At 44.9% G+C, this 57,671-nt stretch carries 51 protein-coding genes, 2 tRNA genes and 1 pseudogene (1 of these 54 running past the window's edge); 25 read left to right on the top strand and 29 right to left on the bottom strand.

Annotated features, from left to right (window positions below; genetic code table 11):
* Together H6F77_RS12905 and H6F77_RS12900 are read right to left on the bottom strand one after the other, a co-directional pair.
* Window positions 1-430: the 5' end (the start) of a GH116 family glycosyl hydrolase gene (locus tag H6F77_RS12905; protein WP_190489098.1), read on the bottom strand. Its footprint begins 2,027 nt before the window's first position; 430 of the gene's 2,457 nt are visible here — the first part of the coding sequence; it begins with the start codon at window positions 428-430; its stop codon lies off the left edge, out of view.
* Window positions 431-520: 90 nt separating this feature from the next.
* Window positions 521-691 carry a hypothetical protein gene (locus H6F77_RS12900; RefSeq protein ID WP_190489097.1) on the bottom strand — a complete coding sequence of 57 codons (171 nt, stop codon included), beginning with the start codon at window positions 689-691 and terminating at the stop codon, window positions 521-523.
* Window positions 692-963: 272 nt separating this feature from the next.
* On the opposite strand from H6F77_RS12900, the gene H6F77_RS12895 reads away from it, so the two are divergent.
* Entirely contained in the window at window positions 964-1,137 is a 174-nt protein-coding gene (locus H6F77_RS12895; RefSeq protein ID WP_190489095.1) for a hypothetical protein, read from the top strand.
* A 269-nt stretch (window positions 1,138-1,406) separates the two neighbouring features.
* Here H6F77_RS12895 and H6F77_RS12890 read toward each other — a convergent pair whose 3' ends face one another.
* Window positions 1,407-2,180, bottom strand: coding sequence for a hypothetical protein (locus H6F77_RS12890; protein WP_190489093.1), 774 nt, complete (start codon window positions 2,178-2,180; stop codon window positions 1,407-1,409).
* A gap of 164 nt (window positions 2,181-2,344) precedes the next feature.
* Here H6F77_RS12890 and H6F77_RS27880 point away from each other — a divergent pair.
* From H6F77_RS27880 to H6F77_RS12870, 5 genes and pseudogenes are all read left to right on the top strand, one after another.
* Window positions 2,345-2,647: pseudogene (locus H6F77_RS27880) on the top strand (sodium:solute symporter family transporter); the annotation flags it as partial.
* A gap of 59 nt (window positions 2,648-2,706) precedes the next feature.
* Window positions 2,707-3,363, top strand: coding sequence for a solute symporter family protein (locus tag H6F77_RS27390; RefSeq protein ID WP_242022127.1), 657 nt, complete (start codon window positions 2,707-2,709; stop codon window positions 3,361-3,363).
* Window positions 3,364-3,874: 511 nt separating this feature from the next.
* Window positions 3,875-7,978, top strand: a complete 4,104-nt coding sequence (locus H6F77_RS12880) for a PAS domain S-box protein (protein ID WP_190489091.1) — start codon at window positions 3,875-3,877, stop codon at window positions 7,976-7,978.
* 268 nt (window positions 7,979-8,246) lie between these two features.
* Window positions 8,247-10,364 (top strand): ATP-binding protein, encoded by a 2,118-nt coding sequence (locus H6F77_RS12875; protein ID WP_190489089.1) that lies wholly within the window; start codon window positions 8,247-8,249, stop codon window positions 10,362-10,364.
* 127 nt (window positions 10,365-10,491) lie between these two features.
* Entirely contained in the window at window positions 10,492-11,064 is a 573-nt protein-coding gene (locus H6F77_RS12870; RefSeq protein ID WP_190489087.1) for a Uma2 family endonuclease, read from the top strand.
* A 40-nt stretch (window positions 11,065-11,104) separates the two neighbouring features.
* On the opposite strand, the gene H6F77_RS12865 is transcribed toward H6F77_RS12870, so the two are convergent.
* The 3 genes from H6F77_RS12865 to H6F77_RS12855 form a co-directional block, all read right to left on the bottom strand.
* A complete protein-coding gene (locus H6F77_RS12865) occupies window positions 11,105-14,413 on the bottom strand; it encodes a tubulin-like doman-containing protein (protein WP_199321310.1) in 3,309 nt (1,102 codons plus the stop codon).
* Window positions 14,414-14,483: 70 nt separating this feature from the next.
* On the bottom strand, window positions 14,484-15,395 hold the full coding sequence (locus tag H6F77_RS12860) for a vWA domain-containing protein (protein ID WP_190489086.1): 912 nt from the start codon (window positions 15,393-15,395) through the stop codon (window positions 14,484-14,486).
* Window positions 15,396-15,542: 147 nt separating this feature from the next.
* Window positions 15,543-17,198, bottom strand: coding sequence for an ABC transporter substrate-binding protein (locus H6F77_RS12855; RefSeq protein WP_190489084.1), 1,656 nt, complete (start codon window positions 17,196-17,198; stop codon window positions 15,543-15,545).
* Between the two features lie 203 nt (window positions 17,199-17,401).
* Between H6F77_RS12855 and H6F77_RS12850 the strand changes: the two genes are divergently transcribed.
* From H6F77_RS12850 to H6F77_RS12840, 3 genes are all read left to right on the top strand, one after another.
* Complete coding sequence (locus H6F77_RS12850; protein ID WP_190489082.1) at window positions 17,402-17,728, top strand: hypothetical protein; 327 nt, start codon at window positions 17,402-17,404, stop codon at window positions 17,726-17,728.
* A gap of 243 nt (window positions 17,729-17,971) precedes the next feature.
* Window positions 17,972-18,517, top strand: a complete 546-nt coding sequence (locus H6F77_RS12845; protein WP_190489080.1) for a GIY-YIG nuclease family protein — start codon at window positions 17,972-17,974, stop codon at window positions 18,515-18,517.
* Between the two features lie 99 nt (window positions 18,518-18,616).
* A complete protein-coding gene (locus tag H6F77_RS12840) occupies window positions 18,617-20,539 on the top strand; it encodes a serine/threonine-protein kinase (RefSeq protein ID WP_190489078.1) in 1,923 nt (640 codons plus the stop codon).
* A 62-nt stretch (window positions 20,540-20,601) separates the two neighbouring features.
* Here the strand turns inward: H6F77_RS12840 and H6F77_RS12835 are convergent, their stop codons facing one another.
* Both H6F77_RS12835 and H6F77_RS12830 read right to left on the bottom strand, forming a co-directional pair.
* Window positions 20,602-20,772 carry a hypothetical protein gene (locus H6F77_RS12835; protein WP_190489077.1) on the bottom strand — a complete coding sequence of 57 codons (171 nt, stop codon included), beginning with the start codon at window positions 20,770-20,772 and terminating at the stop codon, window positions 20,602-20,604.
* A gap of 359 nt (window positions 20,773-21,131) precedes the next feature.
* Complete coding sequence (locus H6F77_RS12830) at window positions 21,132-21,629, bottom strand: pentapeptide repeat-containing protein (RefSeq protein WP_190489075.1); 498 nt, start codon at window positions 21,627-21,629, stop codon at window positions 21,132-21,134.
* Between the two features lie 706 nt (window positions 21,630-22,335).
* Between H6F77_RS12830 and H6F77_RS12825 the strand changes: the two genes are divergently transcribed.
* Window positions 22,336-23,535 (top strand): S41 family peptidase, encoded by a 1,200-nt coding sequence (locus H6F77_RS12825; RefSeq protein ID WP_309228839.1) that lies wholly within the window; start codon window positions 22,336-22,338, stop codon window positions 23,533-23,535.
* Window positions 23,536-23,648: 113 nt separating this feature from the next.
* Here the strand turns inward: H6F77_RS12825 and H6F77_RS12820 are convergent, their stop codons facing one another.
* The 3 genes from H6F77_RS12820 to H6F77_RS12810 form a co-directional block, all read right to left on the bottom strand.
* Window positions 23,649-25,166, bottom strand: a complete 1,518-nt coding sequence (locus H6F77_RS12820; protein ID WP_190489062.1) for a M16 family metallopeptidase — start codon at window positions 25,164-25,166, stop codon at window positions 23,649-23,651.
* Window positions 25,167-25,220: 54 nt separating this feature from the next.
* Complete coding sequence (locus H6F77_RS12815; protein WP_242022129.1) at window positions 25,221-26,705, bottom strand: M16 family metallopeptidase; 1,485 nt, start codon at window positions 26,703-26,705, stop codon at window positions 25,221-25,223.
* A gap of 326 nt (window positions 26,706-27,031) precedes the next feature.
* The gene (locus H6F77_RS12810) at window positions 27,032-28,474 is read right to left on the bottom strand and encodes an MFS transporter (RefSeq protein ID WP_190489060.1); all 1,443 of its coding nucleotides are present in this window, start codon (window positions 28,472-28,474) and stop codon (window positions 27,032-27,034) included.
* A gap of 75 nt (window positions 28,475-28,549) precedes the next feature.
* On the opposite strand from H6F77_RS12810, the gene H6F77_RS12805 reads away from it, so the two are divergent.
* Entirely contained in the window at window positions 28,550-29,077 is a 528-nt protein-coding gene (locus H6F77_RS12805) for a phosphoribosyltransferase (RefSeq protein ID WP_190489058.1), read from the top strand.
* Window positions 29,078-29,259: 182 nt separating this feature from the next.
* On the opposite strand, the gene H6F77_RS12800 is transcribed toward H6F77_RS12805, so the two are convergent.
* Entirely contained in the window at window positions 29,260-30,186 is a 927-nt protein-coding gene (locus H6F77_RS12800; RefSeq protein WP_190489056.1) for an AEC family transporter, read from the bottom strand.
* A gap of 166 nt (window positions 30,187-30,352) precedes the next feature.
* Between H6F77_RS12800 and H6F77_RS12795 the strand changes: the two genes are divergently transcribed.
* Both H6F77_RS12795 and H6F77_RS12790 read left to right on the top strand, forming a co-directional pair.
* Complete coding sequence (locus H6F77_RS12795) at window positions 30,353-31,180, top strand: M15 family metallopeptidase (protein WP_242022125.1); 828 nt, start codon at window positions 30,353-30,355, stop codon at window positions 31,178-31,180.
* Window positions 31,181-31,241: 61 nt separating this feature from the next.
* A complete protein-coding gene (locus H6F77_RS12790) occupies window positions 31,242-31,919 on the top strand; it encodes an ATP-dependent Zn protease (protein WP_190489054.1) in 678 nt (225 codons plus the stop codon).
* Between the two features lie 120 nt (window positions 31,920-32,039).
* Here the strand turns inward: H6F77_RS12790 and H6F77_RS12785 are convergent, their stop codons facing one another.
* Window positions 32,040-33,023: a GGDEF domain-containing response regulator gene (locus H6F77_RS12785; RefSeq protein ID WP_190489052.1), complete on the bottom strand. Its 984-nt coding sequence runs from the start codon at window positions 33,021-33,023 to the stop codon at window positions 32,040-32,042.
* 350 nt (window positions 33,024-33,373) lie between these two features.
* Between H6F77_RS12785 and H6F77_RS12780 the strand changes: the two genes are divergently transcribed.
* Window positions 33,374-33,583 (top strand): hypothetical protein, encoded by a 210-nt coding sequence (locus tag H6F77_RS12780; RefSeq protein WP_190489041.1) that lies wholly within the window; start codon window positions 33,374-33,376, stop codon window positions 33,581-33,583.
* Window positions 33,584-33,929: 346 nt separating this feature from the next.
* Here H6F77_RS12780 and H6F77_RS12775 read toward each other — a convergent pair whose 3' ends face one another.
* Entirely contained in the window at window positions 33,930-34,085 is a 156-nt protein-coding gene (locus tag H6F77_RS12775) for a hypothetical protein (RefSeq protein WP_190489039.1), read from the bottom strand.
* Here H6F77_RS12775 and H6F77_RS12770 point away from each other — a divergent pair.
* Window positions 34,084-35,970: a tetratricopeptide repeat-containing S1 family peptidase gene (locus tag H6F77_RS12770; protein WP_190489037.1), complete on the top strand. Its 1,887-nt coding sequence runs from the start codon at window positions 34,084-34,086 to the stop codon at window positions 35,968-35,970. The two genes, H6F77_RS12775 and H6F77_RS12770, sit on opposite strands and share 2 nt — an antisense overlap.
* A gap of 126 nt (window positions 35,971-36,096) precedes the next feature.
* Here the strand turns inward: H6F77_RS12770 and H6F77_RS12765 are convergent, their stop codons facing one another.
* From H6F77_RS12765 to H6F77_RS12755, 4 genes are all read right to left on the bottom strand, one after another.
* Complete coding sequence (locus H6F77_RS12765; RefSeq protein WP_190489028.1) at window positions 36,097-36,714, bottom strand: COP23 domain-containing protein; 618 nt, start codon at window positions 36,712-36,714, stop codon at window positions 36,097-36,099.
* Between the two features lie 229 nt (window positions 36,715-36,943).
* A complete protein-coding gene (locus H6F77_RS12760) occupies window positions 36,944-37,141 on the bottom strand; it encodes a heavy-metal-associated domain-containing protein (RefSeq protein ID WP_190489026.1) in 198 nt (65 codons plus the stop codon).
* A 38-nt stretch (window positions 37,142-37,179) separates the two neighbouring features.
* Window positions 37,180-37,386, bottom strand: a complete 207-nt coding sequence (locus H6F77_RS27565) for a hypothetical protein (protein WP_206753460.1) — start codon at window positions 37,384-37,386, stop codon at window positions 37,180-37,182.
* Between the two features lie 874 nt (window positions 37,387-38,260).
* Window positions 38,261-38,428, bottom strand: coding sequence for a hypothetical protein (locus tag H6F77_RS12755; RefSeq protein ID WP_190489025.1), 168 nt, complete (start codon window positions 38,426-38,428; stop codon window positions 38,261-38,263).
* A 43-nt stretch (window positions 38,429-38,471) separates the two neighbouring features.
* Here H6F77_RS12755 and alaS point away from each other — a divergent pair, with 43 nt between their 5' ends.
* The 3 genes from alaS to H6F77_RS12740 all read left to right on the top strand — a co-directional run bounded on the left by alaS (window position 38,472) and on the right by H6F77_RS12740 (window position 42,184).
* Window positions 38,472-41,114, top strand: coding sequence for an alanine--tRNA ligase (gene alaS / locus H6F77_RS12750; protein ID WP_190489024.1), 2,643 nt, complete (start codon window positions 38,472-38,474; stop codon window positions 41,112-41,114).
* A gap of 125 nt (window positions 41,115-41,239) precedes the next feature.
* Window positions 41,240-41,470: a hypothetical protein gene (locus H6F77_RS12745; RefSeq protein ID WP_242022124.1), complete on the top strand. Its 231-nt coding sequence runs from the start codon at window positions 41,240-41,242 to the stop codon at window positions 41,468-41,470.
* A gap of 186 nt (window positions 41,471-41,656) precedes the next feature.
* Complete coding sequence (locus H6F77_RS12740) at window positions 41,657-42,184, top strand: hypothetical protein (RefSeq protein WP_190489022.1); 528 nt, start codon at window positions 41,657-41,659, stop codon at window positions 42,182-42,184.
* A gap of 344 nt (window positions 42,185-42,528) precedes the next feature.
* Here H6F77_RS12740 and H6F77_RS28715 read toward each other — a convergent pair whose 3' ends face one another.
* Together H6F77_RS28715 and H6F77_RS12730 are read right to left on the bottom strand one after the other, a co-directional pair.
* Window positions 42,529-44,079: a choice-of-anchor Q domain-containing protein gene (locus H6F77_RS28715; RefSeq protein ID WP_190489021.1), complete on the bottom strand. Its 1,551-nt coding sequence runs from the start codon at window positions 44,077-44,079 to the stop codon at window positions 42,529-42,531.
* A 645-nt stretch (window positions 44,080-44,724) separates the two neighbouring features.
* The gene (locus H6F77_RS12730; RefSeq protein WP_190489020.1) at window positions 44,725-44,862 is read right to left on the bottom strand and encodes a hypothetical protein; all 138 of its coding nucleotides are present in this window, start codon (window positions 44,860-44,862) and stop codon (window positions 44,725-44,727) included.
* A 173-nt stretch (window positions 44,863-45,035) separates the two neighbouring features.
* On the opposite strand from H6F77_RS12730, the gene H6F77_RS12725 reads away from it, so the two are divergent.
* On the top strand, window positions 45,036-45,269 hold the full coding sequence (locus H6F77_RS12725; protein WP_190489018.1) for a hypothetical protein: 234 nt from the start codon (window positions 45,036-45,038) through the stop codon (window positions 45,267-45,269).
* Window positions 45,270-45,335: 66 nt separating this feature from the next.
* Here H6F77_RS12725 and mazG read toward each other — a convergent pair whose 3' ends face one another.
* Window positions 45,336-46,190, bottom strand: coding sequence for a nucleoside triphosphate pyrophosphohydrolase (gene mazG / locus H6F77_RS12720; RefSeq protein WP_190489017.1), 855 nt, complete (start codon window positions 46,188-46,190; stop codon window positions 45,336-45,338).
* Window positions 46,191-46,366: 176 nt separating this feature from the next.
* Window positions 46,367-46,990, bottom strand: a complete 624-nt coding sequence (locus tag H6F77_RS12715; RefSeq protein ID WP_190489015.1) for a metal-binding protein — start codon at window positions 46,988-46,990, stop codon at window positions 46,367-46,369.
* Between the two features lie 98 nt (window positions 46,991-47,088).
* Between H6F77_RS12715 and H6F77_RS12710 the strand changes: the two genes are divergently transcribed.
* Window positions 47,089-47,160 (top strand) — tRNA-Val (locus H6F77_RS12710).
* 45 nt (window positions 47,161-47,205) lie between these two features.
* On the opposite strand, the gene H6F77_RS12705 is transcribed toward H6F77_RS12710, so the two are convergent.
* Window positions 47,206-47,388 (bottom strand): hypothetical protein, encoded by a 183-nt coding sequence (locus tag H6F77_RS12705; protein WP_190489013.1) that lies wholly within the window; start codon window positions 47,386-47,388, stop codon window positions 47,206-47,208.
* 143 nt (window positions 47,389-47,531) lie between these two features.
* On the opposite strand from H6F77_RS12705, the gene H6F77_RS12700 reads away from it, so the two are divergent.
* From H6F77_RS12700 to H6F77_RS12680, 5 genes are all read left to right on the top strand, one after another.
* Window positions 47,532-47,972, top strand: coding sequence for a hypothetical protein (locus H6F77_RS12700; RefSeq protein WP_190489011.1), 441 nt, complete (start codon window positions 47,532-47,534; stop codon window positions 47,970-47,972).
* Window positions 47,973-48,466: 494 nt separating this feature from the next.
* Window positions 48,467-49,528, top strand: a complete 1,062-nt coding sequence (locus H6F77_RS12695; protein ID WP_375335936.1) for a phosphoribulokinase — start codon at window positions 48,467-48,469, stop codon at window positions 49,526-49,528.
* 118 nt (window positions 49,529-49,646) lie between these two features.
* The gene (gene radC / locus H6F77_RS12690; RefSeq protein ID WP_190489105.1) at window positions 49,647-50,378 is read left to right on the top strand and encodes a RadC family protein; all 732 of its coding nucleotides are present in this window, start codon (window positions 49,647-49,649) and stop codon (window positions 50,376-50,378) included.
* Window positions 50,379-50,434: 56 nt separating this feature from the next.
* Window positions 50,435-50,506, top strand: a tRNA-Val gene (locus tag H6F77_RS12685).
* Window positions 50,507-50,791: 285 nt separating this feature from the next.
* A complete protein-coding gene (locus H6F77_RS12680) occupies window positions 50,792-51,457 on the top strand; it encodes an SDR family oxidoreductase (protein WP_190489009.1) in 666 nt (221 codons plus the stop codon).
* 28 nt (window positions 51,458-51,485) lie between these two features.
* Here the strand turns inward: H6F77_RS12680 and H6F77_RS12675 are convergent, their stop codons facing one another.
* The 6 genes from H6F77_RS12675 to H6F77_RS12650 all read right to left on the bottom strand — a co-directional run.
* Window positions 51,486-52,574: a hypothetical protein gene (locus H6F77_RS12675; RefSeq protein WP_190489007.1), complete on the bottom strand. Its 1,089-nt coding sequence runs from the start codon at window positions 52,572-52,574 to the stop codon at window positions 51,486-51,488.
* Complete coding sequence (locus tag H6F77_RS12670; protein ID WP_190489005.1) at window positions 52,575-53,822, bottom strand: hypothetical protein; 1,248 nt, start codon at window positions 53,820-53,822, stop codon at window positions 52,575-52,577.
* A 290-nt stretch (window positions 53,823-54,112) separates the two neighbouring features.
* The gene (locus H6F77_RS12665) at window positions 54,113-54,373 is read right to left on the bottom strand and encodes a Precorrin-3B methylase (protein ID WP_190489003.1); all 261 of its coding nucleotides are present in this window, start codon (window positions 54,371-54,373) and stop codon (window positions 54,113-54,115) included.
* 124 nt (window positions 54,374-54,497) lie between these two features.
* On the bottom strand, window positions 54,498-54,779 hold the full coding sequence (locus H6F77_RS12660; RefSeq protein WP_190489001.1) for a hypothetical protein: 282 nt from the start codon (window positions 54,777-54,779) through the stop codon (window positions 54,498-54,500).
* Between the two features lie 174 nt (window positions 54,780-54,953).
* Complete coding sequence (locus H6F77_RS12655; protein WP_190488999.1) at window positions 54,954-56,693, bottom strand: ABC transporter ATP-binding protein/permease; 1,740 nt, start codon at window positions 56,691-56,693, stop codon at window positions 54,954-54,956.
* 208 nt (window positions 56,694-56,901) lie between these two features.
* A partial coding sequence (locus tag H6F77_RS12650) for a L,D-transpeptidase (protein WP_206753459.1) occupies window positions 56,902-57,671 on the bottom strand: 770 nt, incomplete at its 5' end.

Genomic DNA, 57,671 nt, shown 5'->3' with positions numbered 1-57,671 from the left:
AATATTGTTCGCAAGTTAGCTGAGTTTTAAACACCCCTTCATAGACAAACCAACTGCGGGGATATAAAGCGTGATAAGTACCGCCCCCCTGCGGATACCAAAACCATCGGGATAAGCTGCCATCCGAGGGCGGTTCCGTGCAAAGGGCATAAGCTTGCGCTTCTGTCTGCGTGCGTTCAAAGACGCTGAACTGACAGGCGGGGAGGCTGCGAAATATATGTTCGCCGCCATCAATATGCCACAGGTTGAAATCGCCACGCGGCGATCGCCCTATGCAACCAGCGCCAAAGCCGCCCAGAGGCATCCCGTGCCAGGGGCCATCATCTAGATTGCTGGCATATCGGACGGTGTAGGGGTTTTCCCATCCTAAACCGATGGGACGACTCCATGTATAGGGAGGAATTTCCGGGCGGGGGCGTTGATTAATCATTCACAGATCATAAAGTGTTGCAGCCCACTTGATCTTATCCAAGAAGGTTGGTTTCTAAGTTGATGGCTAGCGGCGAGGGGCATGGCGCAGTTATGCGATCGCTCCCTTTGGCGCATTTTGGGATTTTTGGTGGTGTATTTGCGATCGCGATCGCACTTTGACCAGAGCTGGTCGCATTTTCTCGTGAGACGCGATCGCTAAAGCAGCCAGCCTGTTTGAGGCGATCGCACCTTCGCTTACTATGCCGAAGTCTAAGCCCACAAACAGGTTGAGATTTTTAGCAGTTATTTTTTTGTGATCGCGATCGCGCAGCGGTTGGATCTGGTCACATTTTCTTCTTAAACTACATCACTGCCAAAAAACCATATTGTCACTAGGCACCAAAGTATTTATCACTGAGTCCACTTTATAGATCCTTCATATTAGATGAATCGAGTTTAGTTAAAGCAGATGCCTTTTCCAGCTATGTTCTCAACAATAAATCGCTCGCACTAGCCATTTAAATCATCGTCACCCGAACCCTGGATTAATTTATGAAAAATATTTTAAAAATTACAAGTTTACTCACTCTAGCTATTGGCGTGCAGGTGGTAAATATTCAAGTTGGCTTAACCCCAGAGGAAAAGAACATTTCGCTAGAAACTATTGAGTTTCAGCCAACCGATGGGGGCGGCCCTAAAGTTAGCATAGGTTCAGGAACGCGCTGATCGAACAATTTAACTTATTAAGGGAAGATTACCACTTATCAATTAATTATTTTTATATAAATATCAATAAATAATTGCTAATTGCCCGCAAAACGTTTAACGTTTTGCGGGCAATGCGTTTTTGTTCGTTCGTCTTGAGAGCATCCCATTTATGCATTCTGCGGTTCGATACCAATTACTATTAAAATCTCAATTTTGTCAACAAGAGTTATTTTCCAAGATGGGAAATTACACATCAAGATAGAGAGTTAAAATTTCCAAGTATAAAACTAATTTTGGGAATTATTGTAAACTTCTTGATATTTAGGAATTTGGGTAGCATCAAATCCAACAGCTAATTGGTTTGTTTTGGCAAGTTGACCATCAAGATAGTGAATAAAACGTTTTAATTCCAGCTGCTTGTTATTGATATTTTCACCAGTTGCCAAGTAGCTGAGGGCTTCATTTTCTAAAGCAACATATTGCAGGTAGAGCGATTTATTATCAGCAACATTTTGCTCCTGTCTGTACATTACAGGCATGGTTCCAAAATAAACTGCACTACCGGACGCCACAATAAATATATTGACTACATATCTATTAGCGCTATCCCATCCACCTTTACTGATGAAGAACAAAGAGACTCCGGCGATTACACTTGAACAAGAGGCTATGGAAATTGATGTAAAAAACCGCGAATAAAAGTACATCATTATACTGACATGAGTTGTAGCTCTCACTCTTAGCTCTTGTAGCTGTTCTCGAATCCGTTGTTTTTCAGCATCTGTCCCTTTTAAAGTCTTCGCTTCTATAAACTGTGACTCCTTGACTTTCAATTTAGGCGAGGCTGCGGGATTAACATGCTTCAAATCCTTCAACCATCGATAGCCTACAATTTCGCCGTATTTATTAAGAGCTATGGTGCTAGAAAAAAGGGCTAGTAATAAGACGCCTGTTAGCAAACCATGCGTAAGTATAAATTCACGAAACTGCTTGGCGAACGGGGATGATTGTTTGGCTGGCTCTTGCAGAGGAGATGATGAATCTGATGGCGCAGATGACATAGGTCAATAAATAGAAAAAATTGAAATTGGGCACGATAAATTTATCCTAAGTGCGCTCGCACTTAGGATCGAGAAAAAATTCATATATTGTAAAAAACTGTGCTTGGCTGGGGATAAAAATGTAGCAGTAAAAACTAAAGAGGCGAAGATTCCATGCCCACAATATCCCCAACACGATCGCGACTACTTGGGTGCAAATCATCAAGGCAGTGCTGTTGCTGGGCGGAACTATCTTGCTATCGATGATGGTGCTATCCACATTTGGCTTTAACCCGATCGCACTTTTCGCCGCCGCATCTGATAATTATGGAGCATCTGTCTTGGCTCCAGGCGACATAGTTTCCGATCCCCTTGATGCAATTTCACTAGGGATGTCGCTCATGTTCGGTACTGCGGGACTTCCCCACATTTTGATGCGCTTTTACACTGTACGGGATGCCAAGGCAGCTCGCAACTCGGTGATGTATGCGACCCCGTCTTCATTGGCTTCTTTTACCTGCTCACCTTCATTTTGGGCTTTGGGGCGATGGTGTTGGTTGGGCAAGATGCCATCAAGCAGATTGACAAAGGTGGCAATATGGCTGCGCCGATGTTGGCAGAAGTTTTGGGCGGCGATGCGTTTCTGGGCTTTATTGCCGCAGTCTCGTTTGCTACTATCCTGGCGGTTGTGGCTGGGTTGACGCTCTCTGGAGCGGCAGCATTATCTCACGATTTGTGGGTGAATGTGGTGCGGGGCGGTGAAGCTGATGAGTCGGAACAACTTAAAGTGGCTCGCGGTGCGACAATGCTGCTGGGTATCCTAGCGATCGTGTTGGGGATTTTGTTTAAGGGGCAGAATGTGGCGTATATGGTGGGTTTGGCGTTTGCGATCGCTGCTTCTGCCAATTTCCCAGCTTTGCTTCTCTCTATGGTGTGGCGACGCTTCACTACTAAGGGTGCGGTGGCGAGCATGGTTGTGGGTACGATATCTGCGTTGGTGCTGATTTATCTGTCGCCAACTATACAGGTGGATATCCTTAACAATGCGGCTCCAATTTTCCCCCTAAAGAACCCAGGATTGGCAACTATTCCGCTTTCTTTTATAGTGGGGATTGCGGTTTCTCTTCTGAGTCCGGAACGGCTAGCTGTTGAGAAGTTTGCGCTTGTGGAAGACCGAATTCACATGGGTTCTGAAACTTTGTAGCAGTTTCGTAGGGTGGGTTAGCGACAGCGCAACCCACCGAACCAAAAATTTGAGAGCGAGTGCCTCTTTCCAAAGCAATAAACATCTGGTTTGTTAGCATGACTATTCTGAATAAATGCGAATCAATCTTTTTTTTAGGTGAAGCGAACCAGGTTGAAATAATTACAATTATTGGCATATTTTTTCTAAAAAACCTCTTTTCAGCCAAGAAAATAGTAATAAACATGGGCTAGCTCTATAAATTGAGATTTAAGAGCCATTATCTATAAAAAATTGCAAGGAAATACTATCTAAGCTGGGCGATCGCGCTAACTAATCTACCTAGCAGCTAAGTACGAAAAACCAGCCTTTCCAAACTTACGTCTGGAGGGGATTTCATTTAGAACTTACGCAGCAGGAAATTTTTAGAGCCAATTTATCAATTGTGGCCTTGTAAACTACTAGCAACTTGAGTTAAATAGGAATTTAAGTTATGACTGAGAAGAGTTAGCTGTACCAAAGAGGGTTGCAGATGAATCAGAAAGAAGTTTTTAAGCTACTAGAATCTCAGCACGATCGCCTCACTTTATTAAAGCGTAGCGCGGGTGAATTACCTCAGACACAGCCGCAATCTGAACTTATGACACAAGTTTTAGATGCATTTGAAATCACCTTAGAAGAACAGCATATTGTTGTCGAGGAACTAGCAGCTAATCGCCAACAACTGGAAGCAGAACGCCAGCGCTATCAAGACTTATTTGCATTTGCCCCAGATGGCTACCTAGTGACTGATGAAAACGGCAACATCCAGGAAGCAAACCTCGCGGCTGGTAACTTACTGAACGTTGCACCAAATTTTTTGCTGCACAAACCACTTGCGGCATTCATAGTTATGGAAGACCGTCAAGTTTTTCGCACTAAACTCTCTCAACTGCAACAATTAGATGGCGTACAGGAATGGGAAGTTCGTCTTCAGCCGCGTGGTGGGGAACCTTTTGATGCTTCCCTGCGGGTGAGTCACATCCGCAACCAGACAAGTAAACCAAGAAAACTTCGCTATTTAGTGCGAGATATCACCTATCGCAAGCAGACAGAAGCTGCTTTGCAAGCAGCGAATCAAGATTTAGAAACCAAAGTAGCTGAACGCACGGCTTTTTTAAGGCAGGCAAATGAGGAATTAGTCACCGAAATTGTAGAACGTCGTCAGACAGAGAAAGCTTTAAGAAAAAGCGAAGAGCGGTATAGAACTTTGGTGGAAACTATCCCTCACGGCATCCAGGAAATTGACACAAATTGTACGATTACATTTGGTAATTCAGCTTATCACAGAATGCTCGGTTACTCCGAAGAAGAACTGTTGGGCAAGCCATTATTAGACTCGATCGCCACTTCAGATCGCAGCAATTTTTTGGATTATATAACATTGATACTGCGAGAGCAGCCTGCACCTACTTCCTACTTTGGAAAGAACCTAACTAAGGATGGAAATTTAATTGATGTCCAGGTTGATTGGAACTACAAACGCGATGCTGGAGGGCAAGTAATTGGATTTAGTTCGGTTATCACTGATATTACTGAGCGCAAACGAGCCGAGGAAAATATTTTAAAGCAGCAGCGATTAATCGATCAAATAGCGGAAACAACGCCAGCAATTTTATATATCTACGACTTGAGCGAACAGCGAAATATTTATTCAAATCAACAGCTAATTAAAATTTTGGGCTATTCGCCGGAAGAAGCGATCGCCATGGGAGACGACCTTCTCCCAACCATACTTCACCCGGAAGATAGCGCAAAATCAGGTGAAAATATTAGTCGCTTTGCTTCAAGCAAAGAGGGTGAAATCTTAGAACTAGAGTACCGGATGCGACACGCCAACGGCGAATGGCGCTGGCTTTTCAGCCGAGAAGTGGTGTTTGCTAGAAATGCCCAAGGATTGCCGCAACAAATTGTCGGAGCAGCAATCGATATTACCGAGCGCAAGCAGGCAGAGGAAAAAATTTGGTTTCAATCGCGGTTGCTCGAAGCAATAGAACAGGCTTTAATTGCGACGGATTTAGAAGGCAAGATTATCTACTGGAATCGATATGCAGAAGTTATGTTTGGTTGGTCTGCATCAGAAGTATTGGGTTGCGCGATCGTAAATGTCAATCCAGCCGAAGCCACAAGAGAACAAGCCGTTGAAATTATGTCTTGCTTGCAAAGGGGAGAAAGCTGGTCGGGGGAATTTTTGGTGCGGCGAAGGGACGGTACGACGTTTCCAATAATAGCGATTGATTCACCCATTTACAACGAACGAGGGGAACTGTGGGGCATTATTGGAGTTTCAGTAGACATCAGCGATGCCTACGGCGAGCTTCGCTTACGCAAAGCCGCTGAAGCAGAAATTCTCGCTTTAAATGCTTCTCTGGAGCAACGGGTGCAGGAGCGAACTGAGGAATTAGCAACTATCAACATCCAATTAACTAATGAAATTATTCACCGGAAACATATAGAAGATATTTTAATAGACTCAGAAGCCAAACTCAACGCAATTTTGAATAGCGCGATCGCAGTTATTTCCTGCTTCCGTGTGTTCCCCAATCGAGATTGGCAATACGAGTACTATTCATTTGGCAGCGAGGCGATTTATGGCTATACAGCAGCAGAATTGATGGCTGATAAAAGTCTTTGGGTATCCCGCGTTCTGCCTGAAGATTGGCAGAATATCATCCAGCCAGCCTTTGAAGACATTTTTGCTTGCTGCGCTATAGAGTACGAGTATCGATTTCGGCACAAAGATGACAGCATACGTTGGATTTCAGGAACTTTGCTCTCGCGATGGGATGAGGTAGCAAATTGCTGGATTTGCACTTGCGTTGACATCGATATCAGCGATCGCAAAGCTGCTGAAGTTGCATTGCGCGAAAGTGAAGAAAGATTCGCATCGGCTTTTCGTGCTAGCCCAATCGCGCTAACAATTACAGCTTCCCCAGGAGGGTACTTTTTAGATGTCAATGAAGCTTTCCTTAACTTACTTGGTTATAGCCGAGAAGAAGTAATTGGCCACACTTCTTTAGAAGTGGGAGAGTGGTTCAGCCTCGACGATCGCAGAAGCATAATTGAAATGCTGGAACAACAGCAATCAGTCCGCGATTTACAAATCCAATTTCGTATCAAATCCGGTGCAATTCGCGATGGCGTGGCTTCTTTTGTAATTATTGAGTTAAGCGGTCAAGCGTGTGTTTTGGGGATGATATACGACATCAGCGATCGCAAACAGGCAGAAATTGAGCGCGATCGCTTTTTCAACCTGTCTTTAGATATGCTGGCGATTGGCACTTTTGACGGTTATTTCACTCATTTGAATCCAGCTTGGCAGACAACCCTTGGCTACACTCTTGAAGAACTCAAAGCACTGCCCTTAATTGATTTTGTTCATCCTTTAGATAGGGAAGCCACTAGGGCGGAAATGGGTAAACTTGCCTCTGGAATTACCCTTACTTATTTCGAGTATCGTCACCGCTGCAAAGATGGCTCCTATAAATGGCTTGCTTGGACTGCTGTCCCGTATCTAGAAGAACGGTTAATTTATGCAGTTGCCCGCGATACGAGCGAGCGCAAACTTGCCGAAGAAATGTTATGCCAACGTCAGCAAGAATTTGAAGCAATTGTAGAAAACTCTCCCGATATAATTTCTCGGATAGATAGAAATCTGCGTTATGTTTTCATTAACCGGGCGATCGAGCAAGCAACCGGAATCTCTCCCCAAGAATTCATTGGCAAAACCCACCAGGCGCTAGGAATGCAAGCAGAAACCATTGCTAGCTGGAACCAAATACTGCAAAGTATTTTTGAGACGGGACAGAATGGGTTGGCTGAGTTTAAATTGCCTTCAGCAAATGGCAGCAGATACTATCAGTCACGTCTAGTCCCGGAATTTGCCCAAAATGGTTCGGTAGCATCTATATTAGGCATCACGAGGGACATTACAGAGCAAAAACAAGCAGAAGAAAAAATTAAAGCATCTTTAAGAGAAAAAGACGCTCTACTTCAAGAAATTCACCATCGTGTAAAAAATAATTTGCAAATTATTTCCAGTTTGCTCTACCTCCAATCCAGACGAACTGAAGATATAAAGGTACGCCAGATTCTTCAAGACAGTCAGAATCGGATAGGCTCGATGGCGTTGGTGCATGAAAACTTATATGGCTCGCAAGACTTCTCTAAAATTAACTTTGTCCAATACATTCAAACTTTGGCAGCTAATTTGTTGGCTAGTTACAAAGTCCATCACAACGCGATCGCCCTACGAGTAAATGTGAATGGCGATGTTTCCGTTAGTCTGGATAAAGCTATTCCCTGTGGTTTGATTTTAAATGAACTGATTACCAATGCCTTAAAACATGGCTTCTCAGATGGTAAAAAAGGGGAAATCATTATTAGCCTTGATGCGAACCTTGACGGCAAATTTACCCTGACCGTTGCTAACGACGGTAACAGCTTACCTGCCGATTTTGACATACACAAGACGCAATCAATGGGACTGAAGCTAGTTATGACTTTAGTAAAGCAACTAAAAGGAACGCTTGAAATAGTTCAAAGTAATGGGTGTGCCTTTAAAATTGTCTTTGTTGCAGGGTTGCAGAGCAATTAATTTAGGATTATTCCTTATATATAAGGAATAATCCTGACTTTGGGTAGATAGTCAGTTATGGCAACTGCTTGCCACGACCCTCACCAATTCTAAAGAAAGTGTTAAAAATTATCAATAATTGAAACTACAGGCGTTTTCCTTACTAGAATGAAGGGTACAGAATTTTTTAAAACTGTATTTTATAACCTGGAAATTATAAAATACAGTTTTTTTGTATGCTGAAATACATTCTTCTATATAAAAAAGGTTAAATACAAAAAATATAACTATGGCAAAAATATTAATTGTTGAAGATGAAAGTGTTGTTGCTTGGCATATACAAGAATCTCTAGAAAATTTACAACACACAGTTGTAGGAGTAGCGAATTCTGGAGCTGAAGCCATCGAACTAGCAGCGGAAACAAAACCGGAGCTAGTGTTGATGGATGTTCAGTTAGAAGGAGATATGGATGGTGTGGGGGCGGCTGAAAAAATATACAACAGCTTAAGCATTCCCATAGTTTATTTAACAGCCCATGCTGACGAACGTACATTGCAGCGAGCTACTACAACAGATCCGTTTGGTTATTTAGTTAAACCCTTTCAAGAGAAAGAATTACATACAACCATACTGGTTGCCCTGCGGCGACATCAGCGAGAGCAGAATTTAAAAGCAACTAAACAGTGGCTTGCTACCACGCTAACGAGTATTGGCGACGGCACCATTGCTACTGATGTAAATGGAAGTATTACTTTTATAAATCCAGTGGCGGAAGCCCTCACAGGTTGGCAACGGCAAGAAGCTATAGGTGAGGATGTCAACAAAGTTTTTACGCTAGTAAGTGAAGAAACCCGCCAAGCAATCGAAAATCCTGGGATGCGAGCAATGCGATTGAATGCTGCTGTGAGTTTGCCAGAGCGTTGCCTGCTTCGTGCCAAAAACGGTATAGAAAGACCAGTTGGGGACACGGCTGCGCCAATAAAGAACGATCTCGGCGAAGTGATTGGCAGTATTGTAATTTTCAAAGATATCACCCCGCAAACTCAGGAAAAAGCAAAATTAGAGCAACGGAACAATATTCTGGAGGATTACCAGTTAACTTTGCTCGCTCAACTCAGGGAACGGACGAGGCAATTAGAACAGGCGCTGGCGATAACTCAGGTAATAAAACGCATTACCGATAGAGCGGATGAGAGCCTGGATAGACACCAGATTTTGCAACTAACCATCGAGGAATTGGGACGCGCTCTAGAAGCTGATTGGTGCTGGGTGGCTATGTATGATGAGGAATACGCGATCGCCACAATTACCTGCGAATACATCAGCAGCGATATAGAGCATCTAAAGGCAAGCGACACCAAAATTAATCTGCAATGTTACCCCTACTTCTATTTGCATCTGTTCCAGAAACAATGCTGGCTGTCGCCACCGCGAGAAATTTTACCAGAAGCCTACCAATCTTTTCTTACTAGCACAAGCCAGCTTTTAGTCTGTCCAATTTGCAACGACGATCAAGTTATTGGCGAGGTGGCAATTGTCACTTCTGGCAAACTACCTTGGTCTCAATCGCAAGCCGAGTTAGTGTCTCAAGCGCTTGAGCAAACGTCCGCAGCCATGCGGCAAACCTGCCTTCAACAAGCGGCTCAAGCGCATATGGGAGAATTGGAATTGCTAAACAATCTTAAGTATGACTTCATCAGTTCAGTGTCCCACGAGCTGCGTACTCCTTTGGCTAATATGAAAATGGCCATAGAAATGCTCTCTATAATCATCCGCAGCATTAAAATTGCTGATAAGTCGCAAGAAGAATTACAGAATAAAAATTTGCTCTGGTCAAGGCTGGATCAGTATCTGCATATTTTGCAAGAAGAATGCCAACAAGAGTTAACTTTGGTTAATGATTTACTTAACTTTCAGAGCGATGAAGCATCAACAGAAAATTTATCTTTAAGCTTGATTAACTTTCAAGAATGGCTGCCTTGGATACTGAACCGTTTTGCAGTACAGACAGCTCAGCAAAGGCTAACCATGACTTATGAGATTTTACCTCAACTACCAATTGTAGCCCCGCATTTACCTAGCATAGAGCGAATTATTACCGAATTACTCAACAATGCATGTAAATTCACACCACCAAACCAACACATTTCGGTGAGTGTTGAAATTGAGGCAGATCAATTAATATTTAAAGTTAGCAATACGGGTATTGAAATTCCATTTGAAGAACAAGAGCGGATCTTTGATGCGTTCTACCGAATACCCTACCCAAATCCCTGGAATTATAGCGGTACGGGTTTGGGGCTGGCTTTAGTTAAGAAATTAGCTAGACGTTTGGATGGGGATGTTCGGGTAGAGAGCAGAAATGGGAAAACAACGTTTATAGTTAGTCTACCTCTGGTTATTTAGCGGATTTTGAAATACGCGATCGCGCTTTATTTTATTAGAAATAAGTGCATAATTGGGGCGCGATCGCTGACAAGTTATAATTTATAAAAAAGCTGAATATGCGGCAGCCTGCAAGGAGTAACTCCAAATGACTGTTACTAAAAATTATTTCTACGTGTCAGTAGAAGATTATCTAGAAGGTGAGCGAGTAAGCCCCATAAAACACGAGTACCGACGAGGACAAGTCTATGCAATGGGCGGGGCAAAAAAGCCCCATGTAATTATCGCTAGCAACTTAGTAAGGCGGTTGGGGAATCATCTCAATGATAGCAACTGCGTTGTTCTATCGTCAGATATAAAAGTCAGAATTGAAGCTGCTGATTGCTTTTACTATCCCGATGTAACGGTAACTTGTGATGAACGGGAGAGAACTTCTACTGAAGATTTTATACTCTACCCATCTTTAGTAATTGAAGTTTTATCTAACTCGACAGCAGCTTTCGACAGAGGTGAGAAGTTTGCTGACTACCAAACATTAGAGACCCTACGAGAATATGTGTTAGTAAGTCAATCGGAGATGAAAGTTGAGTGTTTTCGTCTCAATGAAGAGGGCAAATGGGTGTCTGAAACTTACGTTTCTGGGGATGAAGTATATTTAGCTAGCGTGGATTTTAGGTGTCCAATTAGCTCAATATATCAAAAAGTTCCTGGGATTATATGAGCGGGGAAATAGGTGGGCATTGCCCACCATACATCACGAATTAGGTTATTTGAATAAGTTTCGTGCCGCAGCTAGAACAGAACTTAGAATTAGCTGGATTTTTAGTACCGCAACTGGTACAAAAAACATGAGTGCGAGGAGGCGCAGCAACACCACCACCATTATTTTGTGGAGGTTGTGCAGTACGATCGATAATTTCTACTGTTGGTGCTGCTACATTAGCATCCTTACTTTCACCCACATTTAACTTGCGCGTATTGATGACATCCAAAATAATTCTGTACTCGCGTTTGTAACTTAAACTATCCTTACCTCCTTCTTTTTCCAGCGCTGTTTCCCGCTGTCTGAGATATGCGATCAACTGATTGTATAAAGCCCGTTTTTGTTGTTCCGTTTCGGCTTCATTAAACTTTGCCGTCACCTGACGTTGAATTTCTTCTCGATCCGATCGACAAGTAGGAATTTCTAGCACTTGAACCGCTTCTTCCCAACTAGAAGCAATATCTACATTTTCAGAGTCAATTGCAGTTGCGCGAGTATACCGCACCAAGGTTTCTTTAAGACTGCGATTTTCTTCCAGACGCAGTACGCCCAAGGCTCTTGCTTGCACCACTAAGTTAAAAATAGCTGGATTCTCTGGAAACAAATCCCAAAACGGCGGCTCTTTTTGAATGTGGACGGGGATAGGAAGATCGCGGCTTTCTCCTCTCAATCGCGCTCGTTTCGCAGCGATTATTTGTCCCTTCCAATCTTGGTAAGATTGCCGTAAATCTGGCATTCCATCAATACAGCGAAGGGAAAATCCGCCTTTCTCTTGAACAAATACAATACGGTGGCGTTCTTGTTGTCCAAGGGGAGTAATAGCGTCGTCGCTTCCCACAAATTCTTGGATCAAAGGTATTAGTTTCTGCGCGGCAGGATCGCTGGTATTTCGTCCACCCAAGAGGGCAACTTTCGTATTATTTGCTGGTGTAAACCCTGCATCTTGTCCTGTGAGAACTTCGCGGGACAATAAAATTAGCGGCTGCGATTTTTGGTGGGCGATGCGGATATTGTTGCGGATGGCATCTTGGTCGTTTTGGAAGACTTTAAAGATGCGATCGCTTGCTGCCAATTCTCGCTTAAAATAGCTGCTTTCTGGCGCTTTTTCCACCACGCCTTTTGCTTTGTCAGCAATAATTTCTTTGAAGTCTTCATCCTGCACTTCCGCTAGCTGAGTTAAATCAAATAACTGCATCACTTCACCAGCGGCGCGAGTCTCTTTCCACAGAGGACTAGCATCTCTTAAAACATCTTCCGACATGGTGCTGCAAATTTGATCCAAACCCAACTCGTAACGGCTTTTGCTACCTTCTGACGCACCCGCTAGCTGCTCGATCAAATCTTGATATAACCGATTAAGTTCTTGTCTGTCGTAGAGCTTAATTCCATTAATTACCAATGCGTCAGCGCTAGCAGCTTGGCGATCTGCTTGTTGTTTAAATTCATCGCGGAGTTGGCGCAATTTTTGGTTCAACCGCGCTAAACGGCGCTCCAAAATTTCTAGATGTTCTTCCATTCTGGTTATCGCTTCCAGCGCCAAGCCTCTCGCTTTGCGCTGAATTGTAGCAACCAGGCTACCTTCTAAACCTTGCAAAGCGCGATCGCAATATTCTTCCATTTTGGCTTGTTTGGATATGCCAAATGAAGCTTTAAAATGAGTAATGTCTTGCAGCGACTTTTCGTATTCTTGCTGGCGGGAGCTTTCTTTTGGTTGCCAAATTTTCTCCGATTCGCGGCGAAACTTTTCAGCAGCATTAGTAAATAACTGGCGCACCGCCGTAATGAAAGCATCGGCAAATTTTGGCCCTCGATTGCGATCGCGCATGATATTGTAAAACTCCGCCTCTAGCGATTTCCTCCCTTGTTGGATAATCCTATTGCGGTTGTCATACATCTTTTGCAGGAAATCACCGTGCGATCGCTCATCAGGACTTAACTCCCGCATGTGGTTGGCGCGATACTCGTCCACCTTTGGCTTCAGGTAGACATCCACAAATTCTAAAATTTTGCCTTTCTCCGCACCCAACATATTCAAGCTTTGCTGAGTGCATTGCAATTTATTGTCCGTTGCTACTTCATTGCGGATGCTGTTAATCCAGTTAGCTATTTCAGCCACATAAGACTTATCACCTGCTGAAGATAAATCTGCTAAAATTTCCCCTTCAGTTAGGCGCATCCGTTTAAGAATATCTGTTTGCACCAGTTCAAAAACATTAGGGGGTAATTGCACGGATTCATTCAGCCACCAACTAACTAAATCTGTAGCAATTCGATTAGATAAAGACGTGCGAATTTGAGCAAGAGGAATCTCAACCGTAGCGAGTCCAAAGCTCATAAAATTCTTAGGATAACCGCGTCCGCCTGGGTCTTGCGAAGCCCACGCCGATTTAATATTATCTCGAATAGATCGCTTGTGCGGAGAGAAATCAGAAGTAAGATCTAAAAATATATTTTGTGCAATTAATTCTCGCAGTTGGTCGAGTTTAAACTCGCTGTCACCATTCTTAGTACCTACCAAATAAGTAAAATCAAAAGGTGCTTGCGAGGTACGAACTTCATCGACACCTTGACCGCTAAATTGAGATAAATACTCAGTGCGATAGTCGGAATAATAGCTCAATTCCATGAGTGCAGCGTAGCCATTAGCGAGGACGCGATCGCCCACATTAATCCCCGCAAAAGCATTAGGCATCGGCACTATTGCTGTCACCAACGGGCTAGCTTCACCCCGCAACCAGTGGCGGATGCAATAACCTATATCTATCAGCATCCCGCTACCCGTACCGCCCGAAAGAGAACCAGCGACAAATACGTTTAAACCAGTGCTGCTTACCTTTATTCCATAGCGATCCAGCATGAAATTTTCGCGTCCTTTAATCCGCTTGCAGGCTTCGCTAAACTTCTGCTGAATTGCGTGATAATTGCAAAAGAAAGCAAATCGACCGCAGGCACGAATTTGACCAGCGCCAGCCTCCAAAGCGCCCAAATTTCGTTCTAATTCTCTGGGAAACCAGCTATCAATCCAGGGGAAATTGCTCATGTTAGAAACCATGTTTCTAGATTCCTTCCCCGTAACACTTGCCCAGTGTCTCTCGTTATCTTTTAAAGGAGAACCCGCAGCCTCTGGATTGCTAACTTTGTAATCGCGGTCTGTATCAATAACTAAGAAACTTATAATAGGAAAATTTTTGAGGCTGCCATAGGTTTCTTCCACTAAACGGCGCACCCGTGCTAACACTTCATGTCCAGTTCCACCGATACCCACCAATACAGTGGGAACCATAGTTTTTTCTTCTACTGCTGCCATGATGTTCTCCTTTTATAAGTAGAAACGCTATTAATATAATTGGTGGGCAGTGCCGGGCTACATAACTTGGTCAACACGCTGAGAAAAAGGGTAAATTTATGGCACGTAAAAATTGCCAAACTAAAATCGGTGTTAAAGCGCTCCAAAAAAAGGCATTTCCAAGGGAAAGTTGTCCGGCGAGAGGCATTTCCAGCTTAAAAAACCCTTGAAATACCCACCGATCTAGTGGCAGCGTTAGCAACCACATTAAAGCAATCCAAGCGCCGCTCAGCCAGAAAATAATCCATTTAATATTACTGTTAAAACGGGTAAAAAATTGGTTGGTAAAGAACGCTTCTAGATTATTCACATCACCAGATACATAAATACCTTTAGTTGTTGTGGCAGCGGCTTTCAGTTGCGGCGCTTCTGCTCCCACGATCGCTACATTGATCCTAACTCTCTTCTTCTTTGCCTCGGCGATAATGGGCGGCGATACTGATGCTTCGCCATCGGTAACTAGCAGTAACTCGCGGCAGTAGTTTTGAGTGCGGCTGAGAGCTTCTGTAGTTTTTTGAATTGCTAGATTAATGTTTGTTGTGCTTGAGGCTACTCTCTGGGGAAGGTCAGGACTTTGTAATACTTGGGTTAATTCAGTTTCTACCCGTTCGCTGTCAGTTTTAAAACCATTCGTAAGGGGTACCACTAGACCCCCAAACCCAAAAACTTGAATCTGGTTTTGGTTGCCAATTTGCAACTGTTGGGAGTTTTGTTTCAGATATGCTTTCACGGCTTCGACTTCTTGATACATGACGCTGCCGGGATAGTTAAAACTCGCTCCATAGGTGCTGGAACTGAGATCGATCGCGATCGCTACTGCTACTGGCGGTCTACCCAATCCCAACAGCCAAAACAAAGCTGCTGCAACTAAACAACCTGCCATGCACATCAACGGAATCTGAAACAGCGGATAGACCCACAGACTGCGACGAGAAATACTCACGAGGCTAATCCTGAAGTTTTTTAACAACTTTGCTACTAGGATATTAAGTTATTTAACCGCCGATACACGCAATTTATAGCAGAGGAATAATATGCTAAGTATCTACGTTTATCTGCTATAGGCTGCGGTTGAAAACATCCTACCTCCCTAAATTGGGTTAAATTCATACTTAGACCCAGGCGGGCCGTTTTGACCTTTGACGGCTTTAACCAAGGGAACTTCGTTGAGAACGTTAAAATCAGCCGTCGTGCCGCTGATGGGAATTCCCTGGTTCAGTAGCTGGGAAACTCCCGGACGGCTGGGGTTTTGGGTCAAGGCAGACGCTAACGCTTGAGTTGCATCATAAGCGGTTGCCGTCCGCCAGCTAACTCTTCCTCTCCAGATGCTAGCGGATTGTTGAGCAAATGGGTCGTTTGGCTGGGAACTCCAAGGTACAGCTAGCACGATGCCGTTAATCGCGTCGCCGCCTTGCGTGAGAATTGTGGGGTTATAAAGTTCGTCGCCGCCTAGCAGTTGTAGGGGTGTACCGGATTTGGCATTGGCTTGCGCGATCGCTACTGCGCGATCTACTTTGTTTTTACTCAGCGCAAAAACTGCAATTTTCGCCCCTGCTTTACTCGCATTGCTTAGTTCAGTTGCGGCGTTAAAGCTGCCATCGGCTACGTCTACTTCTTTAACGACTTTGCCGTTAACTCCAGACAACGCTGTAGTAAACTGCTGCTTTAGCTGCTGGCTGTAAGGACTATCTGAGTTGTGGAAAACTACAACAGCAGGCTGTGACGATTTTTGTTTGGCGTATTTTGCCAATGTAGTCCCGACTGTTTGCAGATAGTTTCCTAATAACTCGTTGGCTTTTTTAGCCAGCGAGATCGTTTGTAGCCTAGACTGACCGCCTTCGCCTGGGGTAATGCTGGTGCTGATGGGGGAAAGCGCCGTTAGTCCGTTTTGTTCGTACATGGCGATCGCTTGGCGAGATCCATTGTCTACGCCATGTCCCAGCACTGCCAACACGTTGGCCGAGTTAATCAAATCTTGCGACAGCGAAGCCGCTTTTAGTGGGTCAACATCGTTAACTATGACGACTTCCAACAGCCGCGCTGGAGATGATTGGTTAAACTTATCTTGAGCTTGTCCGACTCCCCGCAAAATTTCCTTAGCCGAATCTGGACTAGGCGTGACGGGAACAACTGTTGCCATTGTTAGCGGATTTCCTGCTTTTTTGGCTTTGGCGTTGTTCAGGTAAATTCTAGTTTCCGGGTCGTTGGGGTCGGCGGTGACGGCTTGCTGGTATCGCGCGATCGCTTCATCCCAGTTCTTCTGTGCAAAAGCCGCCGCGCCTTGTTGCTTTGCTGCATTCGCCGCGCCAGGTAGCAAAATCTTCTCTCCCTGAGAAATCAATTCCGCATTAGCCGCAGTTGCACTCACTATAGCTTGCGGATCTGCTGCGGTTTCCCCTGGCTTGACGCTAGGAGATTCAGTCACTTCCCTGCTACTTAACGCAGGCTTATCGCCACGCTGTAGAAAAGTATATAAACCAAACCCCGCAGCGAGGGCAATTAGTATCCCCAATAAAATCGCTATTGGTAGTGGCGTAGAAGGCTTTGATATTACAGTTCGCTGACTTGGCGATATTTTCTGAACTTGCTGCGTTTTTGCGCCAATAATCATTGCCTCTTTAGGCAAACCACACACAAGGCAATCTGGCCCGTGATTTTCCTGCGGTGTATGGGGTTGATTGCTAGCATACTGTTGGTCGTTATTTTTGGGAACACCATCGCAAACCCATTTGCCTTGAGGATTCAACTTTCCGAATCTCCGTTGTAACCCGTTAAATTCATTGTAGTAATTTAAATCATCCCTCTACCCCAGGCTGTGCCATCCTCATCGGCTGTCACAAGTATTAACTATTGTTACAATCAAATTCCTCATGCGGCGTACTTTTGGCCTGTAACTGCCATCTCAGGTATGATTTGCCATATCGTTCCTAAATAAGAATGTGCGTTTAAATGGCTCGACTGAAGATTGTTACTAACTTTGATGGCAACTTTACTCTTGAACCCGATGCTAAACAAACTTTGTTTAGTTTATTAACAGGGGAAAGTTTTATTAAGCAGATAACTCAACAACTACAATGTCAGCAAGTAGAGTTTACCGAACTACTTTTTCAGCCAGTTCCTTACAGCAACGCCACGCCTAAAGGAATGCCTGCGGAATACGAAGCTTACCACGCATCTGAAGAACACGTTATTGTTAACGTCCCGCCTAATTTTATGTTTCAGGCGAAAATATTTAATCCCAGTCGCTTGTGTGCGATTTATAGAAAAGTTGCATAATTTTATCGTTCCCAGGCTGTTTCTCGTTACCCGGCTGTGCCGCTTTCTCGTTCCCAGGCTGTGCCTGGGAATGCATATGAGGAGGCTCTGCCTCCATTCAAATAGAGGCAGAGCCTCATAACTTGCGTTACTAGGCTGGAGCCTGGTAACGAGAAACACAAGAAACAGCCTGGTAACGATAAAAACGAGGAAATGCTGGAGTCTGGTAACGAGGAAATAACGAAAATACGAGGGAAAATAACTATGAACGCTGAAACAGAAATACCTTCACTTGCAAGTTTAGAATATATCCCTTACGTTGATGAAAATGGAGATTTGCCCAATAATTTACAAGGTAAAATTGGGGTATACGCAATTTTCGATGGCGACAAAGCGCTGCAATTAATTAACTATTCTCGCGATATATATCTCAGCCTCAAACAACATTTAGTGCGCCAGAATGAAAGCTGCTATTGGGTAAAAGCACAAACCAGCGATCGCCCTAATCGCACAATTCTAGAAAATATCCGGGATGCCTGGATAGAAGAAAATGGGGCAATCCCTCCCGGAAATGGCACTGACGCCGCTAAATGGATCGATCCTATCGATGCAAAACTACAGATGACCCCTGAAGAGCAGGCGAAAATTACAAGTCCAATGATAGATGAAGTAGTACAAGCAAAACTGATAAAAAATGTGGCAAGGCGAGTTGAAGAAGAAATTTTGGCACAGTTGAAAGCGCGTGGCGTTCAAGCCGAAATCCGCTTCAATCCAAAATTAAAGGAAAGCGGCTTGCTCGATCTAAAATAGCCACCAAACAACTAAGGTAGGCAATACGAAACCTACAAATTTCCGCAACGAAGTACGCGATGCTCTTTACAGAGCCGCTAACGCGCTAACGCACCTCACATGAACCAACAACTCTTAAACAATCGCTATCGCATTCTCAAAATTCTGGGCGCGGGTGGATTTGGCCAAACTTTTCTGGCAGAAGATAGCTATATGCCTTCTGGGAGAAAGTGTGCAATTAAGCAACTGAAACCCCAGACGAACGATCACCAGATGTTCAAGGTGGCTCAACAGCGGTTTGCGCGTGAAGCGGCAATATTAGAGGATGTGGGTGAAGGTAGCAATCAAATTCCCAAATTGTACGCTTACTTCGAGGAAGATAAACAATTTTACCTCGTGCAGGAATTCATCGAGGGTCCAACTCTAACCAAGAAGGTAGAACAGCAAGGCAAACTTTCTGAAAATGAGGTTAAAGATATACTGGCGAGTCTGCTGCCCGTTTTGGATTACGTCCACAACAAGCGCATGATTCACCGGGATATCAAGCCGGATAATGTGATTATTCGACAACGCGATAATAAGCCTGTATTAATTGATTTTGGTGCTGTGAAAGAAAGCGTGGGCGGGGGGGTAAACTCCCCTGCTAACAACGCCTCGATGGTAATTGGCACGCCTGGATATATGCCGCCTGAACAGGCTGCTGGTCAACCCGTTTACTCTAGCGACTTGTACAGTTTGGGCTTAACGGCAGTTTTTCTGCTTACGGGCAAGTCGCCGCACGAGTTGCAGACTGACCCGCGCACGGGGGAAATTTTGTGGCATCAGCAGGCATCGAGGGTAAGTCCCAGCTTGGTGTCTGTGTTGGATAAGGCGATCTCATCCCATCCGCGCGATCGCTACTCTTCTGCGGGGGAAATGCTCTCAGCGTTGCAGTCTGGCGCTGTTGAGCCTGGTGTTGCACCCTCTGGAGGCGGGGGATTGTCTAACATGGCAACTGTGGCAGTATCCCCAGGTGGACGCAATCCCGGCGGTTCATCGCCCCAAAATGCCCCGCAAACTGTTCCGAACCAAGTACCAGCAGGGGGGCCGATAATTGGTCAAGGCCAACCACCTTGGCTGAAAGCAGCGTTGATTGCAGGCGGTTTGGTGGCTTTGGCTTTAATCCTAATTCTGCCTTTCACCAGAACGCCGCGCCAAACTGCGTCTAAAGGCACGGGGGAGACAAGAAATGAGACGCCAACCTCTCCAAGCGTGCAAGATCCGGGGAGAAATGAGCGATCGCCCGAACCAGATCCGGATCGTTCCCCTACAAGGCGCGATGAAGAGACGCCGCCACCAGTGGTTCCAGATTCGCCATCGCCTTCGCCAAGGCGATCGCCAGTAGTGTCAGATTCGCCATCGCCTTCGCCAAGGCGATCGCCAGTAGTTTCAGATTCGCCATCACCTTCTCCCGTGCGATCGCCAGTAGCATCGGAGTCGCCATCGCCTTCGCCAAGGCGATCGCCAGCAATTGTCGTCCCCGTACCTACGCCATCAACTGCACCAGAGCGATCGCCCTCTACTCAACCACAAATATCGCCACAACCCACCAACCCCAACCAAAATCCTGGATCTAATAGCGGCGTCACGTTTCCTGTAGGTACGCAAAGAAGAGACGTAGAATCAACCCTCGGTCAACCATCCAGAGATGTTAGCGGTCGTTGGAAGACCCGCGCTGTAGTCTATGAATTAGGCCAGATCGACTTGGGCTACTTGTACGACCGTAATTCTGGACGCATTCGCCAAACTGAGGCATCCTTTAGGCGCACGGTAGATCTTCCGATAATGACGGCTGCCTTGGATGAAATGATAGACGGCGGCGCAACGGATAGCATTAAAGAGGGGCTGCAACTCGTGCAACGGCGTCGATCTGATTCTTTCACTTTTAGGAAAGGATCGTTACAGGGTCAGATCGTGCGACAAAATTGCGGTGATATTTACATCAGCATTTGGGAGCAAGATTTACACGATTTTGAGCCTATAGAAAAAAGCCAAAGATGTTAAAGAGTGTTTGTGGGTAATGGGAGTTTTTATTACTCGCAAAGCATATCTGGCGATCGCGCAATCTAGTATGGCTGCATCCCGAATTTGCCAATCACCAACAGACTGGAAGTCCCCGCTATACAAACCCGCGTCCGCCTGCGCGGACTCAATTCAGCCTGCCCCGCAGGCTTTGTTTGCAGCGCCGCGATTTCAATCGCCAGGTATTTTGCAAAAGAGAATTGCACCCATCTCATAAAACGCGATCGCCAGATAAATTATAAAAAAATCACGCACAATTTTTCACAATAAAATGGCTTATGCACGCCATTCTCTAGCCTCCTTTTTAGAGAGATTTACAGGAAGCTGTATTTAAGCCATGAATAATATAGAACATTGGGTAAACACATCTTAATTTTTTATTTTAGGAAATAAGATAAAGAGCTTATTTTTTTAGTGGTTCTGATAGTGTTTGGAAGGTTGTGCTAATTTTAGCTCGTCCGCTCCAGGGAATTTCCGAGGTTAATTTTCATCACTCCTCCCTTTACCCCCACTTTTTGTCAATGAACTCCCAAGTGGCTTCGAGGAACTCTCCATTGGGCAAAATAATACCAACTCAAATGAAATCGCCCAAGTCAAATTCCCCGATAGCCCCAGTCAAATCAACGTTGAACAGCCCTCCGAAATTAATCATGTCCCAAGTGGCTCCGGACACGTTGACGTTTCTCATATTGCAGTCTTGGAACTCGGCATTACTTATTTCGGCACCTCGGAGGGTAGCCCCTTCGAGATCAACGGAGACAAGGTAAGTGTGTTGCAAGAAAGCACCATCCAAATTGACTCCTCTCCAGTTGGCATCATTAGAAACAACACGAGTCAAATCAGTTTCGGACAAATTAGCCCCTTCCAAGTTAACTTGATGGAGCCAAGCATCCCTCAAATTGGCTCCGGACAAATTAGCCCTACTCAGGTTGGAATCAGCCAAATTAGCCCTATTCAAGTTAATTCCGGGCAAATTAGCTCCACTCAAATCCATCCCCTGCAAACGAGATCTTCTAAAATCTCGCTCCCCAGCAGCATATCGCTTGAGCAATTCCTCGACAGTTATTTTCATACTTCAATTCCTGCATCCATTTACACCCTCAACAATAGCGCCCAAATCCTCTGGAATTCGCTTTTTTCACCTTATAATTAACTCGCGATCGCACAGATATAGGTCGATAGTGTAACCTGGAAAGAAAACTATTTTAAAGTCGCACTTAGCACGTTGATGAACCAGCCTGGACGCGGGAGGGATGGTGATTCAGCTATACAAAGGTAAATAGCCGATGCATTTTAGTTGTTTAGAATAAGAGCGATCGCTACTGCGAAAAAATCTCAAATGCATATAAATTTATGAAAGCACCCTCTGTCGTTCTGTTCTCGTTGCTGTTGGGTCTAGCTGTGCAAATAGCGCTTCCCGCGTACAGCGCCCCTCCTCGCGACCTTGGGAACGCCTTCGGCAAAGTAGAGCGCGATCGCCTCCTCTTTTGTTGCCTAAAAATGAGCTTTCTATCTTAAGTCTCTACCTGCAATATTTAAGTATTAGGGTGGGCATTGCCCGCCTATCAATACGGTGTCTGTATCGCTCCTCTTAATAGGCGATCGCGCTAATATATAGAAGCAAATTACCCTCTAAATAAATTGTCTTTAGAGTATTTTCCCTTTTGGCAATAAATACCTAGCACGTCATGATAAATTCCCGTTTTAAAAAAATAAGCGTTTGGGTTTGCCTAACCAGCCTTAGCCTTTTAATTTGCGTTTTAATGTCATTTCCAGGAGTGACACAATCAAGCAACATTAAACAAGCAAAACCAGTAACTATTTTAAACGAAGCTTGGCAAAAAGTTAATGAAAACTTTTTCGATCCAAAGTTTAACGGCGTTGACTGGAAGGCAATGCAGATAAAGTACGATCCTTTGGCAAAGCAGGCGAAATCTATAGACGAAGTATCGCCCGTTATCAACCAAATGCTCTCTGAATTAAACACTTCGCACACCCGCTTCTATACAAAATCCGAACCTGCATATTATCAACTAATTGGTATTTTTGATAGAGGTGGTTCTTTTAGCCAACAAATTGCCAAAGTTCTTCCTAACGGCAAATCAGACTACACCGATATTGGAATTTTCACAAAGTTGATAGATGGTAAAACTTTTATATCAGGAATTATAGATGGAAGCCCTGCTGCAAAAGCTGGTTTAAACGTAGGGGATAGAATAATTGGGGTTGATGGTAGCGAGTATCAGCCAATTAAATCCTTTACCGATAAAGCAGGTAAAGAAGTCCAAATATCGGTTCAAAGAACCAGCGATCCAAACAGCATCAAAAAGATAACCGCGATTCCCAAGAAATTAAATCCCAGGACGCTTTTCCTAGATGCGATGCAGGACAGTATCAGAATAATCGACCGCGATCGCCAGAAAATCGGTTACATTCATATCTGGTCTTACGCAGGCGATCAATATCAGCAACAGCTTGTCCGCGAGATTACCTATGGAAAACTTAGAAATGCAGATGCTTTGATATTGGATCTCCGAGATGGTTGGGGCGGAGCCGATCCAAATTACCTTAACATTTTTACCGATAAAGTTCCCGTATTGACTCAAACATATCGCGATGGAAGAAGCACTAAATTAGATTGGCAATGGCGGAAACCAGTGGTGATGCTTGTCAACAATGGCACAAGAAGTGGCAAGGAAATCCTCGCCTATGGTTTTAAGAAATACAATATCGGCAAAGTAATTGGAACCAAAACGGCTGGTGCTGTTGTTGGTGGAAGTCCCTTCTTTTTACAAGATGGCAACCTGTTGTATTTGGCTGTAGTAGATGTTTTGGTTGATGGAGAACGCCTGGAAGGAAAAGGAGTAATACCAGATATTGAAGTGCCGTTTACCTTAGAGTACGCTGAGGGAAAAGATCCGCAATTAGATACAGCAGTTAATGTTTTAGCGTCAGCGGTTACTACTAATACCAAGTAATAAGTTTTGAAAAAGTAGGTTGGGTTGAGGCAATGAAACGCAAATAAAACTCATCTTACCTTAAACTATGTTGGTGGTTCATGGCGATTAACCATGAACCATGAACAAAATCCTTAACTGTTCTTTGGCTTGGGAATCGTAATATCTACCGATGTTACGTTTCGCGTCAAACTTGTCAGCGGCGGCTGAATTGCGGCTGCATTTCCTACTACTAGAGTCACGATATTTTCGGGTTGTAGGTATTTTTCGGCAACGCGCTTTACATCCTCGATTGTTGTTGCTTCCACCCCTTTCTGGAAACGGAAGATAAAATCATTCGGGTAGCCGTAGTATTCGTATCGGATCAACCGCGATAAAGTTTGAGAAGGGTCTTGGAAGTTGAACACAAACGAGTTCAGCACAGATTCTTTAGCATAGGCTAATTCTGCTGTCGTAATAGGTTCGCTGCGGAGTCGCTTGATTTCACCAAGCATAGCCTGAATGAAAGGTACAGTAGTCTCCGAACGAGTTTGTCCCGCTGCGATAAACGTACCGGGATAGTCATATGCAGCATCCCAATAGCCATAGACAGAATAGGCTAAACCTTGGCGCGATCGCACTTGATTAAACAGCCTTCCCCCGAAACCGTTCAACACACCATTCAACACGCTCAAAGCCGCATAATCAGGGCTATTTCGCTGACCGCCCAAATGCCCCATCTGAATATAACTCTGAGTTAATTGTGGCTGATTCACCATAAAAATACCCCCCGTCTTCGCTTGAGACGCAGACGGAACGGGTGGTATTTTCAGTTGGGGATTTGGCTTCCAATCCCCGAACTTCTCCTCAATCAGTTGGCGCATTGCCTTACTGTCAAAATCACCAACAATACCCAAAATCATATTGTTGGGATGGAAATATTTCTGGTAGAAATCCACCAAATCATCGCGGTAAATATTATCCACCGTTGAATACTCTACCGTCCGCGCATAAGGGCTATTTTCGCCGTAGACTAACTTCTGGAACTCGCGGGCAACAATACCATTGGGGCTGTCATTTCGCCTCGCAATTCCTCCCCGCTGTTGCGTCTTAGCTAAATCCAGTTTTTCTGGAGAAAAAACTGGCTGTCTAACTACCTCAGCAAACAAGCTAAAAACTTCATTCAAATCTTCACTCAGGGCACTAAAATCTGCGCTAGCGTCCGCCGTACTAACCCCGGTTTCAATAGCAGCCGCCCGTTGTTCTAGCATTTGGTTCAATTGATCCGGTGAGTGCGCCTTTGTACCGCCAGTACGCATCACTTCTCCCATCAACGCACCCAAGCCCACCTTCTCAGATGGTTCCAAGCGATCGCCCGTGCGAAAAACCGCTGTACCGTTCACTAAGGGAAGTTCGCGATCCTCCATCAGATAAACGATCGTACCGTTATCCATCACAAAGCGCGTGTAATTCGGCAACTTAATTTCCGGCAAGGGCGGAAATTTCAGATCGGTATAATGCCGCGCATCTGCCGCGATAGAAAAGTCAAAAGTAAAAAGTGAAAAGACTAAAGAAAGAACCAACAAATAAAGAAACTTTCTCTTTCTTTTTGCCCCTTGCTTCTTACCTTCTGGATTGCTCTTTTTCCACTTACTCAGCCCAAACCACTGCATTTTATTCTTCCTCAATCTTGTTCTGCTTTCTCTGCGACTCTGAGGTTCGTTTAATCATCCCTCTTTAGGGAGAATCCGCCCGATAGTGCGGTTTTGGGCAGTAAACATCTCCTTAGCCACGCGCTGAAGATCCGCTGCGCTGACAGCCGCGATCGCATCGAGTTCCTTAAACAAGTTGCGCCAAGATCCCGTTTTCACATCGTAATCTACCAACGACTGAGCCATGCCCATATTAGAATCGAGCGATCGCAACAACTCAGCCCGCGCCTGTGTCTTCACCCGATCCAACTCCATCGCCGATACAGGCTCGTTTTTCAGCCGATCGATCTCCTTGCTCAAAGCAGCAGCCACCTCCTCCACTGTATGACCGGGAGCAGTTAGCGCATACAACAGCATCAAATTCGGATGCTTATCTCCGGGAAAACCGCTAAATCCTAAAGCCGACAACGCTACTTGCTGTTGTTCCACCAAAGACTTATACAAGCGAGACGTGCGACCATCACTCAACAGCCGACCCATAATTTCATATACTGCTTGGTCGGGATGATTCCTCGCCGGACGATGGTATCCTTCCAAATACCAGGGCTGGGAAGTCAAGCGCAGCGTCACTTCCCGTGTTTCCGTCTGCGGTGGTTCTTGGGGTAATTGCTCCTTAGCTACCGTTTTTGCCTTAAAGCGACCGAAGTAAACCTGAGCTAACTCTTTCACCTGAGATGGGTTGACATCTCCCACTACAGCAATTGTTAACTTACTGGGAACGTAGTGAGCATCGAAAAAGTCCTGCACATCTTTTCGAGTCAGATTGCGGATGTCTTGGGTGTAGCCTATCACTGGTCTGTGATATGGATGCACTTTAAAAGCTTTCTCTAGAAAAGCCTCAATCATCTGACCGATGGGAGAATTATCAGTCCGCAGCCGTCGCTCTTCTAGAATGACTTCCTTCTCTTTATAAAATTCTCTAAAGACCGGATCTAGAAATCTATCCGACTCTAGGGACATCCAAAGTTCTAACTTATTAGAGGGAAAGCTATAGAAATAGCTCGTGGCTTCTGTCGAGGTAGTTGCATTAAGGCCAACTCCCCCAGCTTGTTCTACTATCTGACCGAGTTCATTTTGCTTGGCATATTTAGTTGCTTCGGCTTCAACTTTGGTAAATTCAGCCTGTAGCTTGCTAACCTCATCATCTTTCTTAGCAGCTTTGGCTATTTGAATTTGTTCGGCTAATCGATCGAGGCGGTCTAATAGTGGCTTTTCTTCCTGGTAGTTCTGCGTTCCAATGCGCGTGGTTCCCTTAAAAGCCAAATGCTCTAGAAAGTGAGCTACCCCCGTTTTTCCATCGGGTTCGTCGATACCGCCGACATCGGCATAAGTGAGAAATGAAACTACAGGTGCTTGGTGTCGTTCGAGGACAATAAACTTGATGCCGTTGTCCAGGCGAAACTCTGTTACCTGCTGGATAACGCGGTCTAGGTATGGCTGGATTGAAGCTTTGGTTTGCCGTTGTGTTTCCGTGCGTGCCAAAGCCATTTGTGGCAGCATTCCCCACACCAACAGCGCGACAGTAAAGAAAGCGACAATAGTTCTCAGGGGCGATCGCGTTGGTTCTCGTCTTGACGCTATTCGCCCGCGATCGCTGCGGTAGGATGAATTAATTTCCCTGGAGTTAAACCCAGTAAAAGGCATTGACATAAGCTGTGACAACAATCGACTGAACTGCATCATAAACTACAAACATCAAACCGCACTATTAATAGCATAGAGACTGGATGATGCTCTTGTGGGGAATAGGAGTCTGTAAGAGGGATTGATTTACCGCTAATAACTAGCAACTAGCGGTAATGGTTAATTATGAATTAATTCATAATTTATGCTTCGCGCGATCGCCGTTCTTTCAATTTCAGTAATATTTCCGCATGAACTTCGCGCGTAAGCGGATAAAAATAAGCCAACACTAAGCCACAAATTAAAGCAACAGTAGGCACCGGGCCAATAAAAAGGCGAATAACCCAAATTACAGCCTCATCTTGACGTGGCAGCGGTATATCACCTGTGGGCTTAACATATCCAGCCCAAGCCAAGCTTGAAAGCGCTAAATCTACTGCAATCCCCAAACAAACTTTTTGCACAAACGTAATGAAACTATAAAAAATACCTTCGCGCCGCTGACCAGTTCTGAGTTCATCTAATTCAATTACATCTGGTAGCATTGACCAAGGAATTAGATAAGCAATCGAGACGCCAAAGCCAGCCATCACCGCCAATACATACATCAGCGCTACTTGGTCGCTTGGCAAAAAAAACAAGCCAGCTTGTGCAATAATCCACAAACTCATCCCCATAAAGTAAACGCCTTTTTTACCTCTTTTCTGGCTAAGGCGATTCCAAACAGGCAACATAGCGATCGCGGTTACTTGGACGGCGAGGATTACAAAAACAACCGCCGAAGGATCGCCCAAGCCCATACAGTTACGCACGAAATAAGGAATAATAGCGGCTGTTAGCTGCACGCTTAACCAAGAACACAAATAAATACCAACTACATATAAAAACGGTCGATTTCTCAAAACATCTTTTAACTGTTGCAGCAATGGGGCTGAAACTGGCTGTTCTGTCTCTGGGTGTTGTGCTGATACTTCTGCTACCCGCGCTTTGGTTCCCCACACGCACCAATACAAAGGTAATACCGAAATAATTGTAATAACAATTCCCATCACCAAATACTGTTGGCTGGGGTTATTACGAAACACTGGTAATGATTGAATTATTCCGAATATGATGACTGAAAGGATACTGCCGCCAATAGAGAAAGTAAAGCGAAAGCTATTAAGCCGGGTGCGTTCGTTGTAGTCTTGCGTTAGTTCTGGAGTCAGGGCGGTATAGGGTACGTTGACAACAGTATAAAAGGAGTTAAATAGGATGGAAATAATCGTGTAGTACCAGAACATCCCCCACTGATTACCGCTGAAGGGGTTAATCCACTGCAAGAAAAAGAATATTCCAAAAGGAATCCCTCCTAATATCATCCAGGGATAGCGTCGTCCCCAGCGAGATTTGGTTTTGTCGCTAAGTACGCCCACTAAAGGATCGTTTACGGCATCCCATACTTTGCCAACTAACTGAGTCTTACCCGCTAATTGTGGATTTAACCCGGCAACATCTGTGAGGAAGGGTGACAGGTAAAAAATCAACATATTAGCTGTCATAGCTGGCCCCATATCCCCCACGCCATAAGCCACTTTGGTGCTAAAATTCAGTTTTTCACTCTCTGGGGTGACATCAGAATGATCGGAGGGAACATTATTCGTCATTTACTTTGATACAGAATTAGTAGTTATTACTTGCCCTTTAGTATCTAATCTAAAAGCTCGGCGATCGCGCTAATTATGACAGACCTTTACGTGTCATGGTCACAGTACCACCAAAACATAGAAAAGTTGGCAGCAAAAATCTATCAGTCTGGTTGGGACTTCAACCAGATTGTCTGCCTTGCTAGGGGCGGGCTGCGTGTGGGTGATATTCTATCGCGGATTTACCGCCAGCCACTAGCGATTCTAGCTGCCACTTCCTACACTGGCACAGGCGATAGGGTGCGGGGTTCCCTCACGTTTTCGCATAATTTAACTATGACAACGGCGCACTTAGGCAGCAAAATTCTCTTAGTCGATGACTTAGTTGATTCTGGTATCACCCTCGATGCAACTGTCAAGTGGCTGTTTCAAAACTACGGTGGTGATGTTGCACAAGTGCGTACAGCAGTTATTTGGTATAAAGCTTGCTCGTCTGTAGTACCGGATTACTATGTAGATTATTTACCAGGCAACCCTTGGATTCACCAGCCTTTTGAACGATACGAGCAAATGGATTTAGCTGAATTGGCAGCAACTTATGAGCCATTAGCCGTTACAGATTAGCCTCTGTAAAAAAAATCGCGATCGCACTTGCTGAAAATTTCCTGTTTAGAAGCGGGCGATCGCGTCTATTTTCTCCATATTTATATCTAGTTATGTTTGATTAATATCGTGCATATCTATAAACTCAGCAATCAATATTAGGCTGTGTAACTAACAATAAAAATCGAACAATTAATAATAAGTTAGACAGCAAATAGCAACAACAAAACTGGTAGAGTAACGATAAGCGCGATCGCCCCAAGCGCGATCGCTGTAACTGCCATATCACGATCTAGATTGTAAGCCTCTGCCAAGATTAAAGTTGCAAAAGCTGGAGGCATAGCCATTTGCAGTACAATAACCAACTGCGGTGCCCCCGTAACGCCCAACAGCCGAACCGCGCCGCCCACCACAAGGGGAACCAGCAACATCTTAATCGACAGGCTAATTGACGCCTGTCGCCAACTTCCCCAAGAAGACAACTCGCTCAACCGCATCCCAATAAGCACTAGGGCAAAAGCGATCGCGCTCCAAGCAGACACTCGCAGCAATTGTTCAACTGACTCAGGAAGCGGTAGGTTGCGAAAAGCCAACCCCAACCCAAAACTCCACATTGCAGGGTTTTTCACAAAGGTGAGAATTAATTGCCCTACGCTCTGTGTCCCCATGCCAAAACGAGCCGCGAGGATAACACCCAAGCCGTAGGCTCCCAGCGTGCTGCCCAGTAAGTCATAAAATATTGCCCAAACAAAATATTTCTGCCCGACTATAGCCAGGGTAAGCGGATAGCCCAGATAGCCAGTGTTACCTACCATTGAGGCAAGTATAAAGCTGCCCTGAGTTGCTTTGCTCCAATTCTGGTGCGAGTAGGCGCCGCTCCAAGCCCAGGCTAATCCAGCTCCCGCTAAAATAGCAACCCAAGCAGCTACAGGTGCAATCAAAATCGACCCGGATAAGTCCGCGCCGCGCAGGAAGGAGAAAATACCGATGGGCACGCCAATCCAGAACAGAAACTGACCCAACAATGCCGGAACAGCCTTGGGCAGCAGGCGTCCTAAAACCCATCCCAGCAAGACTCCGCCACCAAGCTGCACGTACAGTTCCAACAGCCGAGTTCCTAAACTGGACATTGTTTTATGTGGTGCTAGCAGTAGTTGTAAACTGCCATTTGTATCATACTAAGTCAGCCTCTCTTGATGTTTTGCGCGATGCTTAACCAGGGTGGGGCTGTGATGAACCTGGCTGCGTTTAGAATTCTTGTAAAGTAAAAAAACTAATTAATGAGGAGTGGCTACCTTGGATAACGCGGGTTTGCCGAAGAAACCACCAAAAATGTTGCCACCGCCGCAGGTGGATGATATTCCTGTTGCGTTGCGGAATACGCCTGCGCCCCGCCGCCGATATCGGTTGAAGCCGCTATTGATAATTGGGAGCGCAGCGGGATTGATAGCGATCGCCCTAGGCGTTGTCGTTGCTATCCTGATAACACCCAAATCGCCGGAAAATTCGGCCTCAACTGAGCCAGCTGTAACCAGCAGCCCAACGGCTTCGCCTAGCGATGCCGATACTTTGTTGGGACACTTTGCCTACGAAGAAGTACCCGCGTCGGAACTTGCACCGATTACACCAGATGGTCGCCTGCAAATGCGTAAAGCTGCGGCCAAACAATATAAGGCGATGGCAGCAGCAGCACGGGCTAATGGCGTCATTTTGGTGCCGATTTCAGGATTCCGCTCTATAGCCGAGCAGAAGCACTTGTTTTTTGATGTCAAGGCGCAACGAGGACAAGATGCCAAAGAGCGGGCAAAAGTTAGTGCGCCTCCCGGTCACAGCGAACATCACACTGGCTATGCGGCGGATATTGGCGACGGAAATGTACCCGCAACTAACCTGAGTCCAACTTTTGAAAAGACTGCTGCGTTTAAGTGGCTTCAGGCAAATGCAGCTCGTTTCAGCTTTGAGATGTCTTTTCCCCGCAATAATCCTCAAGGTCTAAACTATGAGCCTTGGCACTGGCGTTTTGTGGGCGATCCCCAGAGCTTGGAAACATTCTACAAGGCTAAGGAAAGCCAGAAGCCAACACCAACAACTGGGGAGCCAACACCAACAACTGGGGAGAAATAATGAGTTATTAACTAGAAATTATGAATTACTTTATAAGTATCCTTCGCTAGCCCCTAAGTTAATGCAGCAAACAGCTCTGAATGCGATCGCTATAGGCGTTTTTTTGATGACGCTTACCAGCTTGTTGGGGCCGATGTTCAATTTGTCGCCCGTTATACCCGCGATCGCTACTTTTACCATCCTGGGACTCGCCACTCTCGACAGTTTCACCTGGCAAGGCAAAGGTGGAACTATTCTTCTGGAGTGGCTTGCAGGTGTCGATCCTAAAAGGCGCGATCGCATTGTCCGACACGAAGCTGGTCACTTCCTGGTTGCCTACCTGTTCGATATTCCCATCACAGGCTATGCCCTCAGTGCTTGGGAAGCTTTGCGACAAGGCCAACCAGGACAAGGCGGCGTCGCCTTTGCCCCCCTGGAATTAACCTCACCAATACCCGCTGTTGTTATCGAGCGCTTCTCCACCGTATTGATGGCTGGCATTGCCGCAGAAACTCTGGCCTATGGCAGCGCTCTCGGCGGCGACGACGACCGCCAGCAACTCAGAACGGCTCTTACAGCTCTGGGGCGTCGGCAAAATGAATCTTTACAGCAAGAGCGATTTTCAACTCTGCAAGCAACTACTCTGATTAAGCAGCAGTGGGCTGCCTACGAAGCCTTGGTAACTGCTATGCAGCAACGCGCCTCGGTAGAAGAATGCTCTGCTGTTATCGAACAACATCGCTTGATTAGTGAGGGGTAATTGAGAATAGTTAGGATTTATTAGCTAGACGAATTTAATTATTTGTAGGCTCGGTAGTTACCCATCAAACCCTTGCAAATGTTTGTTTCGTACCTATCAAGATAAATTTTAATTCAAAACTCAAAACTCGCTTCCTTCACTAACTACTTGGTTGCGACCGGAGTTTTTTGCTAACAACAGATTTTGGTCAGCGCGATTTAGCAAGCTCACCCCTTTGCCGTCATCGGTAGGTTTTAGGGAGGCGGTTCCCAGACTGATGGTAACGTTTATTGCCAGCGACTCCTCGATGCTAAAAGGTTGATCGGCAATTAGGCAACGCAAGCGGCGAGCTACGTGTTGCGCTTCTGAAGGGGGGGTGTTGCTGAGGATGACAACAAATTCTTCGCCACCATAGCGAAAGAGGGTGTCTTGAACGCGGAGGTTGTGTTGCAGACGTGCGGAAAGAATTTTGAGGACGCGATCGCCCACCAGATGCCCGTGATTGTCGTTGATCGACTTGAAAAAGTCTACATCCAGCATAATTAAGCTCAAAGGTGCGATGCGCGTGCGAGCATTTTGCACCTGTCGCGGTAAATCCCATTCCAATGCGCGACGGTTATTCAATCCGGTCAGTGCATCAGCAAGCGCAATGCTAGATAAAAAATCATTTGTTTCCATCAGTTGGCGGTAATTTTTCACCTGCGTAACCCCCGCCCGAATGTGCGCCAAAAGCAGGCGGTCTTCAGCCACCGAGTAAACGCCTAGTTCTGTGGCTGCGGCGATCTGCAAGTAGGCATCTGCACCGTTTTCCATGGCTTGTGCCGCCTCCAGCAACTCCCAATTCCTGTCCCAGCTTTCGTTCTCATTGAGCTGGGGGACTATTTCTACAACAATGCAGTAAATTGCAACAAGCTGTGGCTGTTCTTTAATTTGGCGGCATAATTCCAGACTGTCTGCGAAGCTGGCTTGCAGAATCAAGATACTCGGTTGTTGGGTTTGAATTAGCGGTATGACATCATCTAAGTGCGACGCGGACTCGATTCGGCCAGATACCAAATTGCGAAGCCGCCGAAAGAATGTAGCAACAAACTGGTTGCCTCCAACTACCAGAACAGAAGCGTCCATTAGCTTAGGATGCCTGGAGAAAAAAACGCTCTGACCCTGATAAGACGTAAGAACTTCCACCACTTGCAGATATAGATAATTTAACGTGAGAAGGTAGATGCGAGTCCCTGCGCCCCAGTTTTCTACCGATCTGGGGACTCAATTTCTGTCGCGATCGCACTTTTTATCCACCCTGTTACCGTTCTTGATTTCTACAGTAAGCAGAAATCACTATCCAATCGCTCATAGCTAAATTTACCTAATCTTTACAAATATCGCTCAAAAATCCTATTTTCTTAAATATTTGATAAACATCGAGATTCTATTGGTACTAACTGCAAAGACAGCAAAGCTCGTTCTCTTGTGTCTTCATGAATTTTAACGATATCGCACGATTTAAGCCTAAAGGGGTATCGCGATTTCCCCTCACCCCCCAACTCCCTCTCGCACTAAGGGGCGGTGGGGCGCGGGGAGAATCCCCCCAGTGCGGTAGGGATGAAGGCGCGATCGCCCTCCTTGGGGTGCGGTTAGCACGCGAGTCCGCAGGAAAATCCCGAATTTGCAAATCGCCCGCAGACTGAAATCTGGGGTTATGCCGACTCAACTTAGTCTGGCAGGGGCAGGCTTTGTTTGCAAAAGGCAGTTCGCCATAATTTTTTAGTAGAGCGATCGCCTTGCTGAGACACGCAAAAAAGGGGATATTCTTCTACTAGATGGAAGAGGATAATTTGGCTTATAAAAATTTATGTCTATATCTAACAATAGTATTAATTTTAAAAAATGTGTTTAGTATTTAAATTTATTTAAATACTAAACACATAAATATTTATTTTTAAACTTGGTAGAGCCACCCCAAGCGATCGCTATCGACATTGCTTTAGTTTAGAGCAGGCTAAAATAAGAACGTTATTGCTACTTGACTTCATCCTACTGGCGCGATCGCCATCGACAGTGCATCAGATTGGGAGAGTAGCGGGCAATAGGCACGCTATCAGTAATTACCCTGTTCCCAAAAATAGAATTTTGTGCTAAACCAGGCTTGAGGCTGTGGGCATATTTCCTCTGAATGCTATAGGTACACATGAAATACTCGTGCTGGTTTATTGCTTCTGGCTTCATCACTTTATTAATATCCAGCTGTTCTCAACCGCAACCGCAACCGCAACCGCAGCCGAAAACAAAAACCCCTGGAGAAATTTACAACCTTACAAAAGCAAGCGTGGTAATCATCACTTACCAAGACAAACAAGGAAATGGAACTGGATTTTTCGTGCAGGGGGAAAAAGGTGTCTGCACCGTAGTCACGGCGCGTCATGTGGTAGCACCGACTAGCAACTTACGGCTGCAAACTAATGACGGAAAAACTAGAAAAACTTCCAATGTTCGACGATTCCGCGACCAGGATTTAGCAGTGGTAACGTTTGATGCTGGTGGGGAAAATTGTCCGTATAAACCTCTAGAATTGGGCGACTCGGATAAAGTGAATGTGACAGATGCTATCTATATTACTGGTTTTGCAGGTGGTTCATCGGTGCCGCAGTTTGTACAGGGTACAGTGTCGGCGCTGGACAAACGAGCTGATGGTTATGGGATTTCCTACCCGGTTACGACGGCTGGGGGGATGAGTGGCGGGCCAGCGGTAAATATAGCTGGGGAAGTAATTGCTATTCACGGTCGCAGCGATCGCGAACTTGTCGAAAAGGCAAAATTAACAGGAGAAAATTTGCCGCCACAACAGCAGTCTGCAACAACTGTCGCTGCTGGTGATGGCGTAGAACAAATTAACACTTTTAAATGGGGGATTCCCAGCAATATTTACAAGGCAAATATTTCCAATATTGCCACTGACGCTGTGGCTAAATCATCTGCACCCACAGCAGAAGAGTTGTTGAAAAGCGGCAATGATTTGTTAGTCTCTGAACGCTATGAAGAGGCGATCGCATCTTATGACAAAGCTCTTCAAATAAAGCCTGATTACTATGAAGCTTGGAATAATCGAGGCAATGCGCTAGGTAATTTGAAACGGTATGAAGAGGCGAGCGCATCTTATGACAAAGCCATTCAAATCAAGCCTGAATTACATCAAGCTTGGGCTGGTCGAGGCTGGGCGCTATTTAAGCTGAAACGTTATGAGGACGCGATCGCATCTTATGACAAAGCTATTCAATTCAAGCCCGACTTCGTTGATGCTTGGTATGGTCGAGGCTATGCGCTAGAAATGTTGAAACGCTATAAGGAGGCGCTCGCATCCTATGACAAAGCCCTTCAATTCAAGCCGGATTATGCTTTTGTTTGGGCTAACAAAGGCAACATACTACATTTATTGCAACGCTACGAAGAAGCATTAACTTCTACTAACAAAGCGATTCAATTCAAGCCTGACTACTCTATGGCTTGGTATAACCGGGGTATTACGTTATATGAGTTCAAACAATACCAAGAAGCACTAGCTTCTTATGACAAAGCCATTCAAGAAAATGGTGAATGGGGCGAAACAAGCCGCACCGCTGTTTGGGATGCGCGAGGCATTGTGCTAATTAAGCTTAAACGATACGATGACGCGATCGCATCTTATGATAAAGCCATTCAATTAAAGCCTGACTACTCTGCTGCTTGGAATAACCGAGGCATAGCGCTAGATGATTTGAAACGCTCTGAAGACGCGATCGCTTCTTTTGACAAAGCCATTCTAATCAAGCCTGACTACCATGAAGCTTGGTATAGTCGAGGCGTGGCGCTACATACGTTGAAACGCTATGAAGAGGCGATCAAATCTCTTGACAAAGCGATTCAATTCAAGCCTGACTACTCTATGGCTTGGAATAATCGAGGCGCGGCGCTATATAAGTTGAAACGTTACGGCGAAGCACTCGAATCCTTCGACAAAGCAATTAAATTTGACCCTAGCCACCAATTAGCAATAGATAACCGCAAGCTGTTGTTAACTAAGATGGGGCGATCTCAATAACACAGAATTATTTTGAAACCCGCCTGCGCGGGTTTTGTCTCCTGTAGATGCGAATTCTATTCGCCCTTTATTCCATTTCGCTCAGAATCACCTACCACCAACAACGCCCATCAGTTGTAAATAATATTATTTTGCTGGTGTTTCTCCAGCTTTAGTATCCTCATCTGCCAACAAATTGCCTAGAGGAACGGACGGCGAAGATGGAGATAAAGCAGCCGCAGACGAGCCACCGTTACTGCTTTGATCGACAGTATTACCATTTTTCATAGCCTCCGTCATCTTCTTCAAAGACTCGTAGGCATTTGCATCCCGCGTCAGCGTCACTAGCAGTTCACAATTATTTCCACTGCTCTTAGTTTTCGCACAGATTACAGATTGCGTCGGCGTGTTGCTGTCTGTGCGATAAGTCAATTCCCTCAAACCATCTTTGCGAAAACTTTCCAATCGGTCGGCTATTGTCTCGCAGCGTTTCGGGGTTGTCCAGTCTTCGCCAAAGGTGTTAACCATCCTCAGCCAAGGCTGCGTCCCTTTGTCGTTATGATACATAACCGTCGGAATTTCACGACGTTCTTCATCGTAATACCGGAGTTGGCAAGAAAAGCGGTCATTTTGTCCGGCGAACAAGTCTCCGGGTCGCCAGCCAGTAGCCACAGCATAAGCAAAACTAGCACCACCAATCACAAGACTCATAATCGCTACAACCAGACTAGCTCGTTCTAAAGATCCGAGGCGCGTTGAAGACATACGACCTGCTCTGAAACCCACTTGAGACAATGATTTTTCTAAGATAACTCATCTGTCTGCGGGTGTTTTTATGAGTAAAGTGCGATCGCGCTTGCATAGTCTGGCGTTGCGCGAATTTTGATTGTAGTGCGGTGAATTACAAAGTCAAACCCCCCAGCTACGCCAGGGGGTTCAATGTGTGAAACAAAAAACTGAATTGTTATTGGCGCGATCGCGCCTCTAAGATAAATTATTCAGCGATTTTGTGACCTGTGGCTACAATCGCTTGTTTAAATGACTCTGGCGCCGCTTCCGATTCTAGCGTCACGGTTTTTGTTTTTACATCCACCTCTACCTTTGCATCTGAATCGACTGTAGTAATCGCTTCGGTAATTGTGTCTGCACAACCCTCACATACAATAGTCGGAACACTTAATTTTATTGCCATAGTAAACCTCTGGCGAACCTGCTTAATTTATTTTGTAGCTAAATTTTATCTTTATAGCAGTGTTTATTACCTGTATCCACCGACACATATTTGATGGGAGCATCCTGTATTTGCAAATCGCCCACAGACTGGAAGTCTGGGGCTACACAAACAAAGCCTGCCTCCGCAGGCTCAATTGAGTCCGCGCAGGCGGACTTGGTTTGTCTAGCCGCGATTTCCAATCGCCAGATATTTTTTCTTAACAAAACTTCCCCGAAAATGCAATGCAGCCCCGTCAAGGTTGACAGAGCTACATCATGGGAACTTTTATTTTCAACGAGCTACTTTTCCCAGTTTCTATCGAAAACTACTAAGGGTTTACAACATTCGCAGCCTTGGCTTCCAACCCACCTACACAGACCGTTCTTTCCGGAATTGGTTTGGCTCATCTCTAAAACTTAGAGCGTTCGGCCACTTTTTACTATGCTTGGGTTCATCCTGCGATCGCAACTTGCTGACAGGAGACACAGGTCAGAATTGCTTTTGTTTTTTCCAGGATTTCTCTCTGGTTTGTGTCCACTATTAAATTAACACTATATTTTCTAGCTGAACTCATTCTTTTACTAAAGTTTACATTCTTGCAAATTAACCCGTAAAAAATTCTTTTCTCCCACAATATCCGCCACTAGATAGATGTTTTATAAACTTTAAAAATTTGTACCCTAAAAATTTTTAGGGCTTAGTCAATGCGACTAAGCCCGTAGTAAATAAAGAAGTAGATTTGTCAATGAAATCACAACTAAGGTGGACAATTTGGCAGCTTTAACCCTAAATTTTCTAGCAGTAGCGTGTTTGCCAAGATCCCGAACTTGGGTTTGCCGCGTCTGGGCTTCTTGCAATTTCACCTATGCTGGGGTGGTTCTTGCTGCACGTGGGTTTGCGACAGGAGACACCGCATCTCAACCCATTAACTTCTGTTTTTTCTTCCTCCTTTTTTCTCTCTGTTGCTATCTCTTTGGTGTCCACTATTAAATTAGCATTGCCGCAACTGGTATAACCTATTCGTTAACAAAAGTTTAAGAGCTTTTACGAATCGCAGCTTAGGTAATAAAAGGTTAAAGCATCGCCAGCTTTGCACTCTTAGCGATTTTGGATTTTAGCCCGCGATGCTGGTGAGGCAGCCGCATCGCTAAGAGGTATTTTCAGCCAGACTGGGCGGACGCAATAGCGAACCAGATGCGAACGGCTGCAACAACGCATGAAGGAATGTAAAAATGGATAACGAGAAGAGACGCGATGAATCGCCATCTCTTCAAGAGAAGTTACGCCACCTAGCCCTTTCTAGAAACCCATGTCTTCTTCCCCCCAGTTCCTTAGCGGTAGCGAAATTCGCCAAAAATTCCTCGACTTCTACGCCCAGCGCGGACATCAAATTCTGCCCAGCGCCTCCCTAGTGCCAGAAGATCCGACAGTGCTGCTAACGATCGCTGGGATGCTGCCATTTAAACCAATATTTTTAGGACAGCGATCGCCTGAATTTCCCCGCGCTACCACATCGCAAAAGTGCATCCGCACCAACGACATCGAAAACGTCGGACGCACAGCACGTCACCACACATTCTTCGAGATGTTGGGTAACTTCAGTTTTGGGGATTATTTCAAAGAACAAGCGATCGCCTGGGGTTGGGAACTCTCCACAGAAGTCTTCGGCTTATCCCCAGAACGTCTTATCGTCAGCGTCTTCCGGGAAGATGACGAAGCCTTTGCCATCTGGCGCGACAAAATTGGCATCCCCGCCCATCGCATTCAAAGACTGGGAGAAGATGATAACTTCTGGACATCTGGCCCCACTGGCCCCTGCGGCCCCTGCTCAGAAATATACTACGACTTCCACCCAGAACGGGGCGACGACAACATCGATTTAGAAGATGGTACGCGGTTCATCGAGTTTTATAATTTGGTGTTCATGCAGTACAACCGCGATGCAGAAGGCAACCTAACACCGCTGCAAAATAAGAACATCGACACGGGGATGGGATTGGAAAGGATGGCGCAAGTCCTCCAAAAAGTCCCCAATAACTACGAAACAGACTTAATTTTCCCAATTATCAAAACCGCTGCGGAAATTGCCGGGATTGACTACAACAATAGCGACGATAAAACTAAGATTTCCCTCAAAGTAATTGGCGATCACGTCCGGTCAGTAGTCCACATGATTGCTGATGAAATCCGCGCATCTAATATCGGACGCGGTTATGTGTTGCGGCGGTTAATTCGTCGGGTTGTTCGTCACGGACGTTTGATTGGGATTCAAGGCGAATTTACGCCTAAAGTTGCAGAAACAGCGATCGCACTTTCGGAAGCTGCTTATCCTAGCGTCCGCTTGCGGGAAGCACAAATTAAAGCAGAATTGCAACGTGAAGAATCGCGCTTCCTCAAAACTCTCGAACGTGGCGAGAAACTACTCGAAGAAGTTATCGAACGGGTGAAACAGGAAGGCAAAAATCAGATTAACGGTGAAAGTGCCTTTACCCTTTACGACACCTACGGTTTCCCCTTAGAACTAACTCAAGAAATTGCTGAAGAACAGGAATTAACTGTTGATGTAGAAGGCTTTAACGCGGCAATGGAAGAACAGCAAACGAGGGCTAAAGCCGCCCACGAAACTATCGATTTAACCGTTCAAGGTTCTCTCGATAAGTTAGCCGAACACATCAATGTAACTGAGTTTCTCGGCTATACTCAGCCATCCAGCCAAAGCGTTGTAGAAGCCATACTTTTAGATGGCAAATCCCAAGAAGCGGCGGAAGCTGGCGACTACGTGCAGATTGTCTTGGATAAGACACCATTCTATGCAGAATCGGGCGGACAAATAGGCGATCGCGGCTATATAGCTGGCGAGTCTGTATTAGTACGAGTTGAAGATGTTAAGAAAGAATCCGATTTCTTTGTCCACTTCGGTCGCATCGAACGCGGTACGTTGCGGGTAGAGGATAATGTTAATGCCCAAATCGACCAATCTTGTCGCCGTCGCGTCCAAGCGCACCACACTGCAACTCACCTGTTACAAGCAGCTTTGAAAAAGTTTGTAGATGACGATATTACTCAAGCTGGTTCGCTTGTTGCTTTTGACAGGCTGCGGTTTGATTTTAACTGTCCTCGCGCTGTAACTCCCGCTGAGTTGCAACAAATTGAGGAACAGATTAATATTTGGATTGCGGAAGCGCATACGGCACATACTGAAGTTTTGCCGTATGCAGAAGCTAAGGCAAAAGGCGCGATCGCTATGTTTGGTGAAAAATATGGTGATGAGGTGCGAGTGCTGGATGTTCGCGGCGTTTCGATGGAATTGTGCGGCGGTACTCATGTTAGCAATACGGCTGAAATTGGGTTGTTTAAGATAGTTTCTGAGGCTGGTGTTGCTTCTGGCGTGCGACGGATTGAAGCTATCGCGGGGCCAGCAGTTTTGGAATACTTGAATGTAAGGGATAAAGTAGTAAAAGATCTGAGCGATCGCTTTAAAGTCAAGCCAGAAGAAATAAGCGATCGCATCACTGGTTTGCAAACTGAACTAAAGACAAGTCAAAAACAGCTAGAAGCGCTAAAGGCAGAATTAGCTATTGCTAAATCCGACCAGTTGCTATCTCAAGCTGAGTCAGTTGGCGATTACAAAATCTTGGTTGCAGAACTGGGAGAAGTTGATGCAGAATCCCTCAAGACAGCAGCGGAACGGCTAGGGCAAAAACTGGGTAATGCAGCCGTAGTACTGGCGTCTGTTCCTGAAGCTGACAAGCTGAGTTTTGTAGCAGTTTTTAGCCCAGAAGTTGTTAAGAAAGGATTGCAGGCAGGGAAATTTATAGGAGCGATCGCTAAAATATGCGGAGGAGGCGGCGGCGGACGCCCCAACTTAGCTCAAGCTGGAGGACGCGATCGCTCTAAGTTAAAAGAAGCCCTCGAAAGTGCCAGCACTCAGCTTAAATCAGCTTTAAGCTAGTAGCATTCAGCGTATAAGTAGGGTGGGCACTGCCCACCTTACCTACTAACAACTCAAGACGCAATAAATAGTGTCTCTACAAAACTACTTAATTTATGGGCAGACTCAATCCATACACAATACAGATGCAGATTACCCGCATGTTTGAAGACGGGCAATCTTTCTTCGCAGCGATGAAAGTTCAAGATTGGCTGAAGGAACGCAATGAAGATCCAGCAGCTTATGACATTACTTTCCTCAAAAAACCCGCGCCTCCAAAATCAAATCGGGTAATGGATATCGAAATACAGCTACGTCGTCGAGATGGACAGCCTGTAGATGAATGGTTACAAGAAGAAGTAAATCGCCACGCCTGACGCGGAAGTTTAATGAAGGCGAGATACCCGACTTGTTTAAGAAGTCGGGTATCTGAACGTATGACACGGGGAGTAGTTGAAACTCACCCACTTGGGTGAATCAACTAGGCGAAGCCTCGAAGCCAAGGCAAAGCGTAAGTTGGAAGTATACAGAGCAAGCGCAACACGCTTTACGAGGCGATCGCTATGAAAACTCCCTTCAAGGCTTCGATAATAATATCTACGCTGGCTTTATTTGCTTCTTTGCCCTTGATAACGCCCGCGTCAGCACAAGAGGGCGACTCAACACAAAAGCTTCAAGCCAGCGTTTGCCCTCCAGTTGCGGGCAAAATTGGCAACCCAACTGCCGCATCTTGTGTCTCAACCGATAGCAGTTTCGAGCAACAGCAAAAAAATATCCAGCGTTTAGCAGACGACGCAGCAAGGGGCGATCGCGCTGCTGCAATCAGCTTGGTAAAATCTGCTTTTATCACTGACAGCAGCGATGACAAAGCAGTTAGTATCGCACTCGCAAATCTGGCTCACAGAAATCCAGCATTTCTGATTTCCGTTCTAGAAGAGCAAGCGCCCTTCGTCCGCACATCGGCTCTAAATTTGCTTAGTTCTGCATTTGAGCAGGGAAAGCAGCCAGGGCGAGGAGCGTTTGAGTCAGTACTAGCTCACAAGCCATCCGACTCGCTAACAGTCCAGGCTTGGAAGAACCGAAACCGATGATGCGATTTTCAATTTTTTATTCCTAATTTTTCAACTATCAATCGAATACCGTGAAAAATTGAATAATTACTTCTTGTGACAATAAAAAACCCTTAACAACCCTGCTATCCGGCAAACCCCGATTTTTTCGGTTAACTCAACAACACGATTATTAAGGTAATAATTCAATTCCGCTGAACTATTTCAAAACTTACGCACTATTTACATCAACGGAAGCATCGCCTCTACCTAAGTTCAACTAATTCTATCCTCATATCCCCCCAAACAGAAGCAAGAAAAAAAATATTTGTTTGAGGGGATAGAGCAAGCTATGGGTGTTTTGTATTACCTTGGCAATGCACTATTTATTGTGCTTCAAAAGCTCCGATGTCACACACACCGCCGCTTGGTCTAGCAACACCTCTTTGATCTATAGGAGCGCAAGTCGAACTGTTCCCAGTGTTAATAGCCGCGCTACCCGTTAATAATGGCATAGTCTGAGTAGAGCCGCCATTATTCCCCAAGGGGCCAAGTTTAGGATCGGCTGTTTGTATTCCCGCTACGCAGTCTTTATCACTTGGATCGTTCATATTTCTGGCGGGAAATTGCAGGTTATTGCCGCCATTTGTCATTTGGTCAAAGCAATTGTTTTTTATGTTCCAGCCCTTACCACCATTGTTGGCTTTGTTGTTGGCGATTACCGTATTTATTAGCGTTACATTAATGTCACCAACAATACCCCCGCCTTGGAATCCAGCATAATTGTTAGCAATCGTGCTGTTGGTTAAGTTGATCTTACCTGACGTTCTCATAATACCGCCGCCCAAGCCAGTTAGACCGTCAGCACTCATAGCGCGATTACCAGAAATGGTGGTGTTGCTAATATTTAGCGTCACTTCTTTACCGCTCCAAATAGCGCCGCCTTGGTTGCTGGCGCTGTTACCAGAAAACGTGCTATTAGTTATGTTGACGATAGCGTTGTTTGCTAGTCCAGTAAATCCAATCAGTCCACTCAGCGTCCCACCTATGCTAAACATAGCAGCGCCAAACCCTTGAGTACCCGTTCCTGTAACGGTGTTGCCAGAAAAGGTGCTGTTTTCGATAGTAGCGGTGTTGTTGTTGTAGAGTTGGCTAAAGTATGCACCACCCTGAAAAACAGCAGTATTGTTGATGAATCTGTTATTACGCAGTACGATCTTTCCGTTGTCGCCGTTAGCTCCATCGTGGTAAATAGCGCCGCCGCCACCGCCGGAAAGAGTAATTATTGACTTATTGCCAGTAAAAGTGGTGTTGCTAACAGTTAAATCGCTAAGTAAGCTGTTGATAGCGCCGCCGTTACCCGCTTTGTTTCCGGTAAATGTACTGCTATCTACACTGGCTGTACTCTCACTAGCAATGAATATGGCACCACCGCCAGCGAACTTCCCAGGATCGGTAGAGACATTGTTATTGAATTTGGAGTTGATTACAGTTAATTTGCTGCGATATCCGCTGTAAATTCCACCGCCTTGAGCAGCAGTAAAGCCGTTAGCGATAGTCAAATTCTGAACTGTAAATTGAATACCGTTGTCTGCTGTCTTGAATACTCTCGTCGTTCCCCCACCGCTGATAGAAATTAAGTTTCCTCCATCTATCACGGTGTTAGCTGAAATTACTTTCTCGCTAGTAATTGGGATAGTAACCGGAGTAGAACCGCACTTAAAGGTTACTGTACCACCACCAGCTAAAGCAGCAGCTAAGGCTGCTTCCGTACAACTTGCGGCTGTTCCATCCCCGACTGTTCCAGCAGCTAGGACAACATTTGGTGAGGTCGCAGTTATTGCTAGCCCGAATCCCAGTAGAGTTATGAAAGAGATGGGTAATCTTGTACCGAAAGTATGCTCGTGCAAGTTTTTAAGAAGCGTTGATTTCTGCACTTAATACTCCTTAACGGGTGAAAATAGTTCGTGTTTTGGTGGCATCATAATGCTGTTAACTAAGCGCCTTCCCAAGAAATGCAGGGATTTTGCTAGCGTTAGGAACACCATGATTAACCCCAAAACTACACTGATTTATTTGCTAATTTATTCTTCTATTAGTTAGCGGCTCGTCCGGAAAATCGAAAAATATTTTTGTTTTTAATTTTGTATTTTTATATATAAAAAATATTTCCCTGACTCTAAAATTTAGGGGGAAATACTGAAAAAATTTAATGAAAATTGGCATTTCTTAGCTTTGATCCAAACCTGTAATACTTTACGTGGCTAGGTCGGCGCTCGATCTATACAAGCTGTTGCGTGTAACAGTCAATATTCTTATTAACTTACTTTTTAAGTAATAATACTTGTATTAAAAAATGTATTCTCAAGCTAAAAGCTTAATTTAATGATTGATATTTTTCATTAGATATAGCAATAATTATTTGCACGCATAATTTTTACAAAATAAAAATTATGCACCTACCAAGGCAAGTGCATTTACATAGATATATTTTCCTTTGCTTGCATTTTTATTGTAAGCCTCGTAAATTCTTAGCCCTTTGCTTGTAGCAGGGTTATAGATAAGAAGTTTAAAAATATTGGTTAAGGCTTAGCAACTGGATCGGTAAGTTGTTTCAGTATGGCTATTTTGTATTTGCTCACAGGATTAAATTTTTCCCAGAGATTTTTCACCCGTCCAAAGTGCGATCGCAAAAGGGCAATTGTGCTATATGCTACCATTGCGAGAAAACCTACAGCCAAGGGCGACGCTAATGCGAAATTGCGCTTTATGAGCGGATTATGTAGCGAAATGTGAAGAGTACGTGAAGTTCTGCAATTTCAGTATTTTATCGGAAGATAATGCAGTTCGCTCCCAGATACCTTGAGTATTAGAAAGCCAGGAAGGAAAAAAGATGAGTGCTGTTTCACAAAATAGATGGTATAGCTTGAGACTTGCCTCCATAGCGATCGCGCTTGATGGAAGAGCATTGGCTGACCTATCCCAGAAACTGACAAAGCAGCATACAGATTCAGAGATAGCCCAGATATGGCGAGAAGCCAGAATATTGCTCACAGAAGAGGATAATTGCTGGCTGGAAGAGGAAATGTATCACCTGCTCGTTCAGGACTCAGAAGCAGCAGCTTAGGCGTAAAGTAGCGCGCAGAAGACTTTATCTTGCAATGATTCTAGCCGCTATCTCAGTAGACCCTGCTCAGTGAGAATTCTGGATTTGTTGAGCTAGCTGAACTTTAGCCTGTTGCCAGAGATTTTCCAATTCATCTAGCGTGTACTCAGATAAGGGGCGATCGCAGACTTGCTCCATTTTCTTGAGACGCTCAATAAAGCGCTGGTTGGTTCCCGCTAGAGCAGAGTCAGGCTCTAAGTCATACCAACGAGCGATATTAATTACAGTAAACAGTAAATCTCCTAGTTCTGCCTCTTGGTGCGCCTTATCTTCCTGCTGGAGTGCCTCTTGGAATTCTGCTAACTCTTCACGAAACTTAGCCCAGACACCCTCAACATTTTCCCATTCAAATCCGGCGGCGGCAGCTTTTTGTGATATCTTCATTCCAGCCATTAATGGCGGCAGTGTAGTGGAATAGCGACTTAATTTGCTGCTAAGCAACTGAGCCTCTTGGGTGGTTTCTCCTTTCTCAGCGGCTTTAATTTGCTCCCAATTTTGGTGGACTTCATCAACGCTTTCAACCTGAACATCTCCAAATACGTGAGGATGACGGCGGATGAGCTTTTGGGTAATACCTTCAGCAACTTCAGTCATGCTAAATTGACCTACTTCGCTGGCAATCTGCGCTTGCAACACCACCTGTAAGAGTAAATCTCCGAGTTCTTCAGCGATCGCATCTCTATCGCCCTTGCGAATAGCATCCACTACCTCATAAGCTTCTTCAATAACATAGGGAATAAGCGTTTGCGGCGTTTGAGCTAGATCCCAAGGACAACCACCATTAGGCGATCGCAACTGGGCAACTACCTCAATCAACTGTTGCAATGCTTGCACTGAAGAAGCTTGAGGCGCTGTCTGAGTCGGTTCCTGGAAGTTCGACATGGGTAAAACTAGGGAAACTGCTTAATCTTTCAATCCCTGATAGGGATTTATACAACCCAAACCGCACAATCATAGATACGATACCACATTACCCAGGCTCTGGGTTCATTCCACCCGTGCCGCGAGGTTGCATATGAAAACTGGCATAACGCGATCGCGTGGTTTGTGCCAATCTTTCACTCTTTCTTCCGCGTCTTTGGCGTCTTGGTGCTGCGTTTCTTGAGAATAGGCTTGCTGGGTTTGCGCTTGCGTTTTTTAGTTTTAGGTAGTTTAGGCATCACCGCAGCAATACCGCCAGCTTTAAAACGTTTATAGCTTGAGCCACCCCAGTCGCTTAAATAGTGGCTCATTGAGCCGAGTTCCAGACCAGTAAACAGGGATATCCATTCTAGGGGGTGGGAAAACAGCGATCGCTTTACTTCACCTGCAAGCAAGCTCCAACTCCACCCATCTACAAACCCCAACAACTCGCAAATATCAAAAGCCAGCAACAGCGCGATCGCCACGCAACCGAGTAAATAAACTACCCTGATCGTGGTGCCAATAACTAGCCCGTGAGACCAAATCGACCTGTGGCGTAGAGTTTTTTGGTAGGGAAGCCATATCCAGCGCAAAAACCCCCAACGCTTGTAGGGTAGCGAGTTGAGATCCAAATCCGGGCCAAACATCAGCCCGCTGAAGAGAAAACCACTGGCAACTAACAAAGTAAACTTGCTACTCTGGGTAAAGCCCAAAGTGAGGCCAGCCACAACAGGCAAGCTCCAGAGGGTTATGCGATCGTGAGTTCGACCAGAAGGCACATGTGTAAATTGCGATTACTGCCACCAGCAGCGGAATTTAAAAAATATTAGCCTGGAACGGAATAATATGCTAATATGAATTCTTGTGCGGGAAATGAGGGCGATTAGCTCAACGGTAGAGCGCCTGCCTTACAAGCAGGATGTTACTGGTTCGAATCCAGTATCGCCCATAGACTTTGTTATACGGTGAGTAATTGTATGTCTGTGACGACCTATTAATGTCGTTTAGTCAAATTGCTAGAAGATAGGGAAACCCTTGAGGTTGGTGTCAGTTTTTCAGCAACAATTGCTTGAGTTAGTGGATTGTGGCACGAGTTTGGCCGTGTAAGCGATCGCTCGGTGATGTCCGTTGTGTCATTTTTGGAGCGATCGCGGTTGAACCAGCTCTGTAGCAGCACAAATCAGCCGATGAGAAGGATTTGAGCTAATTTTTCAGAAGATTCTACAACTTATGACGGGAGAAGCTCTATCTAGGGAGCGATTGAGGCGATGAGCTATATCAAGTAAAAATAGATACTAAATCTCAGGAAGATAGTATTCTATGAAACTGAATTATTTTGCAAAACCACTTTCGATTGTAGGACGCTTGTTCGCTACAACTTTGTTTTGTGTATCAGCGATCGCCTTCATTTGGCAGACCCCATTTTTCTCGAACACTGAAGCAATAGCTGCTCCCACTGTAACCTTCATCGCATCAGCAGACGCAGCTAAAGGCAAAGTTAGTGAAGATACTGGACGAACCAAGAACTTTATCCGAGATACCGAGGAAAAAGTTAAGGAAACTGCAAATAAAAATGCAGAGCGCGTTGAGGACGCAACGGATGGAGAGGGTAATTTATTTGAGCGCAGAGCTAAAGACGATGCACAGCTAATTCAAAAGAGAGCATCAGAAGACTCTGCTCGGACTCAGAAAGCAGTAGATAACACAAAGAATGTTGTTCAAAAAACTATTGATGGCATCAAGGATGCAGTTAGCAAGTAGTCAATAGATACAAGTTGCATAGGTCAATGTACATGGTTTACTTCATAGCATTTGCTTTAATTTGAAGAACCACTGTACATTGATTCGCTTGTTACAGTGTTTTAAACCAACGCGCAACAATCCCTTTTTTGAAGGATTGATTATTCCGACTTTAGGGGCAAAACCTCACTGTGCCCCAATTTTTATTAAATGATTGGCTCTTATCTACCAGCAACACATCGACATGATATATGGTCAAGCTGCCGTACCTGGTTGCTGTTGTGTCTAGGTCAGCCCAGCGATTTGGTCACTGTTACTTAGCCGATTGAACATTATCAAATCTCTCTATTACCGATACCACAAATATTTTGGTCGATGACATTATTTTGTCTTTACGTGATTTAATTTCTCAATGCAAGCATAAATATTAATTTTAATTGTAAGTATAAGAAATCCAGCGCATATCTGCTAGAAGGAACTATTTTTATATGGAATTTGATGGCTAAGGTGCAAATGTGAGTTGGGAAGCAACATTGCTTGCGATCGCGATCCCTCCTAGAATTAGACCAATTCAGAATTTACACTCCTATTGCCCTTGTCCCGGAGAAAGCATGAGCCATCGTCCCATAATTCTTGGCATTGTCGGTGACAGTGCCGCTGGTAAAACTACACTGACGCGGGGAATTGCTCAGGTATTGGGTCCAGAAAATGTCACCGTCATCTGTACGGATGATTATCACCGCTACGACCGCAAGCAGCGTGCCGAGATGGGGATCACCGCGCTGCACCCTGACTGCAATTACCTCGACATAATGCAGCAGCACCTGTCTCTGCTGCGAAGCGGAGAACCAATCCTCAAGCCAATCTACAATCACGACACCGGAGCGTTCGATCCGCCAGAATATATCAAGCCGAGCCGATATGTGATACTTGAGGGATTGTTGGGTTATTCAACGAAAGGGGTACGCGACTACTACGACGCAAAAGTTTACTTAGCACCCCCTGAAGAATTACGGGCAGAGTGGAAAATTAAGCGCGATACAATGAAGCGCGGCTACACCAAGGAACAGGTAATCGCTGAACTACAAAAGCGAGAATCAGACTCAGAGCAGTACATCCGTCCCCAGCGTCAGTGGTCGGATATAGTGGTGACTTTCTACCCGTCTGACGATGTATCTGAGGAGGCAAATTCACACCTGAACGTGCGCTTGATACTCAGACCGACAATCCCGCATCCAGACATGACCAGGATTTTGAGCGCAAGCACTACTAATTCCAAAGCAGCCATACGCCTGGAATTAGACAGGGATATGAGCAAGCCAGTTGATATACTGGAAGTTGACGGTCATGCCACTAACGAACAGGTTGTGCAGGTGGAGCGGATTTTATGTCACGAAGTCCCAGACTTACTGCCTTTTTGCAGTCGGGAAGGGAATCCAGACATAGGCAAGCTGACAGGTACAACTGGGGAATCGATCCAGAGTTACCCGCTAGCGCTGACTCAGCTATTAGTTGCATATCACATGCTCAAAGCTGCTGCTGAAAGCACCCCAGTTGCAACAGCTAGTTTGGGATAATTATCCTTGCGATCGCTCAATAAGCGTTCCGACATCGCCTCACAACAAAAAGTGGGAGCGATCGCAACTCTGGCAGGATTTTTCGGGAAAACTAAATATAGTCTTTCCCCGTGCATCCATGACCTACAGCCTGAGAATTGCAGATATACCCCTTAGCGAACGTCCCCGCGAACGCTTAATGGCTCAAGGGGCAAAAAATTTAGCAACGGCGGAATTAATTGCGATTCTGCTGGGGACGGGACAAGGGCCTGGGAAACTATCGGCTGTGGGGTTGGGGCAATATATATTACAGCAATTAAGTCAGCACCAGCGCGATCCGTTAGAAGTGTTAAGGGATATTAGCGTGCAGGAGTTGACTAAAATTCATGGCGTAGGGCCAGCAAAAGCAACGACAATAATTGCAGCCATTGAATTAGGAAAACGCGCATTTTTATCCCGTCCAGGCGATCGCGCGATAATAGATAGTCCGCAATCAGCAGCGGCGGCGCTGAGTCACGAATTAATGTGGCAAAAACAAGAACGATTTGCAATTGTGATGTTGGATGTGAAAAATCAATTAATAGCCAGTCAAGTAATTACGATTGGCACGGCAACAGAGACATTAGCGCATCCCCGCGAGATATTTCGGGAGGCGATTAGGCAGAGTGCAACTCGAATAATTATCGCTCACAATCATCCATCTGGAAGCGTCGAACCGAGCCAGGAAGATATAGCTTTGACAAAGCAGTTGTTAGAGGCGGCGCAAGTATTGAACATACCTCTATTAGATCATTTGATATTGGGGAATGGAGATTACCAGAGTTTGAGGCAAATAACAGGTTTATGGGAAGAATATCCGCAGGGCGATTAGGCAAGTTAGCGGGTGCTTGTGAATTCCCCTTATGCTGTGTTATATTAAGATTCCTTGGGCGATTAGCACAGTGGTAGCGCACTTCCTTCACACGGAAGGGGTCACAGGTTCAAATCCTGTATCGCCCATTTTCATCAAACTCTTTGATATTGGCTGAAACTTACAATAATGTAGGTTGTTAGTATTTTAGTATCTCTAAAAGACTTAACTTCATCGATATCATTTACATACATTTTCAGGCATTCCCGCTTCACGCGATCGCGCTGTGCTTTTGGTTGTCACATCGCGTTGAAGGAATTGGCCAGAGCAATCAACACAGATATGGTTTTGTTTACCGGATGGTAAGCGACAGTTTCAGATAGGCTATGAGTGGTTTCTAGGGATGTCTCTCTAATTAAGACGTTGGAGTTCGCATGGCGACTTATTTGGTTACGGGTGCTAATCGCGGTATTGGTTACGAATACTGCCGTCAATTGCAAGCAAGGGGCGATCGCGCGATCGCGGTTTGTCGCAGTGCTTCTGAGGAATTGAAGCGGCTAGGGGTACAGGTTGAGGAGGGAATTGATATTACCTCTGATGCTTCGGTTGAAGATTTGTGCGATCGCCTGGGCGATACTGCGATTGATGTTCTGATTAATAATGCTGGAATTATCAAGCGCGTCACGCTGGAAGACTTGGATTTTGAGAGCATTCGAGAGCAGTTTGAGGTTAATGCTTTGGGGCCTTTACGAGTGACTCACGCCCTATTGCCACTCCTCAAAGCAGGCTCCAAGATTGCGCTGATGACGAGTCGGATGGGGTCAATTGCAGATAATACCTCTGGCAGTTCCTATGGCTACCGGATGTCTAAAGTAGCGTTGTCGATGGCTGGAAAGTCGCTATCACTCGATCTCAAATCGCGTGCGATCGCCATCGCTATTCTGCATCCAGGGTTAGTTCAAACCCGCATGACGAATTTTACATCTGGTGGCATTACGCCGGAAGAGTCTGTGAAGGGGTTGTTGGCTCGCATTGATGAGTTGACGCTGGAGAATACAGGTACTTTTTGGCACGCTAATGGAGAAGTGCTGCCTTGGTAGGTCCCTGTGCCTGATTAAAATAAATTTTTTATAAAGCAAAAAGAGCTGAAAAGAGATTCTCTTCAAGTCCTGTAGCCCGACAAAAACTTATACACATATTTCTAGTAATAACAATTACACCAGTTTCAACTTTCCCATTTAAAACTGGCTGAAGATCGTTATTACCCAATTGTACACACCAACTATAGATAGCCTCTAAATATGGAAGAACCTGAGATCCTGATTGAGGATGATGTAACATTTGATTAGTTACTTCCAATATATCCTGAAGGTAAATCGGATCTAGGCTTTCGTTAGTATTTGTAAATTGATGAAGCAAATCGAAAAATTTTTCTCTTTCCCGAAGACCCATAACCCCACCATATAAATAAATTCGTGCATTACTTTGGACTTCAGATAATCCCCGTGAATAAATATAGCTTCCCATTTCAAGAAGGCAGTGAGCGAATCTTTCTAATCCTGTATAGGCTAGCAGAACATCTCGCGGATTACTACTTCGCAAAAGGTGTGAAACTTTTTGAAAACGCTCAATTAAATTAAAAAGATTTCTGTGAGAATCAAAAAACCAATACAAATATGAAAGATAAGAATAAACTTCTTTTATTTGAATCTCTTCTGGAGTAGGTCGGCTTCCTTTAAGAACATTAATTCCCCATAGTTGGTTGCGATTGCTATAAAATTCAATGTCAGTAATTGGCAAAACAAGCTCGTCAACATTAAGACTTTTTTCTAAAGCCCTTAATTCACGTTCGTCGATAACTCTTAGCCCCAATTTAGGAGCGATAGCTCTGGCATGATTATCAACTTTAGTTCGTAAAAAATAACCTAAATTAGCTCCAAAGTAATCGCAAACACCTCGCAGCCAAAATAAACGATTAACATCAGATACCTTCCTTCCCGTTTTACAGTCACAAATAATTTTATGAGAATTTAAAACAGCATCATATTTAATTCCTAAAACATCTAAGTCTGTTACATCGCTTCGCTTTGGCGCTCCCTTATTATCATCATGATATTGACTCAACATAACCTCAATAGGCGAGTAGTAACCCATAAGGAATAGTATTCGTTTGAAGCGAAGCTTAAAGTTAAGATCTGCATCAATTGGTTGAGACATTTATAAAACCCCTCGTGCTAGTTGAGTCATTTTTTGAATAATATCTGCTCTGGTTTCAGCAGAGCCTTGTATAGTTGATGCTAAACGTGGTCTAGCAGAAGTCGGCCCAAGATAGCCATGAGTGCCTATGAGCGCTTTTTGAGCTTCTAAATTAATCTGGGCTGTAGGAGACTCTCCTATTTCGAGCATATCTATAGCTACATCTAGAGCCTTCATATTCTCTGGAGTATCAATAATTTCAAAATTCCATCCAAATCCTTCTTGTATGGGCTTACCGATCAGCTTTTCTGCTAAAAGACTGTATTGTGTATATAAATCTGGATGACCACTTTTGAAACGTTTGTTATCCCTTAGTTTTTGCAAAATTGCTCTTGGATACTTAATAGGGCGACCAGCAGCAAAGTTCTGACCGTATCTAACACTGGCAAGGATGGAACGAGCTTTATCCATAATAATCCTCTCTTCCGGTAATAGCCCTCCCTTTGGCGCAAAGATAAATTGGTTTTTACCAGTTGCGCCTTGAATTTCAACTGGCATTAGCACACCAGTTAAAATTGCATCTTCTATTACTTTATTACTAGAAATGAGAGGAGAAGACAATGGTAATCCTTGGTGGTTTGTTAATACTTTGATCAGGTCTGCAACTTTGTCTGAATGTTTATTTGTCCACTGCAAATACGCGAGAGGATTAGCGTCAACGGCTAGAGGTGAATAAATTAGTTTTTCGCCCGATACAGCTTGGGTCTTAATTAGTTGACCAGCTGCCATTATATCTTTGAGAATTGCTAAATCTTTTGAATCCAAACCTAAGCACGCAAACTCACTCTCCTTCATAGGTAGAGTTAACAAGTTGTTTAAGGCCAAAACTCCAGCCTGCTCTGTTTCGGTAGGGTTTAAGTTACTCCATTGGATACTAAGTTCTTCATAGCCATCTCTAAATTCAGGTACGCGAATATCAATGCGTTTTATATCATCAATCGAGCCAATTACTCGGATAAAATCAACAATTTCAAGCTGACGTAATACAGCTTGTATCTCTAGCCCTCTTATACCAAGTTCTGCTGCCGCATATTTAAGACTGTTGATATCGTCAATATACAATAATCCTTTAAAGTGCATTGCTAAGGTTGCAGCTTTGCCTATTAACAATGTGTTCTCAAAATAAACTTCTGCTGGTCCAAAGGTAGTAGTTTCTTTAAGAGCTTCATGAAAGTCTTGTGCGCGTAATGCAGCATTTTTTTGTTCCACTTAGCCTCCTTGAGCTTAAATGATAAAACACTATGCAATTTATATTACCCAATAACTCTATTCAAGCTATAGTAGGACTGTTATCATATTACATATTTATATTTTTGTTTGCGACAAAGACGGGTGGTGCAGACGCACGCGGCTTGGGACGCTATGGCACTCGCCCTACTCAAACACCGTACAACCAGCAAACCGACTAGAAAAAGCGTCTTGATATCAAAAGCAGGCAAACAGGTATGTCACGCAAAGCAGGATTGCAGCTTCCTCGCAACCCAAGGAAAGTACTATTTCTACTTTCGTTTCGACTTGGGTGGCGTTCGATGTGGGCCAAAGTATTTCTCACTGCGGTAGCGAAGCCACACGCGCAACTGCTGCGGAATCCGATCTTTTTGTTCTTTGGTCAGCGTATTGTAAAGAGCTAAAGCGCGATCGCGCTCTCCCCGACAAGCAGCATTATTATGAGCATCCCAGTAGCTACGGGCAACCCGAATCCGCCGACAGACTTCCTTAATGAGTGCTTCTCCCGTGAGGGGATTTTCCTGCTTTGCCATACTTCAATCAGAACGCCTTACGGTGAGAATATTGAGTAATAAAGGAACCAGCAATTCGTTGTCGGAGTACACGCGAATCGCTGGCTGCGGCTATAAAGCGATCGTGCTAGGTGAATCGCCACTGCTAATCCTTATCTTCTCCATCCTTCTCCTCATCGTCATCGTCATCTTTATCGGAGGATCGATTTTTTTCTTGGCGCTCGTCATCGTCATCATCAGCTTTATTAACCTTCTCGGATTCTTTCTCCGATTCTTTTACAGGTTCGGAATTTTTAGCGGCTTCACCACAACCAACCAGAACGATATTACCTGCGAACATCACAAGCAGACCCAAGCAAAAAGCACTAAAAGATTTAGTCCACAAAGGTTTCATTTGGGATTTGGGTTCTCCATCAATACTATTCATATCTTTTTAAACTTTAGCGAACTGCACTGGATTTAAACCTTAGATTTGATTTGTCTATGGTCATAAATTGGGTTGTGGTTGGGCTTGTGCTTGCCACCCTCCATTGAATTGGCTATTTACCAGGGTCAGGTATTTTTGCAAAAATGGGAGGCTTCCGTCGCGCACCCCACAATATTAGGTAGTCGATGGAAGTTCAAACAACTCCGGTTGTTCTTCAACAATAGCCAGAGGTTGTTTAATCTGCCACGTCTTATCTTGGGAGAGTTCCAGCAAAGACTGATGGTAATTCGCCAACGTAGAGCGATGTCCCACACTTAAAAAAGTAGTCCCTTTCGCCTGCAAATGTTGATACAACCGTTCCTCGTTATCCAAATCCAGGGCGCTGGTTGCTTCGTCTAGGATGGCGTAGTTCGGTTTGTTCAGCAGCAACCGAGCGAAGGTCAGCCGTTGTTGTTCGCCCAACGAGAGGACATCTGCCCAATCCTGGTCGGCATCAAAGCCACCAAAGCGTTCATCCAGTCCCGCTAAATTCACCTGTTCGAGAACTTGCTTTAAGTGTTCGTCGTCAACCTCAAGGTGCGTATTGGGATAGAGCAATTGATCGCGCAGAGTACCCAGCACCATGTAAGGACGTTGGGGCAAAAATAGGATCTCGTCGGATTCAGGACGAACAATGGTTCCTGTACCAGAATCCCATAAACCCGCGATCGCTCTTAGTAGCGAACTCTTGCCGCAACCACTCGGTCCCATCACCAAAAGTCCCTGTCCCGCAGGTAACTCTATCGACAAATCTTCTACTAATGTGCGTTGATAGTTGGGAGTTTGCAGGCTCAGATGTTCGACTGCCAGTCGATCTGCTTCAATTGTCTGAATTTTTGGTTGCTCTTCAGATACCTGGGTTGCCTCTGTCTGTTCTAAAAACTCTGCAAAGGTATAGAGACGATTAATTCCAGCGCCAAATGTGGTTAATTGCTGGAAACGAGCAACCACAACATTGAGCGAGAAGAAGACGCGGACAAAAGCGCCTTGCGCTTCAGAAACTTTACCTACCTCCATTTCTCCTGCAAAAATTGCGGGTGCAACCACTAAAGCAGGCAAGATGAAAGGGATGAACTCATAAGCGTTCGTCACAATATTTAAGTTCAATTCCCAAACCAGCAGCCGTTTGACATTCTCAAAGATATCGAGAAACCGCTGTTTGACTTGGTTTGACTCCCGTTCTTCCCCCTGGTAAAACGCGATCGCTTCCGCATTCTCCCGAATTCGCACCAGGCTAAAGCGGAGATTTGCTTCCTTCTTGAGTTGTTCAAAGTTCAGTCGAACCAGCGGCTTACCAAATACAACGGTTGTAACCAGCGTTCCAACTAGGGCATACAGTACTAGAAACAATACCAGCGGTTTAGAAATTCCCCATAGTACGCTACTAAAGGCAATGGTTGACAGCACCGACTCCACCAACCGCAGCAAAAAAGTGAGGGATTCCTGGGTAAAACTCCTAACATCTTCGGCAATCCGCTGATCTGGGTTATCGATTTCAGTGCCTGAGATATGCAGATTGTAATAGGCGCGATCGCGAAAGTAGTTATCCACAAACCGATGAGTCAGCCATTTCCGCCATTGCAAACTGAGGCGATCGCGCAGATAGGTATAACCTGCGAGCAATGGTGCATAAATCACCAGCACAGCGATGAAAATGATGACAGTTTCCCAGAAGCGTGGCTCATCACGGGCTGAGAGGGCTGAAATCAGCACCCCTCGCTTGTTGTTGAGAACTACACTCAATCCCGTATACGCCAGCAGTAACAGCACGACTCCCAGCAATAACCCTCTGGCTTGCCATTTCTCATCGCCTGACCAGTAGGATTTGGCGATCTTCCAGAACTGCTGGAGTACGTTGAAGTTCAATCGATCCATCGGCTTATTTTCCTTACTCAATCTGCCAGGCGATAATCAGTAAAGGTGAACTAGAGCAAAATTTGCTCAAATACTGATCTGGCTCACCTCTGGGCAATTGTTAAATTATGCTACAAATTTCTAATACCGTAAGTATTCCAGAGTATGAGATTGATTTGGGAATAAAGAGCATTACCGCGATCGCAGAAAACACAACCACGTCAATACATTAATCAACAACCGTTACTTTGGTACCTAACTTCACCCAACCCTTCTCAATCAACTGCTGCAAAGTGTTTGAGTCGAGATGGATGCAGCCACCTGAGTTAGCTTGACCAATGTTCTCCGGATTGGGTGTACCATGAAGTGCGATTGAGAACCAGTAGGGCGTTCCCTGAAATGTACTCATTTTAGGACCCGTGATGCTTGTCGTTGAAGTGAGTCCGATATAGCCATTTCCATAGGCACTGTCTGGGCTACCGTTCCCATCAAAGTCAAGAGAACTCATGTTCTTGAATAGCTGAGCTAATCCTTGCTGAGGGTTAACTAAGTTGCGATACTGAGTAACTTTGATAAAACGCTTAACGTTATCTTGGGAAATCTGGTTGTACTCAGATTTTTTGTAGAGAATCAAGTCTACGCTCATCTCGCCTGTGGGAGTAACAAAGTCATTCATGTTTTGTTTGTCTTTGAGTCCGCCCTTACCAATACCAATACTTGCCTTGTAAATTGGAACGCTTTGGTTATTGAGTACCTCTAAGCGCTTGTCTACTCGATGAATGAGAAGCGAGTAACGTTCTTCTTGAATGCTGTTGAGTTTGTGAGCATTATTTACGGATGGTGGCAAGGATTGTGGCTTGGCTTCAATTACGTTTTTTGGAGTTGAAACGACAGCATCAGATGATGTACAAGCGCATAGGGCTATTGGTAGTGCAACTAAGAGCCAGTTTGAGATGAGACGAGATGTTGTAAACACAACTAACCTAACTGGGGCTTGCT

The sequence above is a fragment of the Microcoleus sp. FACHB-831 genome (assembly GCF_014695585.1).
Taxonomy (GTDB): Bacteria; Cyanobacteriota; Cyanobacteriia; order Cyanobacteriales; family FACHB-T130; genus FACHB-831.
The sequence above is the reverse complement of the archived record's forward strand: the minus strand, read 5'-3'. Positions and strand labels throughout refer to the sequence as shown.

What these genes read in the sequence shown, in the direction of transcription:
- H6F77_RS27390 (WP_242022127.1), top strand. Translation starts at nt 2,707, where the DNA reads ATGGTGTTGGTTGGGCAAGATGCCATCAAGCAGATTGACAAAGGTGGC.
- H6F77_RS12845 (WP_190489080.1), top strand. Translation starts at nt 17,972, where the DNA reads ATGAACGCTGAAACAGAAATACCTTCACTTGCAAGTTTAGAATATATC.
- H6F77_RS12800 (WP_190489056.1), bottom strand. Translation starts at nt 30,186, where the DNA reads ATGTCCAGTTTAGGAACTCGGCTGTTGGAACTGTACGTGCAGCTTGGT.
- radC (WP_190489105.1), top strand. Translation starts at nt 49,647, where the DNA reads ATGACCTACAGCCTGAGAATTGCAGATATACCCCTTAGCGAACGTCCC.
- mazG (WP_190489017.1), bottom strand. Translation starts at nt 46,190, where the DNA reads ATGTCGAACTTCCAGGAACCGACTCAGACAGCGCCTCAAGCTTCTTCA.
- H6F77_RS12840 (WP_190489078.1), top strand. Translation starts at nt 18,617, where the DNA reads ATGAACCAACAACTCTTAAACAATCGCTATCGCATTCTCAAAATTCTG.
- H6F77_RS12805 (WP_190489058.1), top strand. Translation starts at nt 28,550, where the DNA reads ATGACAGACCTTTACGTGTCATGGTCACAGTACCACCAAAACATAGAA.
- H6F77_RS12755 (WP_190489025.1), bottom strand. Translation starts at nt 38,428, where the DNA reads ATGGCGATTCATCGCGTCTCTTCTCGTTATCCATTTTTACATTCCTTC.
- H6F77_RS12865 (WP_199321310.1), bottom strand. Translation starts at nt 14,413, where the DNA reads ATGGCAGCAGTAGAAGAAAAAACTATGGTTCCCACTGTATTGGTGGGT.
- H6F77_RS12880 (WP_190489091.1), top strand. Translation starts at nt 3,875, where the DNA reads ATGAATCAGAAAGAAGTTTTTAAGCTACTAGAATCTCAGCACGATCGC.
- H6F77_RS12770 (WP_190489037.1), top strand. Translation starts at nt 34,084, where the DNA reads ATGAAATACTCGTGCTGGTTTATTGCTTCTGGCTTCATCACTTTATTA.
- H6F77_RS12760 (WP_190489026.1), bottom strand. Translation starts at nt 37,141, where the DNA reads ATGGCAATAAAATTAAGTGTTCCGACTATTGTATGTGAGGGTTGTGCA.
- H6F77_RS12675 (WP_190489007.1), bottom strand. Translation starts at nt 52,574, where the DNA reads ATGTCTCAACCAATTGATGCAGATCTTAACTTTAAGCTTCGCTTCAAA.
- H6F77_RS12810 (WP_190489060.1), bottom strand. Translation starts at nt 28,474, where the DNA reads ATGACGAATAATGTTCCCTCCGATCATTCTGATGTCACCCCAGAGAGT.
- H6F77_RS12790 (WP_190489054.1), top strand. Translation starts at nt 31,242, where the DNA reads ATGCAGCAAACAGCTCTGAATGCGATCGCTATAGGCGTTTTTTTGATG.
- H6F77_RS12655 (WP_190488999.1), bottom strand. Translation starts at nt 56,693, where the DNA reads ATGGATCGATTGAACTTCAACGTACTCCAGCAGTTCTGGAAGATCGCC.
- H6F77_RS12835 (WP_190489077.1), bottom strand. Translation starts at nt 20,772, where the DNA reads ATGAGATGGGTGCAATTCTCTTTTGCAAAATACCTGGCGATTGAAATC.
- H6F77_RS12780 (WP_190489041.1), top strand. Translation starts at nt 33,374, where the DNA reads ATGAATTTTAACGATATCGCACGATTTAAGCCTAAAGGGGTATCGCGA.
- H6F77_RS12875 (WP_190489089.1), top strand. Translation starts at nt 8,247, where the DNA reads ATGGCAAAAATATTAATTGTTGAAGATGAAAGTGTTGTTGCTTGGCAT.
- H6F77_RS12660 (WP_190489001.1), bottom strand. Translation starts at nt 54,779, where the DNA reads ATGAATAGTATTGATGGAGAACCCAAATCCCAAATGAAACCTTTGTGG.
- alaS (WP_190489024.1), top strand. Translation starts at nt 38,472, where the DNA reads ATGTCTTCTTCCCCCCAGTTCCTTAGCGGTAGCGAAATTCGCCAAAAA.
- H6F77_RS12665 (WP_190489003.1), bottom strand. Translation starts at nt 54,373, where the DNA reads ATGGCAAAGCAGGAAAATCCCCTCACGGGAGAAGCACTCATTAAGGAA.
- H6F77_RS12815 (WP_242022129.1), bottom strand. Translation starts at nt 26,705, where the DNA reads ATGCTGCCACAAATGGCTTTGGCACGCACGGAAACACAACGGCAAACC.
- H6F77_RS12745 (WP_242022124.1), top strand. Translation starts at nt 41,240, where the DNA reads ATGCAGATTACCCGCATGTTTGAAGACGGGCAATCTTTCTTCGCAGCG.
- H6F77_RS12725 (WP_190489018.1), top strand. Translation starts at nt 45,036, where the DNA reads ATGAGTGCTGTTTCACAAAATAGATGGTATAGCTTGAGACTTGCCTCC.
- H6F77_RS12850 (WP_190489082.1), top strand. Translation starts at nt 17,402, where the DNA reads ATGGCTCGACTGAAGATTGTTACTAACTTTGATGGCAACTTTACTCTT.
- H6F77_RS12765 (WP_190489028.1), bottom strand. Translation starts at nt 36,714, where the DNA reads ATGTCTTCAACGCGCCTCGGATCTTTAGAACGAGCTAGTCTGGTTGTA.
- H6F77_RS12895 (WP_190489095.1), top strand. Translation starts at nt 964, where the DNA reads ATGAAAAATATTTTAAAAATTACAAGTTTACTCACTCTAGCTATTGGC.
- H6F77_RS12700 (WP_190489011.1), top strand. Translation starts at nt 47,532, where the DNA reads ATGAAACTGAATTATTTTGCAAAACCACTTTCGATTGTAGGACGCTTG.
- H6F77_RS12830 (WP_190489075.1), bottom strand. Translation starts at nt 21,629, where the DNA reads ATGAAAATAACTGTCGAGGAATTGCTCAAGCGATATGCTGCTGGGGAG.
- H6F77_RS12775 (WP_190489039.1), bottom strand. Translation starts at nt 34,085, where the DNA reads ATGTGTACCTATAGCATTCAGAGGAAATATGCCCACAGCCTCAAGCCT.
- H6F77_RS12820 (WP_190489062.1), bottom strand. Translation starts at nt 25,166, where the DNA reads ATGCAGTGGTTTGGGCTGAGTAAGTGGAAAAAGAGCAATCCAGAAGGT.
- H6F77_RS12870 (WP_190489087.1), top strand. Translation starts at nt 10,492, where the DNA reads ATGACTGTTACTAAAAATTATTTCTACGTGTCAGTAGAAGATTATCTA.
- H6F77_RS12890 (WP_190489093.1), bottom strand. Translation starts at nt 2,180, where the DNA reads ATGTCATCTGCGCCATCAGATTCATCATCTCCTCTGCAAGAGCCAGCC.
- H6F77_RS12740 (WP_190489022.1), top strand. Translation starts at nt 41,657, where the DNA reads ATGAAAACTCCCTTCAAGGCTTCGATAATAATATCTACGCTGGCTTTA.
- H6F77_RS12785 (WP_190489052.1), bottom strand. Translation starts at nt 33,023, where the DNA reads ATGGACGCTTCTGTTCTGGTAGTTGGAGGCAACCAGTTTGTTGCTACA.
- H6F77_RS12680 (WP_190489009.1), top strand. Translation starts at nt 50,792, where the DNA reads ATGGCGACTTATTTGGTTACGGGTGCTAATCGCGGTATTGGTTACGAA.
- H6F77_RS12730 (WP_190489020.1), bottom strand. Translation starts at nt 44,862, where the DNA reads ATGGTAGCATATAGCACAATTGCCCTTTTGCGATCGCACTTTGGACGG.